The organism is Variovorax sp. efr-133-TYG-130 (genome assembly GCF_030208835.1).
Lineage (GTDB): Bacteria > Pseudomonadota > Gammaproteobacteria > Burkholderiales > Burkholderiaceae_C > Variovorax.
On the sequence record NZ_JARVTD010000037.1, the window covers coordinates 115,343 to 171,277 of the forward strand.

The following is a 55,935-nucleotide window of genomic DNA, read 5'->3' on the forward strand; positions in this document are numbered from 1 at the left end:
AGCACTGCGACCGCTTCAACGCCTGCGAGACGCTGCAGAGCGGCCAATGGGTGACAGACGATTTCGACTTCAAGCGCCCCAAGGCGCGGCTGCAGCAGGTGAGCGCCATGCCGCGCAAGACCGCGCAAGGCAGGCAGGAACGCTACGGCTGGCCGGGCGACTACGTCGTCGAATCCGAGGGCGAGCAACTCGTGCGCACGCGCATGGAAGAGACCGGAAGCCAGGGCGAGCGCGCCAGCGGCTCGGGCAACCTGCGCGCCGTGGTGCCGGGCTGCCTGGTGACGCTGGAGCGGCATCCGCAGAACGAGGCCAACCGCGAATACCTTGTGACCGATGCGCACCTGCGGCTGCAGGACGTGGGCGACGCGAGCGCGCAGCAGGAGTTCGAATGCCGGGTCGACTTCGACGTGATCCCTTCGAGCAAGGTCTTTCGCGCGCCCGCGCCCGAGGCGCCCCGTCCGCGCACCACGGGGCCGCAGACCGCCATCGTCACGGGTCCGGCCGGCCGCGAGATATGGACCGACGAGTACGGACGCGTGAAGCTGAGCTTCCACTGGAACCGCTATTGCACGAAGGACGAGAACAGCTCGTGCTGGGTGCGTGTTTCATCGCCCTGGGCCGGCACCAACTTCGGCGGCATCCAGATCCCGCGCATCGGGCAGGAGGTGATCGTCGACTTCGAGAACGGCGACCCCGACCGGCCCATCGTGACCGGCCGCGTCTACAACGCCGACAACATGCCGCCGTGGGAGCTGCCGGCCAACGCCACGCAAAGCGGCCTGCTCACGCGCAGTTCCGAAGGCGCGACCGACGCCAATGCCAACGCGCTGCGCTTCGAGGACAAGAAGGGGCAGGAGCAGGTCTGGCTGCATGCCGAGCGCAACCAGGACATCGAGGTCGAGAACGACGAAACCCACTGGGTCGGCCGCGACCGCAGCAAGACCATCGAGCGCGACGAAACCGTGAACGTGGGCCATGACCGCACCGAAACCGTGGGTCACGACGAAACCATCACCATCGGCAACAACCGCATGGAGACGGTCAAGGCCAACGAGCTGCTGACAGTGCTGCAGAACATGAACCGCTTCGTCGCGCTCACTTCGTCGGAGGAAGTCGGCATCGCCAAGACATCGCTGGTCGGGCTGACCCAGACGGTTGCGGTGGGCAAGAGCAAGAATGAAACCATTGGCGAAGATTTTTCGCTCGACGTCGGCGAGAGGCTCGTGATCACCGTGGGCAAAAGCCGGCTGGAAATGACGAAGGACGGCCAGGTGACGCTCACCGGCGCCAAGTTCGATTTCCGCGCCACCGGTGCGGTACGGATCAACGGCAAGGTCATCGACCTCTGCTGAGGTCCGAAGACCCGAGAAGACCAGGACACCGCGATCCATGGCTCTGGACCCCAAGGCCACCGCGTCGTCGGCCTTCCTGCCTGCCTCCCCGGGCGGGGCGTTTGCGGGCGGCGCGGGGCCGGGCCGTATCGCCCGCCTGGCCGTCATCGTCGGCAGGCCCGCGCCCAGGTCGCCCGCGAGTGCGGCGCCTCCGGAGGCCGGCCGGGACGCGGCGCAGGCGATCGTGGTGTGCACGGCCCCCGATGTGTGCAAGACACCCATCGGCTCGGCCACGCCGCCCATTCCGTACCAGATCACCGGCAAGCTCGGCGATGACTCCAACACTTCGCAGGACGTGTTCCTCACGGGGCTGAAGGCCTTCAGGTTCGACAGCGTCGTCACGAACGTCAAGGGTGACGAGGCGGGCTCGGCCACTGGCATCAAGTCGGGCACTGTCGGCGACATCGCGGAGCCGAAGACTGCTTCGACAGTCGTCCGGGTCAATGGCCAGTGGCTGGTACGCGACGGCGACACCTTCTGGATGAACCGGCGCAACACCATTGGGGAGCTGAACTACAAGAAGGACCGCGGCACCTACTGGTCGCCCGACGACGGCAGCACCATCGACGACAGCGAGGCCGAGGCGCTTCTCGCGAAGGCGAGTGCCGATGGTGCCGTCATCGAGTACTACGAGACCGACCAGGAGAAGACCGGCAAGGCGCGCCTCATCCCCGCGACGGGCATGGCCGACTACGCAAGCCTGGTGCGCACGGCGATGGGCGAGAAGCCCATCCTGCTTGCACAAGCCCAGCTGCAGCAGATGCCGAATGCACCGGTCAGCGACGTGCGCCCCGGCGTCATCCCGCAGACGCGGCCGGCTCCGACCCCGAGCTTTCGGCCCGGCCCGGCGGCCAACGACAACGTCTTCCGGCCGCCCGCGGGCATGCCCCGGCCCGGAGGCAGCGCCGGAATGGCCGGCAAGGCCGCCGGCATCGCGGGGAAGATGCTCTTCGTGCTCTGGATAGCGCAAGGTGCGCCGATGCCCGGCGACAGCCTCATCCTCGGCAAGTCCGCAGCCAGGTCCGTCCTGGAAGGCATCAACCCGCAGACCCCGCAAGAACAGGCCATCTACGACCAGGCCTTGAATCATCTTGCCGAATACAAGGCCGGCGTCTATGACTCGTGGTGGCCCACGGGTGCGGACAAGTTCGACGCTGAAGTGCGCAAGGCCGTCGAAGACCAGATCGCCCAGGAGCGTACGCGCGCCCAGCAACAGGCACAGTCACAGGCTTCGCAGGCCCAGCCCGCGGCCCACCCCGACCCGGAGGCCGGCGTGCGCGTAGAGGGCAAGCCAGACCCGTGCAATCCGGGCGCGCACGGAAAGAACGATTGCCCGCCGGGACAGGATTCCCATCACATCATTGCCGACTACATATTGCGGCTCGGAACCCGCAAGGCGCCCGGCCCGCGGGTGCCGGGCGCGCCTTCGCTGGACGAAGGCCCGGCGATCTGCCTCTCCGAGAGCGAGCACCGCGAGGTGCACCGCCTGATGGACAACGCGATCCGCACGGCGGGGGGCGCCACCGGCACCGTGCCCTTCGAGAAGGTCAAGCAGATCGCCTACGACGCGCTCGGCAAGGCCAAGCCCGATTGCAAGGGCAAGTTCGAGGCCGCCACCGACGAGTTCTTCAAGAAGATGTCGAACGACGCGCTTGTACGGGCCTACAAATCGGCCTCCAAGGCCGTGAAGGCGGCTGCGCGCGATGCGCTCAAGGCCTCTGGCTGGCCGATCGAATAGAGTGAAGCGAAACACCCGCACAACCCACACCGCACGCACATGGATCAGTTTCCTCCCCCTCCCTCCACGCCCCAGTTGCGCATCGAAACCGGTGTCGCGGTGAACCGCCAGTTCCTGATCGTCTCGTGCTCGAAGCTCGAGGAGCGCTTCGACGGCTTTGCGCGTCTTTGCCTCTTCACGCCCGACAAGCCCATGCAGTGGCGCTACTTCGATCTGCCGCTGACCATCAGCGCCGTGGCGCTGCAAAGCGCGGGTGGTTCCGACGGCTCGGCGCAGGCCTTTGTCTTTGCCGCCGAGGACGGCGACATCGTGCGGTTGCCGGTCGGCAAACCGCCGGTGATGGAGCGCATTGCCGGTGCGGGCCTCTGGGACGACGACTCCGAGGGCTGGGGCTACATGAATGCGGTGCGCCAGATCGGTGTCCGCCTGTACGCCTGCGGCGACGGCGGCCAGGTCTATTGCCGTGAGAACCATGGAGAGGGCGACAGCGAGGGCGAAGTCGAATGGGTGCACGTCGACCACGGCCTGCTGCAGCCCGCGGAAGGCGAGCACAACCTGATGCTGAACGCGATCGCGGGGCCTGGCGAGGACTCGATCTACCTTGCCGGCTGGGACTCGGACCGCAACGCCGGCCTGCTGTTTCATCGAGGGGCCGATGGCGCCTGGACGCCGGTTCCGGTCGAAACCGCAAAGCTCACAGGACTGTGCGTGGAGGGCCCCGACGCAGTCTGGGCGTGCGGCCACGGAGGCGCGCTGCTGCACGGCAGCCATGCGGGCGGCTTCACCGACGTCTCGGCGCTCGACGACACCCGCAACTACAGCGACGTGGCGATCTACGGCGGCAAGGTCTACCTCGCCACTGCCGAGGGGCTGTTCGTGCGCGAGGGCGATGCGGTCGAGCCGGTGGACACCGGCATCGTTCCGGCGTATGCCGACGGCCACGTGCTGCAGGCGGTCGACGGTGTGCTCTGGTCGATCGGCTACCGGGACATCGCGCGCTTCGACGGCACCAGCTGGGAGCGCATCGTCTTCCCGGGCAACCCGCCCATCGCCTGAGCCGGGCGGAGCCGTGCCCTTGTGGAAGCGCGATGTGGAATGGGTGGCCGAGGCTGCCCAGCGCATCGGCTGCCATGGACTCGGCGACTGGCTGCCCGGCTTTGCCGACTGGGCGGAGTTCACGCCGGCGGCATGCCCGCCACCGGAGCCTTCGCATGCGCTTGCTCACTACGCCAGCCTGTCGCGCGGCCTTCGCATGCTGCTGCGCGGTGCCTTCGCAACGCAGGCCGTCGACCCGGAGCACTGGGTGCTGCACCAACTCGAGATCGATGCCGCCAGGCTGCCGCTGCCCTTCGGTCTCGATGCCGGGCGAGAAACTCCGCTGGGAGCGCGAGCAAAACTGTCGGCGGACACAGCCTTCGGCCGCAGCGTCGACCTGCGTGCCGGCAGGCGCCGCATCGTTCACTTCCTGGCGGACGGTCGCGTAGTGGGCGTGGACTTCAAGGCATCGATGGTGGGAATCGAATCCGTGCTCCTGCAGCGCGTGGTAGCCATGCCCGATTTCCGGACCATGAAGGAGGAGGCGAATTGACGTCCTCCGGTGCCGGCCCGAGCCCGGCCACCGCGTTCCTGCCTGCGAGCACGGGGCCTGCGTCCGAAGTCGCAGGCGGAATGCATGCGCTGCTCGTCGACACCCGCGGCACCCGCTGCCCCACGCCGCTGCTGCGTCTGCGCAAGGCGTTGCGGCGCTGCGAACCGGGGCGGGTGCTCGAACTCGCAGCCGACGACCCGGCCGCCTTCATCGACATTCCACGCGCGCTCGCCGAGTTGCCGGCGCAGTTGTTCGCCGTGCGCGACGAGGGCGCGTCCAGGGTCTTCGTGATCCTGCGCTGCTGACCGGAGCGCGGACGCTTCCTGCTGAACTCCACAATGGCTCCGCACCTCGAGAATCGCACGCCTTTTTCCGCACTCGCCTTTTCGCAGTTCCATCGCGACGGCACCGACATGGCCGTGCTGGCGGTGCGCGGAAGCTTCCACGTGGTGGCGAATGCGCCGCTCGTGCTCGCACCGCGGCAGGAAGAACTCGAACTCGCCGACCGCTACGAGGGTGATCCCGCCGGTGGCCTGCTGGTGCGGACCTGCGACATCGTGCCCTTCAAGCCGGCGGCCGATGTCACCATCCTGGGGGCGAGCTGGGCACCGCAAGGGGTGGCGTCTGCCTCGTGGCTTGCCGGCGTGCGCCTGGGCAGGCTCGAGAAAGTCGTGCGGGTGCACGGTCCCAGAGCCTGGCAATGCGCCGCGAAGCCGGAGGGCGACGAGAAGCACGGAGCTCCGGGGAAGAAGAAAGAGTGGGTGCTCTCGCCGGCCACGCCGGTGAAGGCCGTGGCGCTCGACTGGCGTGGCGCTTTCGGAGGCGAGATACCCGGTACGGGCGACGGGCAGGCGCCCGCCGACGTCCATCGCCACAACCCCATCGGATGCGGCATCGTGGACGCGGAGCACAGCCCCGGCGATATCGACATTCCCGCGCCCTGCATCGAAGACCCCGCCGACCCGGTGCTCGACTGGCGGCGCCACGACTACGTGCCGCAGGGCTTCTCCCCGTTGCCGCCGGTATGGCGGCCGCGCCAGCAGTTCACGGGCACCTTCGACGATGCGTGGCTGCAGGCAAAGCATCCGCTGCTGCCCGACGACTTCGACTACCGCTTCTATCAATACGCCGCGCCCGGCCTCATTCACGAGGAGCGCCTGAGCGGCGATGAAGAACTGCAGCTTCTGCACATGCATCCAGGCCACTCTCACATCCAGGTCTGGCTGCCGGGCGTGCGCCTGTCTGCCGCCGCGCATTGGAAAGATGGAGACGCAGCCGCGCTGGAGATGACCCTCGACGGCGTCCACGTGGACATGAACGCCGGCCTGGCGTCTGTCTATCTGACGTGGCGCTGCTGGGTGCCCAAGCGATCAGGCATCCGGCTGATGGAACTGCGGATCGAGAACCCGTCCAGGCTGCTGGAAATCGGGAGCCGGTATGTGGGGTGCGAGCGCATTGCGGGCGCACCGTACCCGTTGTGAGTCATTCAGCCGGTGCCTGTAATTCTTTTTGCGCATGCCGTTTGGCACTGGCCTGCGGTGGGTGCCTGGCTTAAGGTACGAACGGATTCGATGCGCCGACGTCGCTGTGTCACCAGCGCTGGCGTCATCCGGTTGTGATTCGCTGCCGTCCCGCTGCAAGGGCAGGGCGGCTGGTTCCACGGTGCCCTGCATGGGCACGCAATTTCTGAGGGAGTTGATCTCATGGCAGTAGACATGTTCATGCGCGTCGAAGGCGCGAACGGCGAATCCAAGGATTCGAACCACAAGGAGTGGAGCGACATCAAGTCGTTTGCGTGGGGCGCAACGCAGCCCGGAAACATGGTCAGCGGCGGTGGCGGTGGAGTCGGCAAGGCCAGCTTCAACGACTTGCAGGTGCTCGCGCGCATCGACAAGGCGGCACCGTCGGTGCTGAAGAATTGCGCCAGCGGCAAGCACCTGAGCAAGGTCGAGGTGTCGGTGTGCAAGGCCGGCGGCTCGCAGATCGAATACACGCGCATCACGCTCGAAGAAGTGCTGGTCACCTCGGTGCAGTACACGGCCGAGCAGGGCTCCGACGCCGTGTTCGTGCAGTACGCCTTCCAGGCCGCGAAGGTGAAGCAGCAGTACTGGGAACAGACCGACAAGGGCGGCAAGGGCGCCGAGACGGTGCTGGGCTGGAACATCAAGGAAAACAAGGAAGCTTGAGTTCCCTTCGTCGGGTGCGTTGACCAGGGAGCCTTCCACGAATGACCCGCAGCTTCATCGCCCACAGCGCGTTGGGCGAGCGCCTGAAGTTCCGCTCGATGACGGGACAGGAGCGCATTTCCGCACTGTTCGAGCATCGCGTGCGGCTCATCAGCGACATGCCCAACATCCAGCCCAAGCGCATGCTGGGCGAGGACATGAGCATCGAGGTGAACCTTGCCACCGAGCTTGGCGGCGCCGGCAAGCGCTTCCTGAGCGGGCAGGTCACGCGCTTTGCCTACGTGGGCAAGGACGACGGCGACATGTCCGTGTACGAGGCCACGCTGCGCCCGTGGCTGTGGTACGCCACGCGCCGCTCCGACTTCAAGATCTTCCAGTTCAAGACGGCGCCGCAGATATTGCAGGAGGTGCTCGCGCCCTACGGCTTTGCCATCGACGCGCGCCTGAGCGGCAACTACCGCACCTGGGACTACTGCGTGCAGTACGCCGAGAGCGACTTCAACTTCGTCAGCCGGCTGATGGAGCAGGAGGGTATCTACTACTTCTTCTCGCACGCGCAGGGCAGCCACCAGCTGGTGCTGTGCGACGGACCTGATTCGCACACGCCGCTGCCCAACGGCCCGGTGAAGGTGCCGTACCACGCGGGCGTGCTGGCCGCGCAGATCCTCGAGCAGGACTTCATCGACAGCTGGAGCCATTCGGAAGACATCGCGTCGGGCAATTTCGCGGCCGACGACTACGACTTCAGGAAGCCCAACGCCGAGATCGACACCGTGCGCCAGCAGCCGGCCGGCCACAGCCGCGACAACTTCGAGATCTACGACTGGCCCGGCGGCTACACCGAGCTTGGCGACGGCGAGAACTACGCGCGCCTGCGGCTGGAGCAGCTCGCAGGGCGCCGCGAACTGGTGAGCGCCGAAGGCAACCTGCGCCACATGGCGCCGGGCTACCTGTTCGAACTGGCGCGCCACCCCAACGCCGAAGACAACCGCCGCTACCTGATCGAGGCCGTGAGCTACGACTTCCAGGAGAACGCGCTGCGCGTGGTGGGCGCGGCGGACGCGGCCTACAGCGAATCAACCAGCAGCACCAGCTACCGCCAGACCTTCGAGGTGCTGCCCGACAGCGCGCCCTACCGGCCCGAGCGCGTCACGCCCCGGCCGCGCACCACCGGGCCGCAGACCGCGGTGGTGGTCGGCCCCGCAGGCGAAGAGATCCACACCGACGAATACGGCCGCATCAAGGTGCAGTTCCACTGGGACCGCTATGGCCGGCGCGACGAGAACTCCTCATGCTGGATCCGCGTATCGCAGACCTGGGCCGGCAGCAACTACGGCGCCATGCACATACCGCGCATCGGGCAGGAGGTGATCGTCGACTTCCTCAACGGCGACCCCGACTACCCGATCGTCACCGGCTGCGTCTACAACGCCGCGCAGATGCCGCCCTGGGAGCTGCCGCGCCACAAGACCCAGACCGGCTTCCAGACGAACTGGAGCAAGGGCGGCGGCGGCAAGCACATGCTGCGCTTCGAGGACAGCCGCGGCACCGAGCACATCGAGCTTTCCACCGACCACGGCAACACCCATCTGCACATGGGCTACCTGATGAACCAGGGCAGCGGCGTGCAGCGCAGCTACGGCTTCGAGCTGCGCACCAACGAGTGGGGTTCCATCCGCGCGGACAAGGGCCTGCTGCTGACCACCTACACGCAGGACTACGCGCAGCGCGCCTCGCGCGACAACCCCGACGGCCACGAGCACATGGGCGCCACGCTGGCGCAGAGCAATGCGCTGATGCAGGCGTCGGGCCAGGCCGTTGCGGCCACCAAGGCGCTGGTGGGCGCGATGGCGCAAGGCAAGAACCAGACGCTGATGGGGCTGGTGCAGGGCGTGCAGGCCGCGGGCGGCGTTTCGCAGGCCGTGGCGGCGCTGGCCGCGGGCGGCACCCCGGAGGCGGGCGTTTCCGACAACCCCGACCCGGCCATGGCCGACGCGCAGCAGATGCTCGACCTCTCGCGCAAGATCGACAAGCCCGTGGTGTCCATCGTCAGCCCCGAGGGGCAGACCATGATCAGCCCCAAGCCGATCGTGGTGAGCTCGGGGCAGAGCGTGTCGGTGCGCGCCACCTCGGCCATGACGCTGACCACCGGCGCGCAGCTCACGCAGCTGGTCACCGGCGGCATGCTCACGCAGGTGAGCGAGGGCGGGCAGGTCAACGTGGTGTCGGGCGGCGACATCGTCTCGCACGCCAGCGCCGGCGCCGTCAACCTGGTGTCGAAGACCGACGCCTCCATCACCTCGACCGACAGCAACGCCAACATCACCGGCCGCAAGTCGGTCGTGATCCAGGCGGCCGACCAGGACGTGTTCGTGACCGGCAAGACCAGCATCTCGCTGATCTGCGGCAAGTCGTCCATCGTGCTGCTTGCGGACGGCACGGTGAACATCAACGGCGTGAAGGGCCTCGTCAACTTCACGGGCGAGCTCGACCAGCGCGGCAGCAAGATCTTCCTGAACTGCGACGCGCCGATCGGCAGCGAGCCTGAAGAAGCGGTGGTGGAAGACGGCGTGCCCGTGGCGCCCGCGGCCGCCGCCACGTCGACCGAGGCATCGGAGCATGCCGTGCCCGCGGCCGCGCCGCCGGGCTATGTCACCACCGGCCTCGGCAAGGGCGTCGACGCCATCGCGGCGCGCTCGCCCACGCTGCAACGGCAGGTCAAGTTCCTGCAGGGCCAGGGCTGGAAGATCGGCTACGGCGCAGCGGGCGGAGGCACATATGCCGACACCAACCCCGCCGTGAAGAAGATCGTGATCGACGGCAACTACGCGAGCGACCCGTACAAGACTGCCGCGTCGCTGTCGCACGAGGTCGGGCACGCGGTGTATTCGTACCGCTTCAAGCCCGACATGTCTTCCAAGACCGCGTTCGTCAACAGCATGCTCGGCTCCGAGGGCGAGGCCGCGCTCAACCAGATCCAGGTGCAGCGCGAAGTGTGGCGCGCGGCCAAGGTCGACATCCTCAAGGGCGCGAACCCCGCGAACGTGGAAGCCTTCAACGATGCCTACAACAGCATGGTGAAGGGCGGCACCCGGGAGGCCGCCAGGGCCGCGGCCGGCAAGTACTACGGCACGCTCACCACGTCGACCACCGGCGAGCAGTACACGCAGTACTACGGCAACTCCTACGACAAGAAATATGCCGGGAAGCACTGAAACCATGAACCCGCAAGCCACGTCCATGACGCTCTGGCAGGCCATCGATGCGCTGGCGGCGCAGCTGCCGTTCTCCATGCAGAAGGTGGGCCGCACGCTGTCGACCACGCTGAGCGACACGCATGCCGAAGGCGGCACCGTGTTCCAGTTCTTCGAAGGCACGCCGGTGCGCCTGGCGGATGGCGCCGAGCTTGCGCGCATCGACCTGCGCATCAAGCGCGAAGGCGCGCATCCCGGCTTCCTGGTGCTGGAGCTCAAAGGCCGCTGCGTGCCCTTGGCCGAAGTGCGCCAGCACTACCCCGCGCTTGAGATCACCGGCGTGCCGCGCGGCCGTTCGCTCGATGAATCGACCAGCCACACGGCCACGCTCGGCTGGGGCCGGTTGTCGTTCGGCTTCACCGAGCGCAACCCCGATTGCCTGGCCTTCGTGGCCTTCGACCCCGCGTAGAACACCCGCAAGAAAGCAGCCTGATGAAGTACCACATCCAGGAAGGCCGGTTCGACGTGCCCGACGACGGGCGCATCGACCGTTCGATGAACGTGCTGGCCATGCCCGACGGCTCGGGCACCACGCTCATCGTGAGCCGCGACACGCTGCGCGAGCAGGAGAGCCTGGCGCAGTTCGTGACGCGGCAGATGAACGACCTGACGCGCCAGGTGAGCCAGCTGAAGGAGGTGTCGCGCACCGACATCGCCGTGGGCCCGGCCATCGCGAGCCTGCGGGCCATCGAGCTTGCCACGCAGTTCAGGCAGAACGGGCAGGCGCTGCACCAGCGCCAGGCCGTGTTCCTGCTGCCGCAGGACCCGGCGGGCAAGGCCGTGCTCATTCTCACGGCCAGCAGCCCCGTGCCCTTCGATGCCGATGCGCTCGCGCTTTGGCGCCGCACGCTCGAGAGTTTTCAGCCCAGGGCCTGACACCTTCATGAAGGCCGCGACGACCCATGGCCGGTAAACCCGCCGCCCGGCTGCACGACCCCATTGCCCACACCAATGCGCACGCGCGCTTCTGGGCCAAGTTCGCGGGCGGGCTGATCGGCGGCATTGCGGTGGGCTTTGCCGCGGGCCTGGCGGCGGCCGCCGTGGTCGGCACCGGGGGGCTTGCGGGGCCGCTGGTGGCGGGCGCCGTGGTGGTGGGCGCGCGCATGGCCGGCGGCTATCTCGGCGCGAGCCTGGGCGAGTCGATCGCCGATGCGCTGGTGCCCGAGACCCTCACCGTGACCGGCATGATCACCAGCGGATCGTCGGACGTGTTCATCGACAGCAAGGCCATGGGCGCCGCGCGCGCCTCGCCGGAGACGCCGATGGACACCGTGAGCTGCAAGAACGACTCGCCGCAGATCCTTCTTGCCGAGGGCGCGGAGACCGTGTTCGTCAACATGGGCGTTGCCTCTCGCAAGGACGACCACACCGAATGCGGCGCCAAGGTGAGCGAAGGCTCGCCCACCGTATTCATCGGCGGGCCGACCGCGCGCGTGCGCGAGGTGGCCGACGAGGTGCCGCTCATCTCGAAGGTGCTGGTGACCGTGTTCAACCTGGTCATGATCTACCGCGGCCTGCGCTGCCTGCCCAAGCTCGCGCGCCAGGGCGCGAACGCGCTGCCTTGCCTGATCGAAGGCGCGGTAGGGCTGGGCATGGGCATCCACGGCATGGTCAGCTCCTTCGGCAACCCGGTGCATGCGGCCACGGGCGGCAAGTTCCTGGGCGGGGAGAGCGAGCTCGACTTCACGCTGCCCGGGCCGCTGCCCATTGCCTGGCAGCGCTTCTACGGCAGCCACGACCTTCGCCGCGACGGCGCGCTGGGGCAGGGTTGGAGCCTGCCTTATGCGATGGAGCTGCGCCTGGGCAGCGATGACGAAGGCCAGCCCATCGTCACGCTCATCGACGAGCAGGGCCGCCCGATGGTGCTGCCCGACATCGAGCCCGGCACCCGCCAGTACAGCCTGCGCGACGGCCTGGACCTGTGCCGTACCGAAGGCGGCCACTACTTCATTCACGTGCCGGGCGGCCTGTTCTTCATGTTCGAGCCGCCGGCCGAAGGCGGGCCGCACGCGCAGGCGCTGAAGCTCGCGCGGCTCGAAGACCGCAACGGCAACTTCATCGACCTGCGCCACGACGCGCTGGGCCGGCTCACGGCGCTGACCGACAGCACCGGACGGCTGCTGGCACTCGACTACCCTGGCGAGAGCCGCCGGCTGGCCGCGGTGCGCCTGGCCGCCGGTGCACCCGGCGAGCTGCCCGGCGTGCTGGTGGCCTACAGGCACGACGCCGAAGGCCGCCTGCTCGACGTGACCAATCGCAACGGCGCGGTGGTGCGCCGCTTCGGCTACGACGCCCAGGGCCTCATGAGCTTCCACGCCGACGCGGCGGGGCTGGAGTGCCATTACGAATGGCGCGGCTCGGCCGGTGACGCACACGTGGCCCGTCACTGGACCAACGACGGCGAGAGCTACACCGTGCGCCGCATGCACCCCGCCGCCGACGACGCACTGGCGCTGGGCGAGACACTGGTCGTCGACCAGCTCGGCCGCGAGTTCGCCTGGCACTGGAACGCCGACCACCAGGTCACCGACTACACCGACGCGGCCGGCCGCCAGTGGCATGCGGAGTACAACGACCTGCGCCAACTCGTCGCCATCACCGAGCCCGGCGGTGCCACCACGCGCTGCACCTACGACCCCATGGGCTTCATGAGCAGCCGCACCGATGCGCTGGGCCGCACCCGGAGCACCGGCTGGACCGAGTTCGGCGAGCCATGGCGCGAGACCCTGCCGGACGGCAGCACCTGGACCTACGCCTACAGCGACCAGGGCAACCTGGTGCGCGAGACCGACCCGCTGGGCCGCACCACCGAGTACGCCTACGACAGGCGTGGCTTGCCCATCGTCGTGACCGATGCCAAGGGCGGCGCCAACCGAATGGCCTGGAACGAGTGCGCGCAGCTGCTCTCCCTGACCGACTGCTCCGGCAAGACGACGCGCTACGCCTACGACGGCTGGGGCCACCTGCAGAGTGTGACCGACGCCGCGGGCCAGCGCACCCGGTTGACGCACGACGCCATGGGGCATCTGCTGTCGGTGTCGCTGCCCGACCAGAGCCACCAGTCGTTCCGCCGCGACGCGGCCGGCCGCATCGTGGCCGCCACCGATGCGCTGAGCCGCAGCACGCAGTTCGCATTCGGCCTGCGCGGCCAGCCGCTGGCGCGGCAGGACGCAGAGGGACGCCGCATCGCATGGCACTACGACAGTGCCCAGCGCCTGCAGTCGCTCGTCAACGAGAACGGCCTGCACTTCGAGTTCGTGCGAGATGCCGCCGACCGCGTGGTGGAAGAGCGCCGCGTGGGCGGCACGCGCGTGCAGGTCGAATACGACGCCAACGGCTGGCCGGTGTGCATCACCCATGTGCCGGGCATCGGCGACGAAGACCTCGTGCTGCACGACGGCACCGGGCCACGGCCCGCCGCGAGCCGGCCCTTGCGCACCGAACTGCTGCGCGACGCCGTGGGCCGCCTCGTCGCAAAGCGCACCGGGAGCCACCACTACCGCTACAGCTACGACCAGCTCGACCGGCTGACCGAGGCGGTCAAGCTGGAGGCGCCGCAACCCGGCACCGGCGGCGAAGCGCGCGCGCTGCACCGCACCGTGTTCGCCTACGACAAGCTCGGCCGCCTCATCGAAGAGACCGCCATCGACGAGCTCACCGGCGAGACGCACACCCTGCGCCACGCGCACGACGAACTCGGCAACCGCACGCAGACCGTGCTGCCCGCCGTCGCGTCGCAGCCGGGCGTGCAGCGCGCGCTGAACTACCTGTACTACGGCTCGGGCCACCTGCACCAGGTCAACCTGTCGCAGCGGCACGGCGACGCACCCGAGGTGCACCAGCTCATCAGCGACATCGAGCGCGACGACCTGCACCGCGAAGTGGCGCGCAGCCAGGGCGCGCTGCACACCCGCTTCGCGCTCGACCCGCTGGGCCGGCGCGCCGCGTCGTGGTGCCGGGCCGGCGGGCTGGACACGGCCTTCACTACGCAAGACCCGGGCTGGCGCCAGGCCATCGACAGCGCCGGCACCCCCGGCGCCCGCGTGCTCGACGGGCTGATGAAGGAATACAGCTACGACCCCGTGGGCGAGCTGCGGCAGAGCCGGCATTCGCTGCAGGGCACCACAGCGCACAGATACGACGCCACCGGACGCATCGAGCAGACCGTGCGCGGCGCGGCTGCCGCCAACAGCGAACGCTTCGCCTACGACCCCGCGGGCAACCTGCTCGACCCATCGTCGGGCGCGCCCGGCTACGTGCGCGACAACCTCGTGCGCGTGTTCGAGGACAAGCGCTACAGCTACGACGGCCATGGCCGGCTGGTGCGCAAGAGGGCGGGCAGGCACACAGAGCAGCGCTTCGAGTGGGACGAGGAAAGCCGCCTCGTGGCCGTACACACCACCCGGCGCCCGGGTACGCCCGAAGCCACCACGCAACTCACGCGCTTCGACTACGACGCGATGGGGCGTCGCGTGGCCAAGCACGACGCATTCGGCAGCACGCGGTTCATCTGGGAGGGGATGCGGCTGATCGAGGAGCGCAGGGGCTCGCAGGTGGTGAGCTATGTGTACGAGGCGGGCAGCCACGTGCCGGTGGCGCGGCTCGATGCGAAGGCCGAGCCCGCATCGGCATCGACCACGTCGCAGGTCTTTCACTTTCACAACGACACCGCCGGCCTGCCGGAAGAACTGAGCAACAACGAAGGCCAGCTGTGCTGGCGCGCGAACTACAGGACATGGGGCGCGACCGTTACCGAGCAGTGGGAGGTTACGGCCCTGAATGGCCGCGCCGTTGCATCGACCGACACGGTGCCCCAGGCCATCGAGCAGAACCTGCGCTTCCAGGGCCAGTACCTGGACAGGGACACGGGGCTGCACTACAACACCTTCCGGTTTTATGACCCGGACATCGGGCGGTTCATCAGCCCTGACCCCATCGGGCTTGCGGGCGGCGACAACCTGCATAGCTACTCGCCCAACCCCATCCGATGGATCGACCCGCTGGGTTGGATCTGCGGCGAGACGCTCGCACGGCCGGTCGGCTTCAACAGGGGCAGCCGCAACTTCACGCTGGAGCAGGGCAACGCCACCTCGGGCTGGAAGCACATCTACGACCGACACGTCGACCCCGCGCGGTTCCCCAACAAGTCAAAGTTCAACTCCAGCATGAGCCAGGGAGAGATTTCATCGCTGCTGGGCAAGACTCTCAAGCACGGCAAGGAGTCGAGCTACGAGGGGAAGGCCGTGTTCGAGTCCCGGCTGAAGTACGACGGACAATACAAACGCTATCGCGCCACCGTCAACGAAGACGGAACCGTTCGAACCTTCCACCCGCTGGACTGACTATGCTGGACATCTACTACACAGACCCCTCCACAACGGACATGCCCGAAGACCCGGGCAGCCTGGAACTGGCAGGTTCCATCGAACTCGATGCGCACCGTTCGCTTGCGGCGTTGTTCGACAAGGGCACCAAGGCCGGTGCAAGCTTCAAGTATTTCGAAGATTCCCTGTTGACGCCTGCACAGGTTGCAACGCTGCTGAAAATCTTCACTTCGAATGTGGGAGAACTCGGCGGCAACCGCCAGGCGCTTGCGGCGTTCGACGCGATGCGCGGCATCTTTGAAGGAGCGGTGAGCAAGGGCGCAGGGCTTGTGGCGTTCAGCGACTGAGCCTGTGGTCAGACCGAATGTTCCTTTGACCAAGTGGTGCTGCTTCCATCCAGCGTCACGGTTCATTTCCGCAAGGAGGAGGGCGACGTGCAGGTACTGACGAAGATCGCCGGTGCTCTGCTTTCTTCCGGCGCACTCGCGGACTACTACCGCTCGATGCTGCGGCGCTGAGCGATGGCCCCGGCTGTACGTACTCATGCTCGACAAGGGACTAGTAGATGGCACAGTGCCAGCCTGCTTCTTCGAGAGCCTGTAAGACCATGACCGCAATTGCCCCCGGCAAACTATTGGCATATTGGGCAACGCGGCCGACCGTGATGCCGATGCAGGAAGAGCTGGGCCTGATCCGCGATATGCGTGCACTGGACTGCGCGGAACTGCAGAAGCGGATGCCTCGATAGCAGCGAGTTCCGGGTGCGGGCAAATTGCGCGGATACGCATTGTTCGTGTGCCACGGTGTGCCCAATGCGGCACTTCCCTTCGTACATTTGTCGGTCGCCGCGCCTCACGGCGGGACATCGATGCACACCGCGCGATGTCGATGTGAGACACAAAAGGCGACGGCCAAGGTGCGCTAACACCATGGCCGTCTGACCAATCAACGTGCACTGACTTTGGAAAGCGAGCACATCAAATGGCTGATCAAATTATCGCCGGGCAAAACACGCCCTCATCCCACCACACCGCCACTGGGCCCGACGCCTTGGACATTCTTGAGAACAAGTTGTCCCAAATGCAATCTCTGCTGAGCTGCTGCTACGGCGACCGGAGTGGCTGGTTCGAAGAAATCGGCGAGCGGCATCGAGACAACCTCATGTGGCTCGCGTCCGACTTGGCGGACGACATTGCCCGGCTCGCCCAGGAGTTGCTGCAAAGGCTTCATGCGATGGATCGGCAAAGCGCCTGAGGGGATCGGGCGGCGCGCACTTTGCTGCGCCGACCCTCTCTATGGCGAAGCCGCAGCGAGCGCGCCGGGTGACAGCCGCTCGCGAAAGTAGTTGGCGGTCTCTTCGTCACTGCAGTAGACGTAACACCCCTTCATGCCGCGTGTCATCAGTGTGCGGTAGGTATTTTTGATGATGAGATCCGCTTCTGCAGCGGCGCTTTCGGGGTTCTTCTTGAAGCGGGTCTTGTAGCCGCGCAGCGTCTTGTCGAAGCGGTCTCGTGCTGCCGGCACAGTCTGGACGTGTCCGTTTCGCACGATCAAATCTGGTCCGATGATGACCCCGATGTAGTCCACCTCCAGACCTTGACACGTGTGAATGCAGCCCACCTCGTTGATCGAGTTCGGCGCAATGATCCACAGGCTTCCGTCGACGTCTAGGTTCCAGCGCTTCCGGTAGTCACCAATAACGATGTCGAAGGACCTCGGGTCTTTCTTGCTGGTCCACGGCCAGCAGTAGCCAGCGACCACGCGTGCCGTACCTGCCGTATTCTTCGCCGCGATCGATTCATGCAGCTCGCCGGGTGTGCCGAATACTTGAAAGTCGAACTCGGCTATCGTGAGCGTTTTATTGGCGGTCTTGCGTACATCAAGGGTGTTGTCGAGCCAAGCGATGTATCCGTCCGAGCCGCTGCACCTGAACTGCGAGGCCAGTTCGTGCTCCGACACCTCCGCGCCCTTGCCAACACCGAATTCACGGATGGTCTTCTTGGTGCCGATGTCGCTCAGCGTTACGCGCTGGTCTTCGTCGATGAAGAACACCGTGCACTTGGCGGCAGCAATGAGTTCCTTGACCTGGTTTTCGCCCAGATTTCCGTATAAGCCGCTCTTCTCGTTAAGCCGGTGCGCCTCATCCACGATCAGCACGTCGAACTGATCGGCGGGCGTATCGATGAAGCCACCAGAGCCTGTGAAGAGGTTGGCGTAGTGCGTGCGCTTCATTGTGCCCACGAGCTTGGTCTCATAGACACGTCTGGGCGCTGCGTTCTTCGAGACGTACTTGCAGTTGAGGCCGGCACCCATCAGTGTGACCAATGCGTTGATGGCGAGCACTGTCTTGCCAGTCCCCGGTCCGCCTTCGACGATCACTACCTTGGGACTCGCGCTCGATGCGGATCGGCCTGCGGCCAAGATGTGCTCGTAAACCTCTTTCTGATCATCGATCAAGATGAATTCGGCGTTCCCCTTCAACAAGGCTGCAAGGCTGTCGCTGAGCGCCTTTGATGGCCGTATGCGGCCGTTAGCCAGTTCGTAGAGCACCTTCGGGTCGCCGAACTTGATGTGCTGCTTGATGAAGGTGCGCAGCAAGCCTCGTTCGGTCTCGCCCCGAAGAAACAGCGGTGCCTTCGCAATGTAATCGGCGTAGTGGTCCGAGTCGATGACGCCGTCGCGCTCGTAGTTATGCAGATAAGCGCAGGCTTGTACGGCGATGCCACCGGAGTAGACGGCCTCGTTGAAGCCCTCCATCAGAGAGGCATAGGACCACGCTTGGTACGAGGGGTGCACGACTTCGCGGTGTCCGCCGCCGAGGTAGGTGCTGACCAGTGCGTCCTTCATAGTGGACTTCACCTTGTCCCATTGTTTTAGTTCGACGATGACAACGTTCTTCGCGTTGTCGTGACCTCGACCGGTCAAGCTGATATCGATGCGCTTGGAGCTTTGCGGGATGTGCAGTTCGACGGCCACGCCGACGTCGTCCGGAATTTCAGAGTCACTGAGTACCTTGGACATGTAGCCGAGCGAATCACGCCATGACCTCATCTCAGCCGCCGGCACTTTGCGCCCGGTGGCGCTGAGGTATTTGGCGAGGATTACGTCTTCGATATCTCGGTCGTTGTTGTCGCTGAGAAATTGCTTCTTGTCTGCCTCGTAGACGATCACATCAATCCTTCCCAGATTCGCCGGCTTCAGGCCGGCTGTGCTTCTTGCTGCTGCCGCGTACCTTGTTTGCGGGGTAGCGCAGGGCGTTTGCCTTCAGCTTTTGTTGAACGGCAGCGTTGAGGTCCACGCCCAGTACGGAAGACAGGCGAACGAGATAGAGCAAGACGTCCGCGATCTCGTCTTGAACAGCGCGAGCCGTTTGTGGATCTCGGCCTGCCGCCTTGGAAGCTTCTTCCGGCATCCACTGGAAGATTTCGTTCAGTTCGCCGACTTCGCCGGTCAGTGCCATTACCAAGTTTTTGGGTGAATGGAACTGGGCCCAATCGCGCTCGTCTGCAAACTGCTCCAGTTGTGCTGCGAGTTGTGAGAGGTCTACGAGTGCCGTGTTTGACGTCGAATTGCTGGCGTCAGTCATGTGGGGGCTTTTGCGTGTTTCATGGCCAATGCGATGCAAGCGAGCGGTCTTGCTCACATCTAAGAACAGCGCGTCGCGAGGCAATCGTTAACTGCGGCGGACGTTGACGTTAAAGTATGTCACCAATCGTTAACTTGGAGCGGGTGATGAACGTCAATTTCTGTGCAATTCAGGGAGTACGGGCTCGAAGTGAGCCCTGTCACCCCGTTGGATTGACCCTTGGGCGGTCGGCACAGATTGATTTCGCTGCGAATTGAGATGGGGGATGCACAAACGCCTCCGACCTTCACGCTGGGGCATATCTATCGCCGCTTGCAGGATCTCCACTTGGTCTATGGAGGGGGGCGGCAGGGTGGCATATCTAATTCCGCACAGGCCCCCGTGACTTTCCTGTTCACCGGAAGCGGCGAGCGCTACGGCTACGCTGACCGATTCGACGAGGAGGGCACCTTTTTTTACTTCGGTGAAGGCCAAAAGGGCCACATGGAATTTGTCCGTGGCAACTTGGCGGTGCTGAACCATTCAAGCCATGGCAAGGCGCTGCACCTGTTTCATGCCGTCGGCAGGGGCAAGGGACAAAAATATCTTGGTGAATTTGTCTATCAGGATCACAAGTGGGTCATTGCGCCGGATGTAGACGGCAATTCCCGTAGGGCAATCATTTTTAGACTCGTGCCTGTCACACGACTAGAGCAGTTCGAGCTTGCCTCGGCAGATGAGCCTGCGAAGCACATGACGCTTCAAGATTCGAGACGTCGGGCAATTGCCGCTTCTAAGGTCAGTGGCTTGGATGACAGCAAAAACGGGAGCCGCACGATATACGAGCGCAGCCGAGCAGTACGCGACTATGTGCTGAAGCGTGCGGCCGGTGTCTGTGAGCTTTGCAAGGAGCCTGCGCCTTTTCGTCGAAGCGATGGTTTGCCGTACTTAGAGCCGCACCACACCACTCGCTTGTCTGACGGTGGCCCTGATCACCCGCAGTTTGTTGCGGCTCTTTGCCCTGCATGCCATAGAGAAGTCCACTACGGCGAGCACGCTCAGGCAAAGAATCTGATGCTGAGGGAAAGACTTCGGGTTCTGGAGGCGTCTGAACCAACCTGATTTCGCGGCTGAGCCCGACTAAGGGCCGGAAAGGAAAAAGCCCCTGACTCTTGCGAATCAGGGGCTTTTATTTGGTGCCGGAGAGATGAATCGAACACCCGACCTTCTCATTACGAATGAGCTGCTCTACCGACTGAGCTACACCGGCGAAGCCTCAGATTATAGACAAAAAATCAGGCTTTCTCTGCGTGGTACTTCGTCAGGCGCTCAACTTCGTTTCTAGAACCCAACATCACGCTCACGCGCTCGTGCAGTTTGGAGGGTTGCAGCTCCAGGATGCGCTGCTTGCCGTTGGTGGCGGCGCCGCCGGCCTGCTCGACCAGCCAGCTCATGGGGTTGGCCTCGTACATCAGGCGCAGCTTGCCGGCCTTTTCGGGCTCGCGCTTGTCCCACGGGTACATGAAGACGCCGCCGCGCATCAGGATGCGGTGCACGTCGGCCACCATGCTGGCAATCCAGCGCATGTTGAAGTCTTTGCCGCGCGGGCCTTCCTTGCCGGCCAGGCATTCGTCGATGTAGCGCTTCACGGGCTCGTCCCAGTGGCGCATGTTGCTCATGTTGATGGCAAATTCCTTGGTGTCGGCCGGAATCTGGATGTCTTCCTGCGTCAGCACGAAGCTGCCTTGCTCGCGGTCGAGCGTGAACATGGCCACGCCGTTGCCCACGGTCAGCACCAGGGTGGTCTGCGGGCCGTAGATGCAGTAGCCGGCGGCCACCTGTTGAGTGCCGGGCTGCAGGAAGTCGCTTTCCTGCACGCCGGGGTGGTCGTCGGGCTTCTTCAGCACGCTGAAGATGGTGCCGATGCTCACGTTCACGTCGATGTTGCTGCTGCCGTCCAGCGGGTCGAACATGAGCAGGTATTCGCCCTGCGGGTAGCGGTTGGGCACCACGTGGATGGATTCCATTTCCTCGCTGGCCATGGCCGCGAGGTGGCCGCCCCATTCGTTGGCCTCGATCAGCACTTCGTTGGCGATGATGTCCAGCTTCTTCTGGATCTCGCCCTGCACGTTCTCGCTCTCGGCCGTGCCGAGCACGCCGCCCAGCGCGCCCTTGTTGACGGCCTGGCTGATGCTCTTGCAGGCACGGGCGACCACTTCGAGCAGCAGGCGAAGCTGGCCGGGAATGAGGCCGTCGGCGCGCTGTTGTTCGACGAGGTAGCGGGTGAGGGAAATCTTTTGTTGAGCCATGTGTCTTGTGGGGTTCGGTTGCTTCAGTTTCCGGCGAGAGCGCGGGTAACCACTTCGTGGGTGTCCTTGCTCAGGTCGGGCTTGGCGGCCACGCGGGCAATGGCTTCGCGCGCGGCGCTGCGGTACGGCTCGGCCAGCTTGCTCCAGCGGTCGAGCGAGCGCGCCAGGCGCGCGGCCACCTGCGGGTTGATGGCGTCCAGCTCGATGACGCGTTCGCTCCAGAACACGTAGCCGGCCGCGTCGGGGCGGTGGAATGCGCCGGGGTTGGCGCTGCAGTAGCTGAAGATCACGCTGCGCGCGCGGTTCGGGTTCTTCAGCGAGAAGTCGGGGTGCTTCATCAGCTGCTTCACCAGCGGCAGGATGTCGCCGCCGCGGTCGCTGGCGCCGGCCTGCAGGGAGAACCACTTGTCGATGACCAGCGCCTCGTCCTTGAAGATGGCGTGGAAGCGCGCCAGCGCCTGCGCCGCCAGGGTGTGGCCCGACGACACCAGCGCGTTGAGCGCGTTGAAGCGGTCGGTCATGTTGCCCGCGTCCTTGAAGCGCTGCAGCGTCTTGCCCGGCCACACCACGTCGCCCGAGGCGCGCGCCGCCAGGCACAGGAAGTTGAGCGCCATGCCGGCCAGCGCGCGGCGGCCCGACGATGTCGGGTCGGGGCTGTAGGCGCCGGTGTCGTGGTTGTCTTCGTAGGCCTGTTGCCAGTCTGCGAAGAGGGCGGTGGCCAGCTGGGCGCGCATGGCTTCGCGCACCAGATGCACGCGCTGCGGGTCGACCACTTCGAGCTGCTCGGCAATGTAGGTTTCCGACGGCAGCGTGAGCACCAGTTCCTTGAAGGCGGCGTCGAGCTGCGGGTTGCGCAGCACGCTGCGCATGGCGTCGATGTAGGCGTCGTTGAGCACCGGCGTGGTGTCGGTGGCCAGGGCGGCAATGCCCTGCAGCGCGGCGCGCAGGCCCAGGCGCTGGCCGGCTTCCCAGCGGTTGAACGGGTCGGGGTCGTTGGCCAGCAGGGTCAGCAGCTGGGCGTCGGTGTACTCGAAGTCGAGGATCACCGGTGCGCTGAAGCCGCGCAATATGGAAGGCACGGGTTCGGCGTCCAGCCCCACGAAGGTGATCTGCTCGCCGGCGCGCGACAGCACCAGGGTGCGCGTGCCGCGCGTCACTTCGCTTTCGCCTTCGAGCTGCAGCGGCAGTTCGCGGCCGTTGGCGTCGAGCAGGCCCACGTTCAGCGGAATGACGAAGGGTTCCTTGACCGGCTGGCCCGGTGTGGGCGGGCAGCTCTGCACCACGCTCAGGGTGTAGCTGCGGTTTGCGGGGTCGTACACGCCGTGGGCCGCAAGGCGCGGCGTGCCGGCCTGGCTGTACCAGCGCTTGAACTGCGGCAGCAGGCGGGCCAGTTCGGATTCGGGGTTGGCGTCGGCAATGGCCTGCGCGAAGTCGTCGCAGGTCACGGCCTGACCGTCATGGCGCTCGAAGTAGAGCGTGATGCCCTTCTCGAAGCCCTTGCGGCCGACCAGCGTCTGCATCATGCGCACCACCTCGGCACCCTTTTCGTAGATGGTGACGGTGTAGAAGTTGCTGATCTCGATGTAGCTGTCGGGCCGCACCGGGTGGGCCATGGGGCCCGCGTCTTCGGGGAACTGGGCGGTGCGCAGCACGCGAACGTCTTCGATGCGCTTCACGGCACGGGCCGAGGCGTCGGCGCACAGGTCCTGGCTGAATTCCTGGTCGCGGAAGACGGTGAGGCCTTCCTTCAGCGAGAGCTGGAACCAGTCGCGGCAGGTCACTCGGTCGCCGCTCCAGTTGTGGAAGTACTCGTGGCCGACCACGCTTTCGATGTTGCTGTAGTCGGCGTCGGTGGCGGTGGCCTGGTTGGCCAGAACGTACTTCGTGTTGAAGATGTTCAGGCCCTTGTTTTCCATGGCGCCCATGTTGAAGTCGCTGGTGGCGACGATCATGAAGCGGTCCAGGTCCAGCGGCAGGCCGAAGCGGGCCTCGTCCCACAGCACCGAGTTGATGAGCGAGTTCATCGCGTGCTCGGTCTTGTCGAGGTCGCCGGCGCGCACGTACACCTGCAGCAGGTGTTCCTTGCCGCTGCGCGCCTTGATGCGCTGCTCGCGCGCCACCAGCTTGCCCGCCACCAGGGCGAACAGGTAGCTGGGCTTCTTGAACGGGTCGACCCACTTGGCAAAGTGCCGGCCTTCGGGCAGTTCGCCCTGTTCGACCAGGTTGCCGTTCGACAGCAGCACCGGGTAGGCGGCCTTGGCGGCGCGCAGCGTGACGGTGTAGCTCGCCATCACGTCCGGACGGTCGAGGAAATAGGTGATGCGGCGGAAGCCCTCGGCCTCGCACTGCGTGAAGAAGGTGTCTTCGCTCACGAACAGGCCCATCAGCTTGGTGTTCTTGATGGGGCAGCAGGTGGTGAAGATCTCGAGCTCGAACGCATCGGGCAGGCCGTCGATGACGAGCTGGTCGCCTTCCATGCGGAACGACGCGCCCTGGCCGTTGACCAGCACGCGCGCCAGGTTCAGCTCGTCGCCGTCAAGGCGCAGCGGCTGCACCGGCACATCGGGGTTGCGGCGCATCTGCATGCGGTTGAGCACGCGGGTCTTGGCGGGGTCGAGGTCGAAGGTCAGGTCGACGGTGTCGATCCAGTAGGCCGGAGCGGCATAGTCTTCGCGGCGAATGGCAATGGGTTGCCCTTGGGCGTCACGCTGCAGCATCGAGGGTCTCCAGAAAATTTGAATGGGCGAGTTCGTTGTAGTCGCGAACGGCGGCGATCACGTGGGGGCCGGCCAGCTCCGCGGCGGTATGGGTGCTGCACACGGCCACGGCACGCATGCCGCCGCGGCGCGCGGCCTCGATGCCGAAGGGCGCGTCTTCGAACACGATGCAGCGCTCGGGCGCCACGCCGATGCGGCGCGCGGCTTCGAGAAAGATGGCGGGCGTGGGCTTGCCGCTGAAGCCTTCGTCGCCGCCCACGATGGCCAGCGGCAGCGGGTCCATCTTCAGCCGGGACATGGCGAACTCGATGTTGCCCTTGTCGCCCGCCGTGCCCACCGCCACCTTGAGCCCGCGCGCCTCGGCCGCCTTGGCGAAGGCGGTGAAGCCGGCCACTTCGGTGAAGTTGTCGTGGAACATGGCGCGGTAGATCTCTTCTTTCTCGTGCACCAGGGCCTGGCACTCGGCATCGGACAGCTCGCGCTCGAACAGCTCGCGCATGCTCTCCGTGCCCGTGCGGCCGGTGGTGCGCGCAAGGATTTCGCTCACGTCGAGCTTCACGCCGTGGTTCTGCGCAAATTCGACCCACGACCGCGCATGCCAGGGCATGGAGTCGATCATGGTGCCGTCCATGTCGAAGATGAAGGCTTCGACCTTGCCGTGCATCAGGCTCATTGGGGTTACACGCCTTGCTTGAGAGAGGCTTCGATGAACACGTCGAGGTCGCCGTCCAGCACCTTCTGGGTGGCCGAGACTTCGACGTTGGTGCGCAGGTCCTTGATGCGGCTGTTGTCCAGCACGTAGCTGCGGATCTGGTGGCCCCAGCCCACGTCGGTCTTGCTGTCTTCGAGCTTCTGCTGTTCTTCCTGGCGCTTGCGCATCTCGTGGTCGTACAGGCGCGAGCGCAGGCGCTTCCACGCCACGTCGCGGTTGCTGTGCTGGCTGCGGCCGTCCTGGCACTGCACCACGATGCCGGTCGGAATGTGCGTCAGGCGCACGGCCGAGTCGGTCTTGTTGATGTGCTGGCCGCCGGCGCCGCTGGCGCGGAAGGTGTCGGTGCGCACGTCGGCCGGGTTGATCTCGATCTCGATGGAGTCGTCGATTTCCGGGTACACGAAGATGCTGGCAAAGCTGGTGTGGCGCCCGCCCGACGAGTCGAACGGCGACTTGCGCACCAGGCGGTGCACGCCCGTTTCGGTGCGCAGCAGGCCGAAGGCGTAGTCGCCTTCTACCTTGATGGTCGCGCCCTTGATGCCGGCGGTGTCGCCCGGCGTTTCGTCTTCGATCTGCGTCTTGAAGCCCTTGCGCTCTGCGTACTTCAGGTACTGGCGCAGCAGCATGCTGGCCCAGTCGCAGGCCTCGGTGCCGCCGGCGCCGGCCTGGATGTCGATGAAGGCGTTGAGCGGGTCGGCCGGGTTGTTGAACATCCGGCGGAATTCGAGCTGCTTGATGTCGGCTTCGAGCGCGGCGGCGTCATCGGCGATGGACTGCAGGCCGTCCATGTCGCCTTCTTCCTTCGACATCTCGAAGAGTTCGGTGTTGTCCGACAGCCCGTTGGTGAGACGGTCGAGCGTGACGACCACGTCGTCGAGCGACTTCTTCTCCTTGCCCAGCTCCTGGGCCTTCTTCGGGTCGTTCCAGACGTTCGGGTCTTCGAGCGATGCGTTGACTGTCCTCAGTCGTTCAGCTTTGGCATCGTAGTCAAAGATACCTCCGTAAATCGACCGTGCGGGCGCTCAGGTCCGCGAGCATTGCGCCGATTTGGTTGATCTGTTCTGCGTCCATGGGGTGTCCTGACTGTGTTCGGGGGAAACCGGACATTTTCTCATGCTCCGGCAACCGGGCCGGGAGCGCCCCCGTATTGCTCCTTCCCCCGCTGGGGGAAGGCCGGGATGGGGGCGGGCAGGGCGTTTAGTGCGAGCGCCGCTTGCCCCCACCCCAACCCTCCCCCGGCGGGGGAGGGAGAAAGTCATCAGAACGCGGGAATCAGCGAGCCCTTGAACTGCGTCTCGATGAAGCTCTTCACCTCCGGCGACTGGTAGGCCGCCACCAGGCGCCTGGCCCAGGGCTTGTCCTTGTCGGCGCGGCGCACGGCGATCAGGTTGGCGTAGGGGCTCTTGGGCGATTCCTTGATCACGGCGTCCTTGTTGAACGACAGGCCGGCTTTCTCCGCGTAGTCGTTGTTGATGGCGGCAATGGCCAGGTCGTCGAGCGAACGCGGCAGCTGGGCGGCGTCCAGCGCCACCAGCTTCAGCTTCCTGGGATTGGTCACCACGTCCAGCGGGGTGGCGTTGTTGTTCTTCACGGCCTCGGGCTTGAGGGTGATGAGGCCGGCCTGCTGCAGCAGCAACAGCGCGCGGTTGCCGTTCGACGGGTCGTTCTGGATGCCGACCGATGCGCCGTCCGGCAGCTGGTCGACCGACTTGATCTTGCGCGAGTAGAAGCCCAGCGGCGCGGTGATGGTCAGGCCCACCGGCACCAGGTCGAAGCCGCGTGCCTTGATCTGGTTGTCCAGGAAGGGCTGGTGCTGGAAGGCGTTGGCGTCCAGGTCGCCCGAGGCCAGCGCCGCGTTGGGCAGCTGGTAGTCGTTGAACACCACGACCTGGATGTTCAGGCCGTCCTTGGCGGCGACCTTCCTGACCACCTCGAAGATCTGCTCGCCGTTGCCGACGGAAACGCCGACCTTGATGTTGTTCTTGTCCTGGGCCAGGGCAGCGCTGCCGCTGAAGACTGCTGCGGCCAGCGTGGCGATGAAAAGGCTGCGGCGGCGGAAAGTGGAGTGCATGACAGTGCGGAAATCGAAAAAATGAAGGCGCGAATGTGGCACTGCAGCAAGGAATTGGGAACGAACGAATAGGCATATCGATATGGCGTGCATGGCGCGCATCGAGGTTTTCTTATGCTGTATGCGATATAAACAGCATCCTTTTTCTTCGTTCCCTTTTGCCGCTTTTGTTTTCATACTCGGCACCTTTTTCGCGAACCTCCGTGCCCGGCGCCCTCGCCGGGCGCGCTTCTTCCCAATGAGCCATCCTTCGCCCGATGCGGGCCGCGCCAGCGCGGCACCCGTCATCCGACTCCAATCCGTGCAGAAGTCCTTTGCACTGCCCAGCGGCGAGGTGTTCGACGCCGTGCATTCGCTGTCGCTCGAAATCCAGCAGGGCGACGTGTTCGGCCTGATCGGCAAGAGCGGCGCCGGCAAGTCGACGCTGCTGCGCCTGATCAACCTGCTGGAGCGGCCCGACGCGGGCCAGGTCTTCGTGGGCGGCCGCGACCTCACCACGCTCTCGCGCAGCGAGCTGCGTGACACGCGCCAGAACATCGGCATGATCTTCCAGCAGTTCAACCTGCTGCAGAACGCCACGGTGTTCGACAACGTGGCCTTCCCGCTGAAGATCCACGGCCGCCACTCCAGGGCCGAAATCGACGCGCGCGTGCGCGAATGCCTGGCCCTGGTGGGCCTGGCCGAGAAGATCGACACCTACCCGGCGCAGCTGTCCGGCGGCCAGAAGCAGCGCGTGGCCATCGCCCGCGCGCTGGCGCCGCGCCCGCAGGTGCTGCTGTGCGACGAGCCCACCTCGGCGCTCGACTCCGAGACCACGCGCTCGCTGCTGGAGACGCTGCGCGACATCAACCAGAAGATCGGCGTGACCATCGTGATCGTGACGCACGAGCTGTCGGTGGTCGAGGTGCTGTGCCGCAACGTGGCCATCCTCGAAAAGGGCCGCCTGATCGAGCAGTTCGCCGTCGAAGATGCGCCTAACGAAGAGCGCAAGACCGCGCTGGGCCGCGAAATCGACGAACTGGTGCGCCGGCGCGAACGCGACGTGCGCGAACAGCAACAGGCGCAGCAGCAGCAACAAGACCGCGCCGCGACGGCCGTGGCCGCCAAGGAGCCCGCCTGTGTTTGAGAACATCGCCCCTATCCTCCCCGAGCTGTGGGTCGCCACCGGCCAGACTTTCATGATGCTGGCCATCGGCCTCACGGCGGCGGTGCTCATCGGCGGGCCGCTGGGCATCCTGCTGTTCCTGCTGGGCCCGGGCCAGTCGCTCGAGAACAAGCCTGCGTTCCTGGTGCTCAACTGGCTGGTGAACACGGTGCGCTCGTTCCCTTTCATCATCCTGCTGGTGGCGCTGGTGCCGTTCACGCGGGTCATCGCGGGCACGTCGATCGGCCCGCTGGCGGCCGCGGTGCCGCTGTCGTTCGCGGCCATTCCCTACCTGGCGCGGCTGGTCGACCAGTGCCTGCGCGAAGTGCCGCGCGGCGTGATCGAGGCGGCCCATGCCATGGGCGCGACCGAGCTGCAGATCGTCTGGCGCGTGCTGCTGGTGGAGGCCCGCTCGGGCCTGGTGCTGGCGCTGACCGTGCTGGCCGTGAGCTTCCTGTCTTACTCGGCGGTGGCCGGCGTGGTGGGCGGCGGCGGCATCGGCGACCTGGCCATCCGCTACGGCTACTACCGTTTCCAGACCGACGTGATGGTGCTCACCGTGGCGCTGCTCGTGGTGCTGGTACAGATCCTGCAGTTCGTGGGCAACACCACGGCAAGCAGGCTCGACAAGCGTTGAGTTGATTCTTTCTTTTCCCTAGCTAGCTTTCTCTATCTCATGAAGACCGTTTTCCTGCGCCGTTCCGTTCTCGCCCTGTCCCTGGCCGCGCTGTCGCTCGGCGGCCTCTCGCTGCAGGCCCATGCGCAAGACCCCGCCAAGAAGAACCTGGTGATCGGCGGCACCGCCGGCTCCAACGCCGACCAGCTGAAGGCCGGCATCGTGCCGATCCTCGAAAAGAAGGGCTACAAGGTCAAGCTGGTGGAGTTCAACGACTACGTGCAGCCCAACCTGGCGCTGGCCCAGGGTTCGCTCGACGCCAACTTCTTCCAGCATCAGGTCTACCTGAAGAAGTTCGCGGCCGACCAGAAGCTCGACATCACCGAGCTGGTGCAGGGCCCGATCGCCCCCATGGGCGTGTACTCGACCAAGCGCAAGACGCTGGCCGATGTGAAGGAAGGCGACCGCGTGACGCTGCCGAACGACCCGAGCAACCTGGCCCGTGCGCTGGTGCTGCTGGAGCAGAACAAGCTGATCACCATCAAGGCCGGCATCGACCCGCTGCGCGCGTCTGAAAAGGACGTGGCCGAGAACCCGAAGAAGCTGAAGTTCATTCCGCTCGAAGCCGCGCAGCTGCCGCGCTCGCTGGGCGACACCGAGTACGCGATCGTCAACGGCAACTTCGCGATCTCGTCGGGCCTGAAGCTCACCGAAGCGGTGGTGCTCGAGAAGACGCCCGACTACTACCTGAATGTGGTGGCCGTGAAGACCGCCGACAAGAACACCCAGTGGGCCAAGGACATCGCCGAAGCCTATCGCTCGAAGGAGTTCAAGGCGGTGGTCGACAGCAAGTTCCAGGGCTACGCCAAGCCCAGCTTCCTGCAGTAAGCCTTTCTTTCCTTTCATCCGACGAAGGACGCTCCCCATGCCCGTTCTGGCCGTATTCGATGCCCAAGGAAGCTGGCGCGACACGCATGTGTGCGACGGCTGGATCACCGAGCACCTGGCGGGGCAGGGTGTGAGTTGGGGGCGCGGGAAGAAGAAGGGGCAGCGGGTGCTGGACAGCGCGGGGCTGTTTTATGTGCCCACTGCTGACGGCTATCTCGGCCTGCTGCTGGAGGCCGGTGAATGGGCGGCCATGCCGGCCGGCAAGCCGCATTTCTTCGATGCGGGGGAGGCGGAGTCGCTCGACGGTCTGCCTGCTTCTTTGCCTTTGTTCGAGGCGTTTGTCGAAGAAGTGCTGTCCTTGACCGGGAACGACGCGGACGAGGAGTGAGTTCTTTGTTCGGGGCGCGTGCACAGGCCACCGGGTACTCCCCTCCGCGAATGTCCCCCGGCCTGCGGCCTCCTCCTTTATTTCGCTGCGGGGAGTACCCGGCGCCCTGTGCACAGGGCACGCTGCTGGTGTTCAGCCTATGAATCACCGCTCTGCACACGATCAGGCCGATGGGGTGCCTTGCGCAGCGAAATAAAGGAGGAGGGGCGCAGCCCCGGGGGACATTCGCGGAGCAAGGTACCCCGTCGGCCTGATCGCACCCCGAACAAGCGCCTGAATGAAAAACGCTACGCAGCCAATCGCTGCACAGCCCGTCCACCAGGCCGCGCCAACCCGAGGTGATCGCGCAACGTGCGCCCCTCGTAGTCCTTGCGGAAGATTCCGCGCTTCTGCAGGATCGGCACCACGCCGTCGACGAAGTCCTGCAACCCGTGCGGCAGCGCATCGGGCATCAGGTTGAACCCGTCGGCCGCTCCGGCCCTGAACCAGCGCTCGATGTCGTCGGCAATCTGCTCCGGCGTGCCGACGATCACGCGGTGCCCGCCGCCGCCCGCCAGCTCGCGGATCAGCTGGCGCACCGTGTAGCCGTGCGTGCGGCCGGCCGCCACCACGGCGTTGAAAAAAGTGTGGTTGCCGTTGCCATTGGCCGGCAGCGGCAGGTCGTCGGGCAGGCGCTCGTCGAGCTTCAGGCGGTCGGGCGTGACGCCCAGCGTGCCCGCGATGCGCGTCAGGCTGTAGTCCCACGGAATCAGGTCGACCAGCTCGTCGCGGCGGCGCAGCGCCTCTGCCTCGGTGCTGCCGACGATGGTGGTCAGGCCCGCGAGCACCTTCACCGCGTCGGGGCCGCGGCCGAGTTCGGCGGCGCGCGTCTTCAATGCGCGCGCGTACGCCAGAGACTCCTCGAATGACTGCGACGCCGAGAACACCGCCTCGGCATGGCGCGACGCCAGCTCGCGGCCGTCGGCCGATGCGCCGGCCTGCACCAGCACCGGGTGCCCCTGCGGCGGGCGCGGCAGGTTCAGCGGACCCTGCACCGCGAAATGCTCGCCGCGGTGCGCGATGGCGTGCACCTTGGCCGTGTCGATGAAGCTGCCCGTGGCCTTGTTGCCGATGAAGGCATCGTCTTCCCAGCTGTCCCACAACGCCTTCACGATGTCTGTGAACTCCGAGGCGCGCGCATAGCGCTTCGCATGGTCGGGCACCGCGTCGAGACCGAAGTTGCGCGCCGACGGCAGGTCGGCCGTCGTCACCACGTTCCAGCCCGCGCGGCCGCCGCTCACATGGTCGAGCGTGGCGAAGCGGCGGGCGATGTTGTAGGGCTCGTTGTAGCTGGTCGAGGCCGTGGCGATCAGGCCGATGTGCGTGGTGGCGGCGGCCACGCAGGCCAGCAGCACCGTGGGCTCCAGCGCGGTGATCGGGCGGAAGTGGATCTGGTCGACGATGGCCGCGTTGTCCGCGAGGAACACGGCGTCGAGCTTGGCCGCCTCTGCGATCTGCGCGGTGCGGATGTAGTGCTGGATGTCCGCAAAGGCCCACGGGTCGCTCTCCGGCAGGCGCCAGGCCGAAGGCACGAAGCCCGAGTGCAGGATGTTGACGTTCAGGTGCAGCTGGCGCGGCCGGGGGCCGGGGTTCGAAGCGCTCATTGGGCGAAGTAGTCGGGCAGGCGGTAGCCGGCCCAGGTCGGGTTGGCCTTGAAGAAGCGCTGGAACTCGGGCGACTGGTAGGCGGCGACGATGTCTTTCGCGAACTTGGCGTTCTCGTTGCTGCGCTTGACCGCCACCACGTTGACGTAGGGCAGCGTCATGTCCTCGAGCTTGAGCGCCTCGGTGAGCTTCAGCCCCGAGGCCACCGCGAAGTTGCCCTGTACGGCGGCGATGTCGGCGTCGGCCAGCGAGCGCGGGGCTTGCGCGGCTTCGAGCGGCACCAGCTTCAGGCGCTTGGGATTGCTCGCTATGTCGCGCTCCGACACCGCGATCGGGCTCACGCCCGGCTTGAGCGTGACCCAGCCCACAGCCGCAAGGATGTTGAGCGCGCGCGCCGCGTTCACCGGGTCCGAAGGCAGCGTGACGGTGGCACCGTCAGGCACCGCGTCGAGCGACTTGTGGCGCTGCGAATACAGGCCCATGGGCGGCGTCGGCACATGCACGATGGGCACCAGGTCGAAGCCCTGCTGCTTGTTGGTGGCGTTGAGGTACAGCGTGTGCTGGAAGATGTTGGCGTCGATCTGCCCGCGCTCCACGGCGTCGTTGGGCTGCACGCCCTGGCTGAACTCGACGTACTTGACGGTGTAGCCCAGCTTCTTCAGCTGGGGCTCGATGCCGTTGGTGAAGGCGTCGCGATACGGGCCGGGCATGAAGCCCACGCGCAGGTCGGCAGCCTGGGCCGACACGTGGATGAACAGGCCCAGCGCAAGGCTGCCGAGCAGCGAGGCGGACCAGCGTGCCAGCGAGGGCGCGCGCAACTGAAAACGCATGACGGGCAACTCCGGGAAGCAAACAAAGAGAGCTGGGCACTCTAGGTCGCGCCGCCCGCCGTGCGAACGAAGATTCGCGCGCTTGGTTATCCGCTGGCCAAATATCCGTCAGCCGGTCGAGCCTTCGCGCTTGAGGAAATCCACGAAGGCCCGCAGCGGCGCGGGCATGTGCGTGCGGCTCGGGTAGTACAGGAACGGCCCCGAGAAGCTCTGCCACCAGTCTTCGAGCACCGGCACCAGCGTGCCGCGGTCGATGGAGGGGCGCAGGTATTCGTCGAAGGTGTAGATCAGGCCCAGCCCGGCTTCGGCGGCGTGCAGTTCGAGGCTGAGCATCGACGCAACCAGCGGGCCGGTCGGCGTGATCTTGACGGCCTTGCCTTTGCGCACGAAACCCCATGCCGCGAGTACGCCGCTCTGGAAGCGGTGGGCGATGCAGGCGTGCTTCAGCAGGTCGGTCGGGTGCCTGGGCGTGCCGTGCTTCGCCAGGTAGCCGGGCGAAGCGGCGGCCACGAAGCGCTGCGTGCGCGGGCCCAGCGGCACGGCGATCATGTCGCGGGCAATGCTCTCGTCGTAGCGGATGCCGGCGTCGAAGCCCGCCGCGAGCACGTCGATGAAGGTGTCGTTGGTCGTCACTTCGAGCGTGATGCCCGGGTGAGCCGCCAGGAAGCTGCTGGCCAGCGGCGGCAGCACGCGCTGTGCCACGATGGTCGGCACGTTCAGCCGCAGCGTGCCGGTGGGGCTGTCGCGAAAACTGTTGAGCGTGTCGAGCGCGCCGGCAATGTCGTCGAGCGCTGGCGAGATGCGGTCGAGCAGGCGCTGGCCCGCTTCGGTCGGCGTGACGCTGCGCGTGGTGCGGTTCAGCAGCCGCACGCCGAGCTGCGCTTCGAGCCTGCGCATGGCCTCGCTGAGCGAGGAGGGCGACACGCCGCGCAAGGCCGCGGCACCGCGAAAGCCGCGCGCCCGCGTCACCGCCACGAAGGCGCCCAGGTCCGAGAGATCGGGTTCGTTCATGGCCTGATTGTGCTTTTTTCCGCACAACCCGTGCGGAGGCGGACGGATTATCGAACGGGGCGTTTCCTTCCAGACTACCTCCCATGCCGCTCGCAACCGCACGCGGCCCCTCTGAAAGGATCGTCACCATGAACACACTCCAACTCGGTGCCACCGGCCCGCAAGTCTCCGCCTTCGGGCTCGGCTGCATGGGCATGTCGGGCATGTACGGCCCGTCCGACCGCGCGGAAAGCATCGCCACCATCCACGCCGCCATGGACGAGGGCATCACCCTGCTGGACACCGGCGACTTCTACGGCAGCGGCCACAACGAGATCCTGATCGGCGAGGCGCTGAAGGGCCTGAAGGGCTCGCAGCGCGACGCGGCGCTGCTGAGCGTGAAGTTCGGCGCCATGCGCGACCCGGCCGGCGGATGGATCGGCTACGACGCGCGGCCCGCGGCGGTGAAGAACTTCGCCACCTACTCGCTCCAGCGCCTGGGCGTTGACCACATCGACGTGTACCGCCCCGCGCGGCTCGATGCGAACGTGCCCATCGAAGACACCATCGGCGCCATCGCCGACCTGGTGAAGGCGGGCTACGTGCGCCACATCGGGCTCTCCGAAGTGGGCTCGCAGACGATTCGCAGGGCGGCGGCGGTGCACCCGATCTGCGACCTGCAGATCGAGTATTCGCTAATCTCGCGCGGCATCGAGGACGACATCCTCGCGACCTGCCGCGAGCTGGGCGTTGCCATCACCGCCTACGGCGTGCTCTCGCGCGGCCTGATCAGCGGGCATTGGACGAAGGACAGCGCGGGCGCCAAGGATTTTCGCGCGCACAGCCCGCGCTTCCAGGGCGAGAACGCGGAACGCAACCTGGCGCTGGTCGATGCGCTGCGCAAGATCGCCGATGCCAGGGGCGTGACGGTGGCGCAGATTGCCATCGCGTGGGTGGCGGCGCAGGGCGATGACATCGTGCCGCTGATCGGCGCGCGGCAGCGCACGCGGCTCGACGAGGCGCTGGGCGCGTCGAGCGTGCGGCTCACGGCCGACGATCTGGCGGCCATCGAGCGCGCGGTGCCCAAGGGCGCTGCGGCCGGCGACCGCTATGCGGCGGCGCAGATGGCGACGCTGGACAGTGAGCCGCGCCGCGGCTGAGCAGCAGGCTCAGTCCGCCAGGAAGTCCTCGATCATCCGCGCCACGCGCTGCGGCTGGTCGTGGTGCAGCATGTGGCCCGCGTCTTCCAGCCGCTCGATGCGAGCGGCGGGCACGGATTTCAGCCGCTCGTGGAACTCGTCGAGCGTGTAGCGGTTCTTCCACCAGCCGTGCAGGCTGTCGTCGGAGGCCTCGACCATGAGCAGCGGCGCGGTGATGCGGGCGTACAGCGCCAGCGTCTCGTCCACGCGGAAGATGTGCGCGTTGACGATCTTGTGCGCCGCGTCGCCCAGGATCTGCCAGCGCTCGCTGCCGTCGGGCTGCGCATGGCTCACCGACCAGTGGCTGGCGAGCCAGTTGGCCTTGTCGGGCGTGAGCCGCGGGTTGGTCTTCATGAGGCGCCGGGCCACGCCGTCCACCGCCGAATAGCCGGCCAGCGCCATCTCGCCGCGGTGCAGGCGCTTGAGTTCGTCGATCCACTGGCCGTAGCGCGCGGGCGCTTCTTCCGGCTTGCGCGCGGGCATGCCGAAGCCTTCGAGATTGACCAGGCGGCGGATGCGCTGCGGCCGCACGCCCGCGTAGTGCATGACGACGTTGCCGCCCATGCTGTGGCCGACGAGGTCGATCTGCCTGGCGCTTTCTCCTTGGCCGGCGTAGTGGTCCAGCAGCCATTCGAGGTCCGCCAGGTAGTCGGCGAGCCAGTAGTTGTCGACGCCGCCGCCGTCGGTCAGGCCGAAGCCGCGCCAGTCGGGCGCGATGATGAAGCGGTCTTCCTCCATGGCGTCGACCACGAACTGCCAGGACGCCGCCACGTCCATCCAGCCGTGCACCAGCACCAGGGGAGGGCGCGCGTCGGAGGGCTGGCCCCAGAGGCGCACGTGGTAGCTGAGGTTGCGCACGGGCACGAATTCGCTGCGGGAGGGGCGGAGGGCTTGGTACATGGGCGTCGATGATAAAGAGGCCTTTGTGCTGACGCAGTCCGGCACAGGACAGCGGGCGGGTGCGCAACGCTCGGGTTTTGATGGGGCGTCCAGCAGGCCGTGGGTCGGGGCGGTAGCATCCCGCGCATGAAAAAGATCCAACTCGGTCAAAGCGACCTGCACGTCACCCCGATCTGCCTCGGCACGATGACTTTCGGCGAACAGGTCGACGAACCCACTTCGCATGCCATCCTGAGCCGCTCGCTCGAGCGCGGCGTCGACTTCATCGACACCGCCGAGATGTACTCGGTACCCACGCGCAAGGAAACCTACACCATCACCGAGACCATCATCGGCAACTGGTTCGCCGCCAACCCCGGCGCGCGCGAGAAGCTGGTGGTCGCAACCAAGGTGGCGGGCCCCTCGCGCGGCATGCCCTGGGTGCGCGAAGGCAGCGGCATGACGGCGGCCGACATCGAGGCTTCGTGCAACGCAAGCCTGAAGCGCCTGAAGACCGACGTCATCGACCTGTACCAGATCCACTGGCCCGAGCGCCATGTGCCGCTGTTCGGCAACATCTACTACGACCCGGCGAAGGAAAGCTCGAAGACGCCGATCCTCGAGCAGCTCGAAGCGCTCGGCAAGCTGGTGAAGGCCGGCAAGGTTCGCGCCATCGGCCTGTCGAACGAAACACCCTACGGCGTGCACGAATTCGTGCGGCTGGCAGAGCAGCACGGCCTGCCGCGCGTGGCGACGGTGCAGAACGTGTACAGCCTCATCAGCCGCGGCCACGAGAACGCGCTGGACGAGACCATGCACCGGCTGAACGTGTCGCTGCTGGCTTACTCGCCGCTGGCCTTCGGCCTGCTGACCGGAAAGTACGACCAGAGCGGCATCGAAGGGCCGGATGCGCCCAAGGGCGCGCGCATCTCGAGCTACGAGTCGGTGCGCAAGCAGCGCTGGGGCCGGCCCGATTCGCTGCGCGCGGCCAAGCGCTACAACCAGCTGGCACGCGACAACGGCCTGACGCCGACGCAACTGGCGCTGGCCTTCTGCTACACCAAGTGGCAGGTCGCGAGCACGATCATCGGTGTGACGTCGGTGGCGCAACTGGACGAGGACCTGGACGTGTACGGCACCACGCTGTCGCCCGAGATCCTGGCCGAGATCGACAAGATCCGCTGGGAGATTCGCGACCCCGCGGCCTGAAGCTGGCAGGGGTGTGATACGGCAAGTTTTTCGTGGACACCAAGTTTTCTGAAGCCATCCTGAACCCGCAATTGCCACCAAGATGGCCAAGAAAAGCACCCATACCTCCGAGACGCCCGCCACCCAGTTGCTGCGCGCGCACAAGATCGCCTTCAGCGAGCACCCTTACGAATATGTGGAGCACGGCGGCGCGCAGCGCGGCGCCGAGATGCTCGGGCTCGACCCGTTCACCGTCATCAAGACCCTGGTCATGCAGGACCAGGACGCCAAGCCGCTGATCGTGCTGATGCACGGCAACCGCACGGTGTCGACCAAGAACCTCGCGCGGCAGATCGGCGCCAAGTCGGTCGAGCCTTGCAAGCCCGAGGTGGCGCAGCGCCACAGCGGCTACATGGTGGGCGGCACCTCGCCGTTCGGCACGCGGCGCGAGATGCCGGTGTATGTGGAGGCGGCCATCCTCGAGCTGCCGAGGATCGTGCTCAACGGCGGGCGGCGCGGCTACCTGATCGGCATCGATCCGCGGGTGTGCGTGGACCTGCTGGGCGCCAGACCCGTGCAATGTGCGCTGGCAGAATAGCCGGCGCCAGACAGAACAACAACCATCCCTCGCGGAGTGCCGTCTTGAGTTTCACCTTGCCTTCCATCATTGCCATCGTGGCGTCTTACCTGATCGGCTCTCTGTCCTTCGCGGTCATCGTGAGCAAGGCGCTCGGCATGGCCGATCCGCGCAGCTACGGCAGCAAGAACCCCGGCGCCACCAACGTGCTGCGCTCGGGCAACAAGGGCGCGGCACTGGCCACGCTGCTGCTGGACGCGCTCAAGGGCTGGGTGCCGGTGTTCCTCATTCACCAGTTCGGCGCGCAATGGGGGCTGGGGGCGGGCGTTGCCGCGCTGGCCGGCCTCGCAGCCTTCCTGGGCCATCTCTACCCGGTGTTCTTCGGCTTCCAGGGCGGCAAGGGCGTGGCCACGGCAGCCGGCGTGCTGGTGGGCATCGCGCCCTGGCTGGGGCTCGCCACCGGCGCCACCTGGCTGATCATCGCGATCTTCTTCCGCTATTCGTCGCTGTCGTCATTGGTGGCGGCATTCTTCGCGCCGGCCTACTATCTGATCGGCGGCGGCATTGCCTGGCCGCTCGACCGCACGGTGCTGGTCGCCCTCGTCGTCATGAGCCTGCTGCTGATCTGGCGGCACCGCGAAAACATCCGCCGGCTCGCGGCCGGCACGGAGTCGAAGCTCGGCTCCAGGAAAAAGAAAGACTGAAAGAAAACCATGGCTTCCATCACCCGCTTCCACGTCGGCCCGCGCCTCTCCGAAACCGCCGTGCACAACGGCACCATCTACCTCGCGGGCCAGGTGCCCGACGACACCACGCAGGACATCCGCGGCCAGACCGCGCAGGTGCTGGCCATGGTCGACCGCCTGCTGGCGGAGGCCGGCAGCGACAAGTCGCGCATTCTCATGACGCAGATCTTCCTGGCCGACATCGGCGACATCACGGCCATGAACGAGGTGTGGGACGCCTGGATTCCGGCCGGCAACACGCCGCCGCGCGCGACCGTGCAGGCCAAGATGGCCAATGCGGCCTACAAGATCGAGATCGTGGTGACGGCCGCGCAGCCCTGACGCCGGGCTTCAATAGCGTTTTTCAAGGACCATCTGGTCCGCGTCGCGCCGCATCGAAAAGCGGTTGATGAAGCTGTTGCCCAGCAGCACGAAGGGCATCGACTGCTGCGAGACCACGGCGTCGATGTCGTACACCTCGACGTCGCCCACGCGCACCGACTGCAGCCGCAGCTTGTAGCCCGAAGTCGTGCCGTTGGCGGTACCGATCTGCACCGGCTGGCCCTTGCTGTAGTCCAGCCCGATGCGTTGCGCATCGGCCGCCGACATGGCCACGCTGGTCGCGCCCGTGTCGAGCATGAAGGTCACGGCCCGCCCGTTGATGGCGCCCTGCGTCATGAAGTGCCCGCGGCTGTCGGCCGACAGCACGACGCGGCTGCCGCCGCCAGAGCCGCCTCCGCCGCCGCCGATGCTCACCGGCGTGTCCATGCGCAGGTTGACGCGCTTGCCGTCGAGTTCGACCACCGCCTGCTCGGACTGCAGCGACACGAGCTTCACGCCCTGGAAAGTCTCGCCGACCGCCACGGTCTTGGGCGGGGCGCCGTTCACGATCAGGATCGCGCGGCTGCCGATGGTGCCGGTCAGGGTGACCGAGCCGGCGGCGTGCGCCACGGCGGCCGCAGCCAGGAGCTGCGCCGCGACGACGAGCGCTTTCATGGAGCGGGGCTCAGTCGCGGAAATTATTGAACGTGAGCGGCATGTCCGGCACGTCCTTCTTGATGAGGGCCATGGCCGCCTGCAGGTCGTCGCGCTTGGCGCCGGTGATGCGCACCGCGTCGCCCTGGATCGCCGCCTGCACCTTGAGCTTGCTGTCCTTGACGATGCGGGTGATCTTCTTGGCCTGCTCGCTCTCGATGCCGCTCTTGACCTTGATGACCTGCTTGACCTTGTCGCCGCCCATCTTCTGCACGTCGCCCTTGTCGAGGAAGCGCACGTCGACGCTGCGCTTGGTGAGCTTGCTGCGAAGGATGTCTTCGACCTGCACGAGCTGGAACTCGGCGTCGCCGATCATGGTGATCTCCTTGTCCTTGAGCTCGACGGCAGCGGACGTGCCCTTGAAGTCGAAGCGCGTCGCGATCTCCTTGGCGGTGTTTTCGACCGCGTTCTTCACTTCGGGCAGATTGGGCTCGCAGACGGTATCGAAGGACGGCATTGACTCTCTCCTGAATTCACTGATGCTGGATGCGACAATTCTCCCATGATCGTGGAGTCCAACGTCCCGCTGCAGCCCTACAACAGCTTTGGCATCGTCGCACGCGCGCAGCATCTTGCGCGCATCACCGGCGAGGCCGACCTGGCCGCGCTGCGCGCCGATGCGCAGTGGCGCGACGCGCCGCGTTTCGTGCTGGGCGGCGGCAGCAACATCGTGCTCACGGGCGACGTCAAGCCGCTGGTGCTGAAGGTCGAGATCAAGGGCCTGCGGCTGGTGGAAGAAACCCCGCGCGCCTGGATCGTCGAGGCCGGCGCTGGCGAAATCTGGCACGACGCGGTCGAATGGATGGTGCGCAACGGCTATCCGGGGCTCGAGAACCTGGCCCTCATTCCAGGCACCGTGGGCGGCTCGCCGGTGCAGAACATCGGCGCCTACGGGGTCGAGCTGCAAGACCGTTTCGAGTCGCTTGATGCCTACGACCTGGAAACCGGCCGCAGTTTCACGCTCGACGCCGCCCAATGCGCCTTCGGCTACCGCGACTCCGTGTTCAAGCATGCGCGCAGCGGCCCCAACGACTTCGGGCTGGCGGGCAGGGCGGTGATCACCCGCGTGCGCTTCCGGCTGCCCAAGCCGTGGAAGGCCGTGGTCGGCTATCTCGACCTGGAGCGCAAGATGGAGGAAACCGGCAACTTCACGCCGAGCGCGCTCGACATCTTCGAATGGATCTGCGCCATCCGCCGCGCCAAGCTGCCCGACTGGCGGGTGCTGGGCAACGCCGGCAGCTTCTTCAAGAACCCGACCGTCACGCCCGAGCAATGCGCTGACATCATCGCGCGCGACCCCAAGATCGTTCACTACCCGATGGACGACGGCAGCATCAAGCTGGCGGCCGGCTGGCTCATCGACGCCTGCGGCTGGAAGGGCAAGTCGGTCGGCAACGCCGGCGTGTACGAGAAACAGGCGCTGGTGCTGGTCAACCGCGGCGGCACCGAGAACCCGGTCACCGGCGGCGAGGTGATGACGCTCGCCAAGGCCATCCAGACCAGCGTGTACGAGCGTTTCGGCATCCGGCTGGAGCCGGAGCCTGTGGTGGTCTGAGCCCGCGGGAATGGATCTCGACTTTCTCCAGCTGAACTACCGGCGGCGCATTGCCGCCCTGGTATGGGCTCGCCGCGCGGTGCCGGTCGTCGCGCTGCTCGCGTTGTTCCTGGGCTCGCGCCGCTGGGGCTCGATGGTGGTGGTGATCTTGGTGGCGCTGCTGTTCGCGGCGGTGCTCAGGTTCCTCGAAACCAGCCTGCGGCGCCAGTTCATCCGCGAAGCGCGGCTGCCGGCTTTTCTCGTCGGCAAGCTGTGCCAGGCGCATCCGCAGCTCAGCCGGCGCGACGCCGAACTGGTGCTGCGCGGCCTGCGCCAGTTCTTCATGGCGCACCTTCGCAGCGACCGCAAGTTCGTGGCCATGCCCTCGAAGGTGGTCGATACGGCCTGGCATGAGTTCATCCTGCACACACAGGGCTACCAGAGCTGGTGCAAGGCGGCCTTCGGCGGCATGCTGCATCACAGCCCGGCCGAGGTGCTGGGCCGCGACCCCAAGCGCAACGACGGACTGCGCCGCACCTGGTACTGGGCCTGCAAGGAAGAGAGCATCGATCCGCGCAAGCCGGCGCGGCTGCCGCTGCTGTTTGCGCTGGACGTCAAGTTCGCGATCGACGGCGGTTTCCACTATGTGCCCGACTGCCGGGCGGTCGAGCGGCACATCGGCTCGGACGCCCATTGCGGCACGAGCTTCGGGGAGTCGTCCTCTTCGGATGGCGGCAGCTCGGGCGATGCCGGCGGCTTCGGCGGCTGCGAGTCGAGCAGCGGCGGCGGCGATGGTGGCTCCAGCGACGGCGGAGGCTCGTCCGACGGCGGCGGGGGCTGTGGCGGCGGCTGCGGTGGAGGTGGCGGCGGGGATTGAACTCCGTGCCCCAACGAAAACGGGCCCCGAGGGGCCCGTCGTCGTTTCTGCCCCGCACCGAGGCAGGGACCGGCGATCAGCTCGCGTCGCCGTCGTTGGCCAGCTTCGGCAGCGATGCGCCTTCGTTCGGCGACAGCAGGCCGACCTGCGTATAGATGCCGAGCTTCTCGCGCGTGTCGGCGATGTCGAGGTTGCGCATCGTCAGCTGGCCGATGCGGTCCAGCGGCGTGAACGCGCCCTCGACCTTTTCCATGCTCAGGCGCTCGGGCTTGTACGTCAGGTTGGCCGACTCGGTGTTCATGATCGAGTAGTCGTTGCCGCGGCGCAGCTCGACGGTCACCTCGCCGGTGATGGCGCGAGCCACCCAGCGCTGCGCGGTCTCGCGCAGCATGATGGCCTGCGGGTCGAACCAGCGGCCCTGGTAGAGCAGGCGGCCGAGCTTGCGGCCGTTGTCGCGGTACTGCTCGATGGTGTCTTCGTTGTGGATGCCGGTGACGAGGCGCTCGTAGGCAATGAACAGCAGCGCGAGGCCGGGAGCCTCGTAGATGCCGCGGCTCTTGGCCTCGATGATGCGGTTCTCAATCTGGTCGCTCATGCCCAGGCCGTGGCGGCCGCCGATGCGGTTGGCTTCGAGGATCAGCTCGACCAGGCTCGAATAGCGCACGCCGTTCAGCGCAACGGGCACGCCTTCTTCGAAGCGCACCGAAACGGTCTCGCGCTTGACTTCGACTTCGTCCTTCCAGAAGGCCACGCCCATGATGGGCTGAACGATCTGGATGCCGCTGTTCAGGTGCTCGAGGTCCTTGGCCTCGTGCGTGGCGCCGAGCATGTTGGAGTCGGTCGAGTAGGCCTTCTCGGCCGACATCTTGTAGGCAAAGCCGGCCTTCTGCATGAACGCCGACATTTCGGCGCGGCCGCCCAGCTCGTCGATGAAGACCTGGTCGAGCCAGGGCTTGTAGATCTTGAGGTTGGGGTTGGTCAGCAGGCCGTAGCGGTAGAAGCGCTCGATGTCGTTGCCCTTGTAGGTGCTGCCGTCGCCCCAGATGTTGACGTCGTCTTCCTTCATGGCCGACACCAGCATCGTGCCCGTGACGGCGCGGCCCAGCGGCGTGGTGTTGAAGTAGGTCACGCCAGCGGTGGTCACGTGGAAGGCGCCGGCCTGCAGGGCGGCGATGCCTTCGTTGGCCAGTTGCACGCGGCAGTCGATCAGGCGGGCGTTCTCGGCGCCGTAGAGCATCGCCTTGCGTGGGATCTCGTCGTAGTCGGGCTCGTCGGGCTGGCCGAGGTTGGCGGTGTAGGCGTAGGGAATGGCGCCCTTGTTGCGCATCCAGTGCAGCGCCGCGCTGGTGTCCAGGCCGCCCGAGAAGGCGATGCCGACCTTCTGGCCGGCGGGTACGTTTTGGAGGATGGTCGACATGTCGGGTCCCGGTTCAGCCGAAGTGGCAGATGTAGCTGTAGGGCTCGCCAGTTACGCGGATCTGGAAGCTGGAGTTGCCGGGCACGCTGAACTTCTGGCCGGGGCCCGAGGCAATCCATTCGCTGGTGCCCGCGAGCTGGTATTCGCAGCTGCCGCCGGTGCCTTCCATGATTTCAGGCGCGCCGGTATTGAAGGTGAGGGTGGACGGCAGGATCACGCCGACCGACTTCTTGGTGCCGTCCGCCAGCGTGAGGTTGTGGCTCACGCATTTGCCGTCGAAGTACACATTGGCCTTGGTGGCCACTGCGGCGCTGTTGATTGTGTCGGTAGTCGTCGTCATTGGGTGGCGCCGGCGCGCAAGCGGTCGGCGAATCGAGGACGCACCGCACCAGCGGCGCACCCGTCAAGGGTTGGAAAAGTCCTCGATTTTAGGGGCTCGACGGGCCCCCGCCCGCTCAGCGGTGCCAGCCGCCGCGGAAACCGCCCCAGCCGCCGCGGTGGTAGCCGCCGCCCCAGCCGCGCGAATAGCCGAGGTTCAGCGAGATGCCGACCGGCGGATAGGCGTATGGATAGCCGTAGCCATAGAAGGGGTCCACATACACCGGTGCCGCGTAGACGGGCGCCGGCTGCACGTACACGGGCGCTGGAGCGCTCGCGCCGACCACCACGCCCGGTTCGGGCACGACGTTGTCCCACGGGGAACCGCCGCTGCCGCTGGCTTCGACCGGATAGGTCTGGACCTGTCCCTGCGGAGCCACCGGCGAGGTCACGACGCCATACGAAGACGCCTGGACCGCGATGGTCGCGCCCGGACGGGTGTTCGTGCGGGTGGTGTACTGCTGGCCGTTGTACTCGTAGGTAACGTTGTAGCTGACATCGCTACCAGTCGTTTCGCGGATCGGCGTGGCGGAAATCACCCGTGCCTGGACGACCTGGCCTTGCTGTTGCTGCGCGTGCACGAGGCCCGTGCCAGCCGCCAGCGCGCCGGCCATCGAGATGCCGGCAAGGGTGCGAAAAACGTGTCTGTTCATGTTGGTCTCTCCTGCGGATGCCGGTTGGACGCCCCGCCGCAAGGCGGGTTCCGGCATTTACACGGCCTTCACAGCGGCCCAGGCCTCGGCGTCGAAGCCCGTGGTGACCGGCTTTTTCGGGCCCCAGTCGACCACCGGCCGCTTGATGAGGCTGGGGTTGGCCAGCAGCACCGGGCGGGCGGAGGCGGCATCGGTCACGCCTTCGCGCGTGGCTTCGTCCAGCTTGCGCCAGGTGGTGCCCTTGCGGTTGACCAGAGCCTCCCAGCCCGGTTTCTTCAGCCACTGGTCGAGTTCGGCTTCGGGCACGCCCTGTTTCTTGAAATCGTGGAAGGTGTAGGCCACGCCATGTTCGTCGAGCCAGGCGCGAGCGCGCTTGACGGTGTCGCAGTTCGGAATGCCGTATAGGGTTGTCATGGCCGCGATGATGCCCCGGCGCGCGGGTCGGCGACAATCCCGGCCTCCATGGAAACCCTTAACGACTGGCTCGCCCGCGCCGAGCAACTGCATCCCAAGAACATCGAGCTCGGGCTCGATCGCGCCAAGGAAATGGCGCAGCGCCTCGGCCTGCGCTTCGGCTGCCCCGTCATCACCGTGGCCGGCACCAACGGCAAGGGGTCGACCTGCGCGATGCTCGAGTCGATCCTCACGCACGCGGGCTACCGCACGGCGGTCTTCACGTCGCCGCACCTGGTGCGCTTCGAAGAGCGGCTGCGGCTCAAGGGGGAGGCCGTCGATGCTTCCAAACTGATAGCAAGCTTCGATGTGGTCGAAAAAGTGCGCGGCGACATGCCACTGACCTACTTCGAGTTCACCACCCTCGGCATCCTGCATTGCATGATCGAGGAAAAGCCCGACGTGGCAATTCTCGAAGTCGGCCTGGGCGGGCGGCTCGATGCAGTGAACATCATCGACACAGACTGCGCGGTCATCACCAGCATCGACCTCGACCACATGGAATACCTCGGCCCCGACCGCGAAAGCATCGGCTTCGAGAAGGCCGGCATCATGCGCGCGGGCAAGCCGGTCATCGTGAGCGACCCGATGCCGCCGCAGAGCGTGATCGACCATGCCAATGCCATCGGCGCGGACCTCTGGCGCTTCGGCACCGACTTCAACGTGTCCGGCGACAAGCAGCAGTGGGGCTGGTCGGGCCGCGGCCGGCGCTACAGCGGGCTGGCCTACCCGGCGCTGCGCGGCGCCAACCAACTCATCAACGCCGCCGGCGTGCTCGCGGCACTGGAGGCCCTGCGGCCCCAGTTGCCGATCACCGCGCAGGCGGTGCGCAACGGGCTGGCCATGGTCGAGCTGCCGGGCCGCTTCCAGATCGTGCCGGGCGAGCCCGCGCTGGTGCTCGACGTGGCGCACAACGCCCATGCCGTGGCCGCGCTGGCCGAGAACCTGGACGCGATGGGCTTCTATCCCACCACGCACGGCGTGTTCGGCGTCATGGCCGACAAGGACCTGGCACCGATCCTCGCGCGCATCGGCCCGCTGATCGACCGCTGGTACTTCACCGACCTGCCCACGCCGCGCGCCGCCAAGGCGGCCGATCTTCTCGCTGCCTGGCAGGCCCAGAACAGCCGTGCCGACGCCTCGGGCAGCGTGCACGCGGGCCCGATGGACGCGTTGCGCGCAGCCATCGAGCAGGCAGGGCCCGCTGATAGAATCGTCGTCTTCGGATCGTTCTTCACCGTGGGTGGCGTGCTCGAAAACGGCACCCCCCGGCTGCAAGCCAAACACCTGCTGCCAGGCGGCTGATCGCCGGGCTGTACACACACCCATCGGCACCACCGGGCATCACCTCGCTGCACTCCTCCAGGGATCGAACTTCATGGCGTTTTTCAAGTTCCGCACGCGCGGCCCGCAAGGCAACGAAGGACGCAGCGCCCCCGCCGCCGCGCCGGCGGAAAGTGTCGAAACCATGCGTCGGCGTGCGCGCCACCGGCTGCTCGGCGCGGCCGTGCTGGTGCTGCTGGGCGTCATCGGTTTCCCGCTGCTGTTCGACACGCAGCCGCGGCCGGTGTCGGTAGACATCCCCATCGAGATTCCCGACCGCAACAAGGTCAAGCCGCTGCCCGTGCCCGCCACGCCGGCACCGGCCGTCAGCACGGCCCCGGCCGCGCCCGACAGCGGGTCGTCGCGTGTCGCTTCGGCTTCTTCGGCCGGCGGCATGATCACCGAGACCGCCGACGGCACCGAAATCGATCCCGGCAAGCCGGCCGCCAGCACGCCGCCGGCCGCAGCGGTTCCGGAGCGCAAGCCCGAACCCAAGCCGGAGCCCAAACCCGAACCCAAGCCCGAACCCAAGCCGGCAGAGCACAAGCCGGAACCCAAGCCCGAGCCGAAGCCGAAGCCGGAAGCCAAGCCCGAAGCCAAGCCCAAGCCGGCAGCCACCGTCGACGACGGCGCCCGTGCCCGCGCGCTGCTCGAGGGCAAGCCGATCACGGCCGCCGCTGCCTCCACGTCCAAGCCCGCCGCCGCCGACGAGGCCGGTGGCCGCTTCGTGGTGCAGGTGGGCGCGTTCGCCGATGCCGACAAGGCGCGCGAAGTGCGCCAGAAGCTCGAGCGGGCCGGTCTCAAGACCTATGTGCACGTGGCGAAGACGGCCGACGGCGAACGCACGCGTGTGCGTGTCGGCCCCTTCGCCTCGCGTGCCGAGGCCGACCGCGCCGCCGAGAAGGTCAAGGGCTTGTCTTTGTCGGCCGCCATCCTCACGTTGTAAGAATCTTTTTCGCTTGCCGTGGCCCTGTTCGACTGGATCGCCGTTGCGCTCATCGGTGTGTCGATGCTGCTTGGCCTGATGCGCGGGCTGGTGTTCGAGGTGATATCGCTGATCGGCTGGGTGGCCGCCTTCATTGCCGCCCAGTGGCTGGCTTCAGGCGTGGCGGCATGGTTTCCGTTCGGAGACCCGCAGGGCGCCTGGCGCTATCCGCTGGCCTTCGTGCTGGTGTTCGTGGCGGTGGCGTTCGGCGTGGGCTTGGTGGCCTCGCTCACGCGCAAGCTGATCACGGTCGTGGGACTGCGGCCGGTGGATCGTATTTTGGGAGCGGCGTTCGGTGCGGCACGGGGGGCGGTGGCCCTGCTCGTGCTGGCGGTCGTTGTTCATTTGCTGGTGTTGAGCGACAGTGCCTGGTGGCACGAATCGCGCAGCGCCATTGTTCTCGATGCGGCATTGCAGGGCCTCAAGCCCTCGCTGCCTGAAAAGTTGGCAAGCTACCTGCCCTGAGAGGAATCGTTCATGTGTGGAATCGTCGGCGTTGTCAGCAACGCACCCGTCAACCAGCTGCTCTATGACGCGCTGCTGCTCCTGCAGCATCGCGGCCAGGACGCGGCAGGCATCGTGACCTTGCTCGAACGCAAGTTCTTCATGCACAAGGCCAAGGGCATGGTGCGCGACGTGTTCCGCACGCGCAACATGCGCGCATTGCCAGGCAACGTCGGCCTGGGCCAGGTGCGCTACCCGACAGCCGGCAACGCCTACAGCGAGGAAGAGGCGCAGCCCTTCTACGTGAACGCGCCGTTCGGCATCGTGCTGGTGCACAACGGCAACCTGACCAACGCGCATGCGCTGCGCGCGGAGCTGTTCTCCACCGACCACCGCCACACCAACACCGAGAGCGACTCCGAAGTGCTGCTCAACGTGCTCGCCCACGAGATCGAGCGTTCGTCGCGCGGCGTGCCGCTGCATCCGGCCGAAGTGTTCGCCGCGGTCAAGAACATGCACAAGCGCCTGCGCGGCTCGTACGCCGTGGTGTCGCTGATTGCCGGCCACGGCCTGCTCGCCTTCCGCGACCCGTACGGCATTCGCCCGCTGTGCATGGGCCGCAGTGCCGACGGCGCGGTGATGGTGGCCAGCGAATCGGTTGCGCTGGAAGGCTCGGGCCATGTGTTCGAGCGCGACATCGCCCCCGGCGAGGCCGTGTTCATCGACCTCGAAGGCAACGTGCATTCGATGCAGTGCGCCGAAACGCCCACGCTGAACCCCTGCATCTTCGAATTCGTGTACCTCGCGCGACCCGACTCGGTGCTCGACGGCATCTCGGTGTACCAGGCTCGCCTGAACCTCGGCGAGACGCTGGCCAAGCGCGTGGTCTCTACCGTGCCGCCGAACCAGATCGACGTGATCATCCCGATCCCCGAATCGAGCCGACCGAGCGCCACGCAACTGGCGCACCTGCTGGGCGTGCCGTACCGCGAAGGCTTCGTGAAGAACCGCTACGTGGGCCGCACCTTCATCATGCCGGGGCAGGGCGTTCGCAAGAAGTCGGTGCGCCAGAAGCTCAACGTGATCGCCAGCGAGTTCAAGGGCCGCAACGTGCTGCTGGTCGACGACTCGATCGTGCGCGGCACCACCAGCCGAGAAATCGTGCAGATGGCCCGCGATGCCGGCGCCCGCAAGGTGTACCTTGCCAGCGCCGCGCCGCCGGTGCGCTACCCCAACGTGTACGGCATCGACATGCCGACCAAGGGCGAACTGGTGGCGCACGACCGCACCGTCGAAGAAATCCGCGAGCTCATCGGCTGCGACGCGCTGATCTACCAGGACGTCGACGCCATGAAGCGCGCCATCGGTTCGCTCAACGGCAAGCTCGACGGCTTCGACGCCTCCTGCTTCGACGGCGTGTACGTGACCGGCGACATCGACACCGAAGCCATCTCGCGCATGAACGGCAACCGGCCGCGCATCGAGGAGACCGAAGAAGACTCTTCGCGCCTCGCGCTCCCCAATCACAGCGAATAAGAGCCGACGAAGTGACCGACGAAAGACCCCTGCCGCCCGGCCTGCATCCAGATACGCTCGCGCTGCGCACCGGCCTCGCGCCGAGCCAGTACGGCGAGCATTCCGACGCGCTGTTCCTGACCAGCGGCTTCGTGCAGCCCGACGCCGAAACCTCGATGCGCCGCTTCGCGGGCACCGAGCCGGGCTTCACCTACTCGCGCACCTCCAACCCCACGGTGACCAGTTTCGAGCAGCGCATCGCGGCGCTCGAAGGCACCGAGGCGGCCATTGGCGCATCGACCGGCATGGGGGCGATCCTCATGATGTGCATGGGCCTGCTGAAGGCCGGCGACCACGTGATCTGCTCGCGCTCGGTGTTCGGCTCCACGCTGAACCTGTTCGGCAAGGAGTTCGCCAAGTTCGGTGTGGAGACCACCTTCGTCTCCCAGACCGACGTGGCCGAGTGGCGCGCGGCGGTCAAGCCCAGCACGAAGCTGCTGTTCGCCGAAACGCCGACCAATCCGCTGACCGAGGTCTGCGACATCCGCGCGCTGGCCGACGTGGCGCACGCGGCAGGCGCGCTGCTGGCGGTCGACAACTGCTTCTGCACGCCGATCCTGCAGCGCCCGGCGGCACTGGGCGCCGACCTCGTCATCCACTCGGGCACCAAGCACCTCGACGGCCAGGGCCGCGTGATGGCCGGCGCGATCTGCGGTCCTTCGAAGCTCATCGTCGACGTGTTCGGCCCCGTGGTGCGCACCGCCGGCATGGCGCTGGCGCCGTTCAACGCGTGGGTCGTGCTCAAGGGCATCGAAACGCTGGGCGTGCGCATGAAGGCGCACTGCGCCAATGCGCTGGACATCGCGCAGTGGCTCGAGAAGCAGCCGGGCATCGCTCGCGTCTATTACCCGGGCCTGCCTTCGCACGCGCAGCATGAACTGGCGATGCGGCAGCAGTCGGGGCAGGGTGGCGCGGTGGTGTCGTTCGACGTGGTCGGCGACACGCCCGAGACCGCGCGCGCCAATGCGTTCCATGTCATCAACAGCACGCGCGTGGTGAGCGTCGCCACCAATCTCGGCGACGTGAAGACCATCATCACGCACCCCGGCACCACCTCGCACGGACGCCTCACCGAGGTCCAGCGCCAGGCTGCCGGCATCGGCCAGGGACTGATCCGCCTCGCGGTCGGCCTCGAGCATGCCGAAGACATCAAGGCCGACCTTGCGCGCGGCCTGAGCACACTGAATCAACCATAACGAAATGACCGGCAAAGTACGCACCCGCATCGCACCGTCCCCCACGGGTTTTCTTCACCTGGGCACGGCCCGCACGGCGCTCTATTCGTGGGCCTATGCACGCCACTACGGCGGCGAGTTCGTGCTGCGCATCGAAGACACCGACGTGGCCCGCTCGACGCAGGACTCGACCGACCAGATCCTCGCGTCGATGCACTGGCTCGGCCTCGAATACGACGAAGGCCCGATCTACCAGATGCAGCGCCTGGAGCGCTATCGAGAAGTGATCGCGCAGATGCTTGCCGCCGGCACGGCCTACCACTGCTATTGCACGCCCGCCGAACTCGACGAAATGCGCGAGGCGCAGCGCGCACGCGGCGAGAAGACGCTGTACGACCGCCGCTGGCGCCCCGAGCCGGGCAAGGTGCTGCCGCCCGTGCCCGAAGGCGTGCCGCCCGTGGTGCGCTTCTGCAACCCGCCCGAAGGCGACGTGACGTGGAACGACCTCGTCAAGGGCGAGATCACCATCAACAACCGCGAGATCGACGACCTCATCATCCTGCGGCCCGACGGTGTGCCCACCTACAACTTCGCGGTGGTGGTCGACGACTGGGACATGAACATCACGCACGTGTTCCGCGGTGACGAGCACATCAACAACACGCCGTGGCAGATCAACATCTTCCGTGCGCTCGGTGCGCCGTTGCCGCAGTTCGGCCACGTGCCGGTGATTCTTGGCGACGATGGGCAGAAGCTTTCCAAGCGCCGTGGCGCGGTGAGCGTCACTGCCTACGAAGACAACGGCTACCTGCCGGAGGCAATGCTCAACTACCTCGCGCGCCTCGGCTGGAGCCACGGCGACGACGAGCTTTTCACGCGCGAGCAGATGGTGAGCTGGTTCGATGGCTCGCACCTGTCGAAGAGCCCCGCGCAGTGGGATGCGGCCAAGCTCGCCTGGGTCAACGCTCAATACATCAAGGCGAAGACCGGCGAAGAGCTTGCACCGCTCGTCGAGGCACAGCTGCAGAAGAAGGGCATCGTTGCGGACGAACGCCTGCCTGCGATCTGCGCGCTATTCAAAGATCGTTGCGACACCACGGTGGCACTCGCCAACTGGGCTGCGGCCTTCTACACGGACATTTCGGTGACCGAAGAGGACCGTGCGCAGCACATCACCGAGGCCGTTAAACCCGCGATTGCAGCACTCGCAGAAAAATTGATAACTGCGACCTGGGATAAGGCCTCAATCTCGGCTATGATCAAGGAAGTGCTCGCAGCACACAGCATGAAAATGCCAGTGTTAGCGATGCCAGTACGTGTGCTTGTGATGGGAACGTCGCAAACACCGTCCCTCGATTCAGTCCTAGAGATTTTTTCCAGAGAAAAAGTTATCGAAAGATTGAGAAAGGCCTGAAAAACGGGCTATAATTCGAGGCTCGACACCCACACGGGGGTATAGCTCAGCTGGGAGAGCGCTTGCATGGCATGCAAGAGGTCATCGGTTCGATCCCGTTTACCTCCACCATTAAGTGTCGAGAGAGTTGAAGATAAGTGCTGATCGCAGCACGGTTCCTAAGGTTTTGACCCTATCGTCTAGAGGCCTAGGACACCACCCTTTCACGGTGGCTACCGGGGTTCGAATCCCCGTAGGGTCGCCAGTTTCACGCAAGTGAAGCAGGCACAAGTGGCAACACTTGGCTCGGTAAAACGAGTGAACGTTGTCTACCAGGAGTGGTAGTTCAGTTGGTTAGAATACCGGCCTGTCACGCCGGGGGTCGCGGGTTCGAGTCCCGTCCACTCCGCCAGTTCCGACGAGGGTTAGCAGATGAGAGTCTGCTAACCCTTTTGTCTTTTTCGGAACCTGCACTTCGTTGATCCATGCGATCGGCGACCGGTGCCTCCTTCCATTGCCCAGCAACCTGCCAGTGCTCAAGCACCTTGGCCGATCGCATCAGTGAGCGGCAGCCCATTGGCGTTCTTCCCAACTTTGACTCACACCTTAACTCGGCCAAGAGCTCGATGGCCAAGTTGCGATGCCCAGGATGCTCTGTCGAGGAGAAAACTCCTCGTGGACGAGGGAGCGCTCCGTCTGAGATGGGCCCTGCGACACCACTTTATGCGGCCGAGTTACATAGGCCCTCTCACAGTCGAATAAACTCCGCCCCGCTTGCAGCTTGTATTCGTTGCTGCGCCGCCATAGGCAACATGGCGAAATCAACCCAATAGGAACTCACTTGAACCGCATCGAACTCGTCGAAAAAATCGCTACCGCCCACAACCTCAGCAAGGCGGAAGCCGCGCGCGTCCTCGAGACCATCACCAGCACGATCGTTGCTGCCGTGAAGAAGGATGACGCAGTGCAGATCGTCGGCTTCGGCACTTTCAAGCAAGTGGCGCGCGCCGCACGCTCGGGCTTCAACCCCAGCGCCGGCACCAAGATCAAGATCGCCGCACAGAAGGTGCCGAAATTCGTGCCGGGCGCCGCCTTCAAGGCCGCCGTGGACCCGAAGGCTGCAAAGCGCAAGGCCGACAGCAAGGCCGTGGCCGCCAAACCGGCTGCGAAGGCTGCCAAGCCTGCTGCGAAGCCCGCAGCAAAGAAGGCTGCCGCCCCCGCCAAGAAGGCCGTGGCCGCCAAGAAGAAGTAGTTGACGCATTGCCGCGGCTTCGCGCCGCGGATGCCGGGCAAACGCCTGAACCGAAGTGCCCCGCCCAGCGGGGCATTTTTCGTTGGGGCCAGAGCGAGCCGCGCGCCTGCATTTGCGGCGGTTGCCTCCTACATCGCGCCACACGTGGTGCGCTGTAGCTTGGTTTCTTCGAATTCAAGACAAGGGGATCAGAATGCAAAGCACCAAGAACCTCGGCAGCGCGCTCCATGGCCGGCAATCCTTCGATCAAGGCGGTTGCCATGGATGAGATGCTTGAATTTCCCCATGCGGGCTGGACCTTCCTTTGCAGCGCGGAGAAGCTTCCCTCCGGTTCCTTTCAGGCCGTGCTCCGCTACAGGGCGCCGCCGAACGACGATATCCGCATGCTGAAGATCGATCCGGCCGCGGGGCACAGCGTGCGCGAGGCGCTCGAGCGCGCGAAGGCCATGGCTGTGGAGTGGGCCGCGAAGCGAGCCGATGGCGGCAAAGGCGGCGGCTGAGGCGCCGCACGCACGCTGCCGCACGTTAGAGTCGGGCTGATGCCAACTCGCGGCCGCTCGATCGAGGCAGCCTAACAACGATGACGATCATCAAACCAGGCCGGCTTGCCATTCAGGCGCTATTGCTCACGACAGCGGGCGCATGCGCTGCGGGAACGATCACATGCGTTCCCGGGCCTGCCGCCGCATCGGCGCCTTCGCACTGGATCCGCAGGATCGCCATCGACGAGCACTCACGAACCGTCAACATGGACATCGTGCGTTCCAGGACAAAGGACACGGAGACGATGGGGAAGATGAGGGCCGAACTCCTCAGCATGGAGGAGACCCAGTCCGGCGAGCCGGTCTATGTGTTCAACGCCATCCCCAGTGCCGGTAGTGAGGTTACCCATCTCTTCAGGCTGTTCAAAGCCGGGGAGTGGCGTCTGATTGGCGCCGGTGTGACCTTCATGGGCAAGGTGCCTGCGCTGAGAGCGATCGAGCCGGGATTGGTGCTCGATTGCAAGCGCTCCGACCTGGGTTAGCGTTCGTTCCTTATCGCCAGCATGAGCTAGGGAACGTCTGATCAAGTCGTAAATGGGCTTGATGACGAGTGCGCGTATTGTCCCGCTGGACTCTCAGCTCATCGCACCGGGAATCCCATGCGTTTGAAGGCCTCTGTGACCCCTTCACGCTGCCTGCGGGCGCACCTGTCCCATCATCGCAATCAGTTTTTTCCTGGCCATCCACAGGTTCGACAGCGCAAACAGCGTGATCACATGCGCCGTGTTCTTGGCCAGTCCCTTGAACCTCACCTTCGCCAGGCCGAACTGCCGCTTGATCACCCGGAACGGATGCTCCACCTTGGCTCGGATGCTGGACTTCTGATACTCCTGCTTGCGCGCTCTGGCCTTGGCTCGACCGTCGGGCATCTTTGCCATGTCGCTGGGCCGGCCCGCGATGTGCCACTGCACATCGCGCTTCACACGCGCCTGCGCGCCCCGGTAGCCCGAGTCCGCCCACACCGCGTCCTCTTTGCCGTGCAGCAGATCGCTCACCTGTTCCACGTCTGCCTCGTTGGCCGCCGTGGTCGTCACCGTGTGCACCAGCCCCAAGTCTGCGTCCACGCCGATGTGCGCCTTCATCCCGAAGTGCCACTGGTTGCCCTTCTTCGTCTGGTGCATCTCAGGGTCTCGTTCGCCGCTCTCGTTCTTGGTGGAACTGGGCGCCGCGATGATCGTGGCATCCACGATGGAGCCACGCTTCAGGAGCAACCCCTTCCTGGCCAAATGGGCGTTGACCTGCTTGAAGATGTCTTCGGCCAGATCGCTGGCTTCCAGCAGGTGGCGGAAGTTCAGGATGGTCGTCTCGTCAGGGATCGCCTCCAGGCCGAGCCCGGCGAACGCGCGCAGCGAGGCGATCTCATACAGGGCTTCTTCCATCGCCGGGTCGCTCAGCGCGAACCAGTTCTGCATCAAGTGCACACGGAGCATGGCTTCGAGCGGATACGGTCGACGCCCGCGGCCTGCCACCGGGTAGTGCGGCTCGATGACCTTGAGCAGCGCCTTCCACGGCACCACCAGTTCCATCTCGCCAAGGAAGACTTCGCGCCTCGTCTTCTTCCTCTTGCCCGCTTGCTCGGCATCCGCAAAACTGATCTGGCTCATCGCTCGTGCTCCTTTGCAGGGTTCAGTTCTTCATGCAAGAAACGTGCTCTTGTTCAGACCTTCCCTAGGCACAATCGCGCTATGCCAAACATTGCATCCATTCTCAAAGCCGAAATCTCGCGCGTTGCCCGCAAAGAGGTTCGAGCGGAAATCGAGACGCTGAAGAAGGCCTCCGTACACCACAGGGCATTGATCGCCGCTCTGCGTCGCCAAGTGAATGCGTTGGAGAAGGAACTGCGCAACGTTGCCAGCAGTGCCGGCAAGCGTGCTGTGGTTAGCGATGTCGACGAGGCTGCCGAGGCGGGGCCCAAGCGGCGCTTCAGCCCGGCTCGACTGGCTTCGCACCGCAGCAAGCTGGGACTGTCTGCAGCCTCGTACGGCAAGCTCGTCGGTGTGTCGGGCCAGACGATCTACCACTGGGAGCAAGGCAAGGCGCGGCCGCGTGCTGCTCAGCTGGAGCGCCTGGCCTCGGTGCGCGAGTTTGGCAAGCAACAGGCGGCCGAGCGCCTTCAGGCCGACTGAGGCGCCGGTCCCAGGTCGGGGATTACCCGGTCCACTTTCGACGAAAGCTCAAACTATCTTCGGATTGACGAACAGCCAGCGTTAACGCAGGCTGCCGCGAGGGGAGTGTTCATGACGCGAGGGTATTGATCAATGCTGAACAGCACTCGTCAACTGCGCTTGTTGGCGCTTTCTCGCCAGTTCGATCTCGCGGCCCTGATGACCATGCTGGCCGCCATCGGGAGCTGGCTGATGTTCTGGTTCGGCGAATGAACCGGATAGCGCCGGCCTGATCGGCGAAGGCCGTCAGTTGCACTCGAACAAGACGCCCTGTTCCGCAGGTGCCTTGCCAAGCCATCTTGGCGACTGTCCCTTGACGTCGCAGTAGTTCGAGGCCTGCACATAAGTCACGGCACGCAGCACGCCGGGGCGCACTTGCGTGACCTCGTTGGGAGGGGTCGAGCAGCCGGCGAGGACCAGGGCAAGCGGAAGCAGTGTGCGCCAATTCATCGGGCCATTCTAAGACCGGCCGGCAACTGGGCTGGTGTGCGATCCATATAGCGGCATCCGGAATGGTCGCCCGAGCGAGCTGTATGCATATACAGTAAACTACGGGCTTGCCGACCACTTTCTCCTTGACGGGTAAACCGTCCCCGCCGGTCAACCTGTGCGGGGCCTTGATGCATGCCAGCAGATAGGCTTTTTCACACCCAGCCCTCCGGCTGGGTTTTTTTTGCCTGGACCCAGGGCTATAGTCGTCGGCCGCTGCCACATCACAAGAATGCTCGTGTCGGACTCCCTGACTTCCACGCTGACCCGCTACTACGACGCGGTGCCTTATGACTCGCATCCGTTTCCCCAGTCGGCCATGG

At 65.9% G+C, this 55,935-nt stretch carries 57 protein-coding genes and 4 tRNA genes (2 of these 61 only partly in view); 41 read left to right on the top strand and 20 right to left on the bottom strand.

What is annotated here, in order from left to right:
* From QRN67_RS28955 to QRN67_RS29025, 15 genes are all read left to right on the top strand, one after another.
* A protein-coding gene (locus QRN67_RS28955) for a type VI secretion system Vgr family protein (protein ID WP_285414664.1) crosses the window boundary here: on the top strand, positions 1–1,352 show its 3' portion. It extends 640 nt beyond the left edge of the window; the window shows 1,352 of its 1,992 coding nt (coding positions 641–1,992); its start codon lies beyond the left edge, outside the window; it ends in the stop codon at positions 1,350–1,352.
* A gap of 37 nt (positions 1,353–1,389) precedes the next feature.
* Positions 1,390–3,129 (top strand): DUF4150 domain-containing protein, encoded by a 1,740-nt coding sequence (locus tag QRN67_RS28960; protein WP_285414665.1) that lies wholly within the window; start codon positions 1,390–1,392, stop codon positions 3,127–3,129.
* Between the two features lie 39 nt (positions 3,130–3,168).
* The gene (locus QRN67_RS28965) at positions 3,169–4,185 is read left to right on the top strand and encodes a beta propeller repeat protein (protein ID WP_285414666.1); all 1,017 of its coding nucleotides are present in this window, start codon (positions 3,169–3,171) and stop codon (positions 4,183–4,185) included.
* A 19-nt stretch (positions 4,186–4,204) separates the two neighbouring features.
* Positions 4,205–4,717 carry a hypothetical protein gene (locus QRN67_RS28970; RefSeq protein WP_285414667.1) on the top strand — a complete coding sequence of 171 codons (513 nt, stop codon included), beginning with the start codon at positions 4,205–4,207 and terminating at the stop codon, positions 4,715–4,717.
* Complete coding sequence (locus QRN67_RS28975; RefSeq protein WP_285414668.1) at positions 4,714–5,022, top strand: sulfurtransferase TusA family protein; 309 nt, start codon at positions 4,714–4,716, stop codon at positions 5,020–5,022. The genes QRN67_RS28970 and QRN67_RS28975 overlap by 4 nt, the downstream gene beginning before the upstream one ends.
* 33 nt (positions 5,023–5,055) lie before the next feature.
* Positions 5,056–6,198: a DUF2169 family type VI secretion system accessory protein gene (locus tag QRN67_RS28980; protein WP_285414669.1), complete on the top strand. Its 1,143-nt coding sequence runs from the start codon at positions 5,056–5,058 to the stop codon at positions 6,196–6,198.
* 222 nt (positions 6,199–6,420) lie between these two features.
* Positions 6,421–6,903, top strand: coding sequence for an Hcp family type VI secretion system effector (locus tag QRN67_RS28985; protein ID WP_081271256.1), 483 nt, complete (start codon positions 6,421–6,423; stop codon positions 6,901–6,903).
* 41 nt (positions 6,904–6,944) lie between these two features.
* Positions 6,945–10,118 (top strand): type VI secretion system Vgr family protein, encoded by a 3,174-nt coding sequence (locus tag QRN67_RS28990; RefSeq protein WP_285414670.1) that lies wholly within the window; start codon positions 6,945–6,947, stop codon positions 10,116–10,118.
* 4 nt (positions 10,119–10,122) lie between these two features.
* Positions 10,123–10,566: a hypothetical protein gene (locus QRN67_RS28995; protein ID WP_285414671.1), complete on the top strand. Its 444-nt coding sequence runs from the start codon at positions 10,123–10,125 to the stop codon at positions 10,564–10,566.
* Between the two features lie 23 nt (positions 10,567–10,589).
* The gene (locus QRN67_RS29000) at positions 10,590–11,033 is read left to right on the top strand and encodes a DcrB-related protein (RefSeq protein ID WP_285414672.1); all 444 of its coding nucleotides are present in this window, start codon (positions 10,590–10,592) and stop codon (positions 11,031–11,033) included.
* A gap of 26 nt (positions 11,034–11,059) precedes the next feature.
* Positions 11,060–15,499, top strand: a complete 4,440-nt coding sequence (locus QRN67_RS29005) for an RHS repeat-associated core domain-containing protein (protein WP_285414673.1) — start codon at positions 11,060–11,062, stop codon at positions 15,497–15,499.
* 2 nt (positions 15,500–15,501) lie between these two features.
* Positions 15,502–15,828, top strand: coding sequence for a hypothetical protein (locus tag QRN67_RS29010; protein WP_285414674.1), 327 nt, complete (start codon positions 15,502–15,504; stop codon positions 15,826–15,828).
* 36 nt (positions 15,829–15,864) lie between these two features.
* Complete coding sequence (locus QRN67_RS29015; protein ID WP_285414675.1) at positions 15,865–15,999, top strand: hypothetical protein; 135 nt, start codon at positions 15,865–15,867, stop codon at positions 15,997–15,999.
* An 89-nt stretch (positions 16,000–16,088) separates the two neighbouring features.
* Positions 16,089–16,229 (top strand): hypothetical protein, encoded by a 141-nt coding sequence (locus QRN67_RS29020; RefSeq protein ID WP_285414676.1) that lies wholly within the window; start codon positions 16,089–16,091, stop codon positions 16,227–16,229.
* A gap of 233 nt (positions 16,230–16,462) precedes the next feature.
* Positions 16,463–16,735, top strand: a complete 273-nt coding sequence (locus QRN67_RS29025; protein WP_285414677.1) for a hypothetical protein — start codon at positions 16,463–16,465, stop codon at positions 16,733–16,735.
* 39 nt (positions 16,736–16,774) lie between these two features.
* On the opposite strand, the gene QRN67_RS29030 is transcribed toward QRN67_RS29025, so the two are convergent.
* Positions 16,775–18,652 (bottom strand): DUF2075 domain-containing protein, encoded by a 1,878-nt coding sequence (locus QRN67_RS29030; protein WP_285414678.1) that lies wholly within the window; start codon positions 18,650–18,652, stop codon positions 16,775–16,777.
* A gap of 1 nt (position 18,653) precedes the next feature.
* Positions 18,654–19,067, bottom strand: coding sequence for a nucleotide pyrophosphohydrolase (locus QRN67_RS29035; RefSeq protein WP_285414679.1), 414 nt, complete (start codon positions 19,065–19,067; stop codon positions 18,654–18,656).
* Positions 19,068–19,325: 258 nt separating this feature from the next.
* On the opposite strand from QRN67_RS29035, the gene QRN67_RS29040 reads away from it, so the two are divergent.
* Positions 19,326–20,168 carry an HNH endonuclease gene (locus tag QRN67_RS29040; protein ID WP_503010952.1) on the top strand — a complete coding sequence of 281 codons (843 nt, stop codon included), beginning with the start codon at positions 19,326–19,328 and terminating at the stop codon, positions 20,166–20,168.
* 72 nt (positions 20,169–20,240) lie between these two features.
* Here QRN67_RS29040 and QRN67_RS29045 read toward each other — a convergent pair.
* From QRN67_RS29045 to QRN67_RS29070, 6 genes are all read right to left on the bottom strand, one after another.
* Positions 20,241–20,316, bottom strand: a tRNA-Thr gene (locus QRN67_RS29045).
* A 25-nt stretch (positions 20,317–20,341) separates the two neighbouring features.
* Positions 20,342–21,355, bottom strand: coding sequence for a class 1 fructose-bisphosphatase (locus QRN67_RS29050; RefSeq protein WP_106937218.1), 1,014 nt, complete (start codon positions 21,353–21,355; stop codon positions 20,342–20,344).
* A 23-nt stretch (positions 21,356–21,378) separates the two neighbouring features.
* The gene (gene pepN, locus QRN67_RS29055) at positions 21,379–24,072 is read right to left on the bottom strand and encodes an aminopeptidase N (RefSeq protein WP_285414681.1); all 2,694 of its coding nucleotides are present in this window, start codon (positions 24,070–24,072) and stop codon (positions 21,379–21,381) included.
* Positions 24,059–24,745 (bottom strand): HAD family hydrolase, encoded by a 687-nt coding sequence (locus QRN67_RS29060; protein WP_285414682.1) that lies wholly within the window; start codon positions 24,743–24,745, stop codon positions 24,059–24,061. Before QRN67_RS29060 ends, pepN begins: the two co-directional genes overlap by 14 nt.
* 5 nt (positions 24,746–24,750) lie before the next feature.
* Positions 24,751–25,855 (bottom strand): peptide chain release factor 2 gene (gene prfB, locus QRN67_RS29065; protein ID WP_106937221.1). Its coding sequence is split into 2 segments (ribosomal slippage): positions 24,751–25,773 and positions 25,775–25,855, totalling 1,104 coding nucleotides; the frame shifts between segments, so codons are not numbered across the junction.
* Between the two features lie 187 nt (positions 25,856–26,042).
* Positions 26,043–26,855, bottom strand: a complete 813-nt coding sequence (locus QRN67_RS29070) for a MetQ/NlpA family ABC transporter substrate-binding protein (RefSeq protein ID WP_285414683.1) — start codon at positions 26,853–26,855, stop codon at positions 26,043–26,045.
* Between the two features lie 238 nt (positions 26,856–27,093).
* Here QRN67_RS29070 and QRN67_RS29075 point away from each other — a divergent pair, with 238 nt between their 5' ends.
* The 4 genes from QRN67_RS29075 to QRN67_RS29090 are packed head-to-tail and all read left to right on the top strand — an operon-like array spanning position 27,094 to position 29,891.
* Positions 27,094–27,981, top strand: a complete 888-nt coding sequence (locus QRN67_RS29075) for a methionine ABC transporter ATP-binding protein (RefSeq protein WP_081271272.1) — start codon at positions 27,094–27,096, stop codon at positions 27,979–27,981.
* Positions 27,974–28,636 (top strand): methionine ABC transporter permease, encoded by a 663-nt coding sequence (locus QRN67_RS29080; protein ID WP_081271273.1) that lies wholly within the window; start codon positions 27,974–27,976, stop codon positions 28,634–28,636. The genes QRN67_RS29075 and QRN67_RS29080 overlap by 8 nt, the downstream gene beginning before the upstream one ends.
* 39 nt (positions 28,637–28,675) lie before the next feature.
* The gene (locus tag QRN67_RS29085; protein ID WP_081271274.1) at positions 28,676–29,503 is read left to right on the top strand and encodes a MetQ/NlpA family ABC transporter substrate-binding protein; all 828 of its coding nucleotides are present in this window, start codon (positions 28,676–28,678) and stop codon (positions 29,501–29,503) included.
* Between the two features lie 37 nt (positions 29,504–29,540).
* The gene (locus tag QRN67_RS29090) at positions 29,541–29,891 is read left to right on the top strand and encodes a cupin domain-containing protein (RefSeq protein ID WP_081271275.1); all 351 of its coding nucleotides are present in this window, start codon (positions 29,541–29,543) and stop codon (positions 29,889–29,891) included.
* 287 nt (positions 29,892–30,178) lie between these two features.
* Here QRN67_RS29090 and QRN67_RS29095 read toward each other — a convergent pair whose 3' ends face one another.
* From QRN67_RS29095 to QRN67_RS29105, 3 genes are all read right to left on the bottom strand, one after another.
* Positions 30,179–31,534 (bottom strand): LLM class flavin-dependent oxidoreductase, encoded by a 1,356-nt coding sequence (locus tag QRN67_RS29095; protein WP_285414684.1) that lies wholly within the window; start codon positions 31,532–31,534, stop codon positions 30,179–30,181.
* Positions 31,531–32,364: a MetQ/NlpA family ABC transporter substrate-binding protein gene (locus QRN67_RS29100; protein ID WP_285414685.1), complete on the bottom strand. Its 834-nt coding sequence runs from the start codon at positions 32,362–32,364 to the stop codon at positions 31,531–31,533. The genes QRN67_RS29095 and QRN67_RS29100 overlap by 4 nt, the downstream gene beginning before the upstream one ends.
* A 108-nt stretch (positions 32,365–32,472) precedes the next feature.
* Positions 32,473–33,375, bottom strand: coding sequence for a LysR family transcriptional regulator (locus tag QRN67_RS29105; protein ID WP_081271278.1), 903 nt, complete (start codon positions 33,373–33,375; stop codon positions 32,473–32,475).
* A gap of 128 nt (positions 33,376–33,503) precedes the next feature.
* On the opposite strand from QRN67_RS29105, the gene QRN67_RS29110 reads away from it, so the two are divergent.
* The gene (locus QRN67_RS29110; RefSeq protein WP_285414686.1) at positions 33,504–34,514 is read left to right on the top strand and encodes an aldo/keto reductase; all 1,011 of its coding nucleotides are present in this window, start codon (positions 33,504–33,506) and stop codon (positions 34,512–34,514) included.
* A 9-nt stretch (positions 34,515–34,523) separates the two neighbouring features.
* Here the strand turns inward: QRN67_RS29110 and QRN67_RS29115 are convergent, their stop codons facing one another.
* The gene (locus tag QRN67_RS29115) at positions 34,524–35,453 is read right to left on the bottom strand and encodes an alpha/beta fold hydrolase (RefSeq protein ID WP_285414687.1); all 930 of its coding nucleotides are present in this window, start codon (positions 35,451–35,453) and stop codon (positions 34,524–34,526) included.
* Positions 35,454–35,579: 126 nt separating this feature from the next.
* On the opposite strand from QRN67_RS29115, the gene QRN67_RS29120 reads away from it, so the two are divergent.
* From QRN67_RS29120 to QRN67_RS29135, 4 genes are all read left to right on the top strand, one after another.
* The gene (locus QRN67_RS29120) at positions 35,580–36,641 is read left to right on the top strand and encodes an aldo/keto reductase (RefSeq protein ID WP_081271280.1); all 1,062 of its coding nucleotides are present in this window, start codon (positions 35,580–35,582) and stop codon (positions 36,639–36,641) included.
* An 82-nt stretch (positions 36,642–36,723) separates the two neighbouring features.
* Positions 36,724–37,218 carry an aminoacyl-tRNA deacylase gene (locus tag QRN67_RS29125; RefSeq protein ID WP_285414688.1) on the top strand — a complete coding sequence of 165 codons (495 nt, stop codon included), beginning with the start codon at positions 36,724–36,726 and terminating at the stop codon, positions 37,216–37,218.
* A gap of 44 nt (positions 37,219–37,262) precedes the next feature.
* Positions 37,263–37,901, top strand: a complete 639-nt coding sequence (plsY, locus tag QRN67_RS29130) for a glycerol-3-phosphate 1-O-acyltransferase PlsY (RefSeq protein ID WP_081271283.1) — start codon at positions 37,263–37,265, stop codon at positions 37,899–37,901.
* A gap of 9 nt (positions 37,902–37,910) precedes the next feature.
* Positions 37,911–38,264, top strand: coding sequence for a RidA family protein (locus QRN67_RS29135; protein WP_081271284.1), 354 nt, complete (start codon positions 37,911–37,913; stop codon positions 38,262–38,264).
* A gap of 9 nt (positions 38,265–38,273) precedes the next feature.
* Here the strand turns inward: QRN67_RS29135 and QRN67_RS29140 are convergent, their stop codons facing one another.
* The gene (locus QRN67_RS29140; RefSeq protein ID WP_081271285.1) at positions 38,274–38,918 is read right to left on the bottom strand and encodes a retropepsin-like aspartic protease family protein; all 645 of its coding nucleotides are present in this window, start codon (positions 38,916–38,918) and stop codon (positions 38,274–38,276) included.
* 10 nt (positions 38,919–38,928) lie between these two features.
* Entirely contained in the window at positions 38,929–39,414 is a 486-nt protein-coding gene (locus QRN67_RS29145) for a YajQ family cyclic di-GMP-binding protein (RefSeq protein WP_081271286.1), read from the bottom strand.
* Positions 39,415–39,459: 45 nt separating this feature from the next.
* Here QRN67_RS29145 and murB point away from each other — a divergent pair, with 45 nt between their 5' ends.
* A complete protein-coding gene (murB, locus tag QRN67_RS29150) occupies positions 39,460–40,512 on the top strand; it encodes a UDP-N-acetylmuramate dehydrogenase (protein ID WP_081271287.1) in 1,053 nt (350 codons plus the stop codon).
* Between the two features lie 10 nt (positions 40,513–40,522).
* Positions 40,523–41,368 (top strand): glycine-rich domain-containing protein, encoded by an 846-nt coding sequence (locus tag QRN67_RS29155; protein ID WP_285414689.1) that lies wholly within the window; start codon positions 40,523–40,525, stop codon positions 41,366–41,368.
* A gap of 76 nt (positions 41,369–41,444) precedes the next feature.
* Here the strand turns inward: QRN67_RS29155 and argG are convergent, their stop codons facing one another.
* The 4 genes from argG to QRN67_RS29175 form a co-directional block, all read right to left on the bottom strand.
* Entirely contained in the window at positions 41,445–42,785 is a 1,341-nt protein-coding gene (gene argG / locus QRN67_RS29160) for an argininosuccinate synthase (RefSeq protein WP_081271289.1), read from the bottom strand.
* Positions 42,786–42,798: 13 nt separating this feature from the next.
* Complete coding sequence (gene ppnP, locus QRN67_RS29165; RefSeq protein WP_285414690.1) at positions 42,799–43,125, bottom strand: pyrimidine/purine nucleoside phosphorylase; 327 nt, start codon at positions 43,123–43,125, stop codon at positions 42,799–42,801.
* A 115-nt stretch (positions 43,126–43,240) separates the two neighbouring features.
* Complete coding sequence (locus QRN67_RS29170) at positions 43,241–43,816, bottom strand: hypothetical protein (protein WP_081271291.1); 576 nt, start codon at positions 43,814–43,816, stop codon at positions 43,241–43,243.
* 57 nt (positions 43,817–43,873) lie between these two features.
* On the bottom strand, positions 43,874–44,230 hold the full coding sequence (locus QRN67_RS29175) for an ArsC family reductase (protein ID WP_081271292.1): 357 nt from the start codon (positions 44,228–44,230) through the stop codon (positions 43,874–43,876).
* A gap of 36 nt (positions 44,231–44,266) precedes the next feature.
* On the opposite strand from QRN67_RS29175, the gene folC reads away from it, so the two are divergent.
* From folC to QRN67_RS29235, 12 genes are all read left to right on the top strand, one after another.
* Positions 44,267–45,574, top strand: coding sequence for a bifunctional tetrahydrofolate synthase/dihydrofolate synthase (gene folC / locus QRN67_RS29180; RefSeq protein WP_081271293.1), 1,308 nt, complete (start codon positions 44,267–44,269; stop codon positions 45,572–45,574).
* Positions 45,575–45,647: 73 nt separating this feature from the next.
* On the top strand, positions 45,648–46,538 hold the full coding sequence (locus QRN67_RS29185) for an SPOR domain-containing protein (protein ID WP_285414691.1): 891 nt from the start codon (positions 45,648–45,650) through the stop codon (positions 46,536–46,538).
* An 18-nt stretch (positions 46,539–46,556) separates the two neighbouring features.
* The gene (locus QRN67_RS29190) at positions 46,557–47,042 is read left to right on the top strand and encodes a CvpA family protein (RefSeq protein WP_081271295.1); all 486 of its coding nucleotides are present in this window, start codon (positions 46,557–46,559) and stop codon (positions 47,040–47,042) included.
* A 12-nt stretch (positions 47,043–47,054) separates the two neighbouring features.
* The gene (purF, locus tag QRN67_RS29195; protein ID WP_106937233.1) at positions 47,055–48,557 is read left to right on the top strand and encodes an amidophosphoribosyltransferase; all 1,503 of its coding nucleotides are present in this window, start codon (positions 47,055–47,057) and stop codon (positions 48,555–48,557) included.
* 11 nt (positions 48,558–48,568) lie between these two features.
* Positions 48,569–49,792, top strand: a complete 1,224-nt coding sequence (locus QRN67_RS29200; protein ID WP_285414692.1) for an O-succinylhomoserine sulfhydrylase — start codon at positions 48,569–48,571, stop codon at positions 49,790–49,792.
* Positions 49,793–49,796: 4 nt separating this feature from the next.
* On the top strand, positions 49,797–51,185 hold the full coding sequence (gene gltX, locus QRN67_RS29205) for a glutamate--tRNA ligase (RefSeq protein WP_081271298.1): 1,389 nt from the start codon (positions 49,797–49,799) through the stop codon (positions 51,183–51,185).
* A gap of 35 nt (positions 51,186–51,220) precedes the next feature.
* Positions 51,221–51,296 (top strand) — tRNA-Ala (locus QRN67_RS29210).
* Positions 51,297–51,353: 57 nt separating this feature from the next.
* A tRNA-Glu gene (locus QRN67_RS29215) sits at positions 51,354–51,429 on the top strand.
* A gap of 70 nt (positions 51,430–51,499) precedes the next feature.
* Positions 51,500–51,576: transfer RNA gene (locus QRN67_RS29220), tRNA-Asp, on the top strand.
* A gap of 429 nt (positions 51,577–52,005) precedes the next feature.
* Entirely contained in the window at positions 52,006–52,416 is a 411-nt protein-coding gene (locus tag QRN67_RS29225; RefSeq protein ID WP_081271299.1) for an HU family DNA-binding protein, read from the top strand.
* 227 nt (positions 52,417–52,643) lie between these two features.
* On the top strand, positions 52,644–52,916 hold the full coding sequence (locus tag QRN67_RS29230; RefSeq protein WP_285414693.1) for a hypothetical protein: 273 nt from the start codon (positions 52,644–52,646) through the stop codon (positions 52,914–52,916).
* 80 nt (positions 52,917–52,996) lie between these two features.
* Positions 52,997–53,440: a hypothetical protein gene (locus tag QRN67_RS29235; protein WP_285414694.1), complete on the top strand. Its 444-nt coding sequence runs from the start codon at positions 52,997–52,999 to the stop codon at positions 53,438–53,440.
* Between the two features lie 144 nt (positions 53,441–53,584).
* Here the strand turns inward: QRN67_RS29235 and QRN67_RS29240 are convergent, their stop codons facing one another.
* On the bottom strand, positions 53,585–54,562 hold the full coding sequence (locus QRN67_RS29240; RefSeq protein ID WP_285414695.1) for an IS5 family transposase: 978 nt from the start codon (positions 54,560–54,562) through the stop codon (positions 53,585–53,587).
* Between the two features lie 81 nt (positions 54,563–54,643).
* On the opposite strand from QRN67_RS29240, the gene QRN67_RS29245 reads away from it, so the two are divergent.
* Complete coding sequence (locus QRN67_RS29245) at positions 54,644–55,084, top strand: helix-turn-helix domain-containing protein (protein WP_081271302.1); 441 nt, start codon at positions 54,644–54,646, stop codon at positions 55,082–55,084.
* A gap of 285 nt (positions 55,085–55,369) precedes the next feature.
* Here the strand turns inward: QRN67_RS29245 and QRN67_RS29250 are convergent, their stop codons facing one another.
* A complete protein-coding gene (locus QRN67_RS29250) occupies positions 55,370–55,573 on the bottom strand; it encodes a hypothetical protein (protein WP_081271303.1) in 204 nt (67 codons plus the stop codon).
* A 271-nt stretch (positions 55,574–55,844) separates the two neighbouring features.
* On the opposite strand from QRN67_RS29250, the gene QRN67_RS29255 reads away from it, so the two are divergent.
* Positions 55,845–55,935, top strand: partial view of a methyltransferase regulatory domain-containing protein gene (locus QRN67_RS29255; RefSeq protein ID WP_503010953.1) — the 5' portion only. 1,511 nt of this gene lie beyond the right edge of the window; only the first 91 of its 1,602 coding nucleotides appear in the window; it begins with the start codon at positions 55,845–55,847; the stop codon falls past the right edge of the window.

Coding starts and splice junctions, on each gene's coding strand:
- QRN67_RS28980 (WP_285414669.1), top strand. CDS start 5,056: ATGGCTCCGCACCTCGAGAATCGCACGCCTTTTTCCGCACTCGCCTTT.
- QRN67_RS29040 (WP_503010952.1), top strand. CDS start 19,326: ATGGGGGATGCACAAACGCCTCCGACCTTCACGCTGGGGCATATCTAT.
- murB (WP_081271287.1), top strand. CDS start 39,460: ATGATCGTGGAGTCCAACGTCCCGCTGCAGCCCTACAACAGCTTTGGC.
- QRN67_RS29050 (WP_106937218.1), bottom strand. CDS start 21,355: ATGGCTCAACAAAAGATTTCCCTCACCCGCTACCTCGTCGAACAACAG.
- QRN67_RS28995 (WP_285414671.1), top strand. CDS start 10,123: ATGAACCCGCAAGCCACGTCCATGACGCTCTGGCAGGCCATCGATGCG.
- QRN67_RS29110 (WP_285414686.1), top strand. CDS start 33,504: ATGAACACACTCCAACTCGGTGCCACCGGCCCGCAAGTCTCCGCCTTC.
- QRN67_RS29075 (WP_081271272.1), top strand. CDS start 27,094: ATGAGCCATCCTTCGCCCGATGCGGGCCGCGCCAGCGCGGCACCCGTC.
- QRN67_RS29240 (WP_285414695.1), bottom strand. CDS start 54,562: ATGAGCCAGATCAGTTTTGCGGATGCCGAGCAAGCGGGCAAGAGGAAG.
- QRN67_RS29230 (WP_285414693.1), top strand. CDS start 52,644: ATGGCCGGCAATCCTTCGATCAAGGCGGTTGCCATGGATGAGATGCTT.
- QRN67_RS29115 (WP_285414687.1), bottom strand. CDS start 35,453: ATGTACCAAGCCCTCCGCCCCTCCCGCAGCGAATTCGTGCCCGTGCGC.
- QRN67_RS29020 (WP_285414676.1), top strand. CDS start 16,089: ATGACCGCAATTGCCCCCGGCAAACTATTGGCATATTGGGCAACGCGG.
- QRN67_RS29140 (WP_081271285.1), bottom strand. CDS start 38,918: ATGAAAGCGCTCGTCGTCGCGGCGCAGCTCCTGGCTGCGGCCGCCGTG.
- QRN67_RS29005 (WP_285414673.1), top strand. CDS start 11,060: ATGGCCGGTAAACCCGCCGCCCGGCTGCACGACCCCATTGCCCACACC.
- pepN (WP_285414681.1), bottom strand. CDS start 24,072: ATGCTGCAGCGTGACGCCCAAGGGCAACCCATTGCCATTCGCCGCGAA.
- QRN67_RS29025 (WP_285414677.1), top strand. CDS start 16,463: ATGGCTGATCAAATTATCGCCGGGCAAAACACGCCCTCATCCCACCAC.
- QRN67_RS29100 (WP_285414685.1), bottom strand. CDS start 32,364: ATGCGTTTTCAGTTGCGCGCGCCCTCGCTGGCACGCTGGTCCGCCTCG.
- QRN67_RS29250 (WP_081271303.1), bottom strand. CDS start 55,573: ATGAATTGGCGCACACTGCTTCCGCTTGCCCTGGTCCTCGCCGGCTGC.
- purF (WP_106937233.1), top strand. CDS start 47,055: ATGTGTGGAATCGTCGGCGTTGTCAGCAACGCACCCGTCAACCAGCTG.
- QRN67_RS29155 (WP_285414689.1), top strand. CDS start 40,523: ATGGATCTCGACTTTCTCCAGCTGAACTACCGGCGGCGCATTGCCGCC.
- QRN67_RS28960 (WP_285414665.1), top strand. CDS start 1,390: ATGGCTCTGGACCCCAAGGCCACCGCGTCGTCGGCCTTCCTGCCTGCC.
- QRN67_RS29060 (WP_285414682.1), bottom strand. CDS start 24,745: ATGAGCCTGATGCACGGCAAGGTCGAAGCCTTCATCTTCGACATGGAC.
- QRN67_RS29175 (WP_081271292.1), bottom strand. CDS start 44,230: ATGACAACCCTATACGGCATTCCGAACTGCGACACCGTCAAGCGCGCT.
- ppnP (WP_285414690.1), bottom strand. CDS start 43,125: ATGACGACGACTACCGACACAATCAACAGCGCCGCAGTGGCCACCAAG.
- QRN67_RS29090 (WP_081271275.1), top strand. CDS start 29,541: ATGCCCGTTCTGGCCGTATTCGATGCCCAAGGAAGCTGGCGCGACACG.
- QRN67_RS29245 (WP_081271302.1), top strand. CDS start 54,644: ATGCCAAACATTGCATCCATTCTCAAAGCCGAAATCTCGCGCGTTGCC.
- QRN67_RS29070 (WP_285414683.1), bottom strand. CDS start 26,855: ATGCACTCCACTTTCCGCCGCCGCAGCCTTTTCATCGCCACGCTGGCC.
- QRN67_RS29085 (WP_081271274.1), top strand. CDS start 28,676: ATGAAGACCGTTTTCCTGCGCCGTTCCGTTCTCGCCCTGTCCCTGGCC.
- argG (WP_081271289.1), bottom strand. CDS start 42,785: ATGTCGACCATCCTCCAAAACGTACCCGCCGGCCAGAAGGTCGGCATC.
- QRN67_RS29010 (WP_285414674.1), top strand. CDS start 15,502: ATGCTGGACATCTACTACACAGACCCCTCCACAACGGACATGCCCGAA.
- QRN67_RS29125 (WP_285414688.1), top strand. CDS start 36,724: ATGGCCAAGAAAAGCACCCATACCTCCGAGACGCCCGCCACCCAGTTG.
- QRN67_RS29095 (WP_285414684.1), bottom strand. CDS start 31,534: ATGAGCGCTTCGAACCCCGGCCCCCGGCCGCGCCAGCTGCACCTGAAC.
- QRN67_RS29135 (WP_081271284.1), top strand. CDS start 37,911: ATGGCTTCCATCACCCGCTTCCACGTCGGCCCGCGCCTCTCCGAAACC.
- gltX (WP_081271298.1), top strand. CDS start 49,797: ATGACCGGCAAAGTACGCACCCGCATCGCACCGTCCCCCACGGGTTTT.
- QRN67_RS29120 (WP_081271280.1), top strand. CDS start 35,580: ATGAAAAAGATCCAACTCGGTCAAAGCGACCTGCACGTCACCCCGATC.
- QRN67_RS29235 (WP_285414694.1), top strand. CDS start 52,997: ATGACGATCATCAAACCAGGCCGGCTTGCCATTCAGGCGCTATTGCTC.
- QRN67_RS29035 (WP_285414679.1), bottom strand. CDS start 19,067: ATGACTGACGCCAGCAATTCGACGTCAAACACGGCACTCGTAGACCTC.
- QRN67_RS29145 (WP_081271286.1), bottom strand. CDS start 39,414: ATGCCGTCCTTCGATACCGTCTGCGAGCCCAATCTGCCCGAAGTGAAG.
- QRN67_RS29185 (WP_285414691.1), top strand. CDS start 45,648: ATGGCGTTTTTCAAGTTCCGCACGCGCGGCCCGCAAGGCAACGAAGGA.
- QRN67_RS29000 (WP_285414672.1), top strand. CDS start 10,590: ATGAAGTACCACATCCAGGAAGGCCGGTTCGACGTGCCCGACGACGGG.
- QRN67_RS28965 (WP_285414666.1), top strand. CDS start 3,169: ATGGATCAGTTTCCTCCCCCTCCCTCCACGCCCCAGTTGCGCATCGAA.
- QRN67_RS29105 (WP_081271278.1), bottom strand. CDS start 33,375: ATGAACGAACCCGATCTCTCGGACCTGGGCGCCTTCGTGGCGGTGACG.
- QRN67_RS28990 (WP_285414670.1), top strand. CDS start 6,945: ATGACCCGCAGCTTCATCGCCCACAGCGCGTTGGGCGAGCGCCTGAAG.
- QRN67_RS29170 (WP_081271291.1), bottom strand. CDS start 43,816: ATGAACAGACACGTTTTTCGCACCCTTGCCGGCATCTCGATGGCCGGC.
- QRN67_RS28985 (WP_081271256.1), top strand. CDS start 6,421: ATGGCAGTAGACATGTTCATGCGCGTCGAAGGCGCGAACGGCGAATCC.